Origin of the sequence: Streptococcus oralis (assembly GCF_001983955.1) — a bacterium.
Taxonomy (GTDB): domain Bacteria; phylum Bacillota; class Bacilli; order Lactobacillales; family Streptococcaceae; genus Streptococcus; species Streptococcus jiangnanensis.
This window is the reverse complement of record NZ_CP019562.1, coordinates 1,922,843-1,966,910: the sequence shown is the minus strand read 5'-3', so window position 1 is coordinate 1,966,910 and position 44,068 is coordinate 1,922,843. Positions and strand designations below refer to the sequence as shown.

Genomic DNA, 44,068 nt, shown 5'->3' with positions numbered 1-44,068 from the left:
CTTGTGGATAAGTTTTCCTTTCTTATCTTTTTTATCCACATTTTTTAAACAAGCTTAGAAGCTTAAGTTTACTAAATAGCACTCAGTTTTCCACAGAATTCACACACTCTATTATTACTATTAACTTTCTAATACTAAAAATAAATAAAGGAGAATCCATGATTCATTTTTCAATTAATAAAAATATATTTCTACAAGCCTTAAATACTACAAAACGAGCAATCAGCTCTAAAAATGCTATTCCAATTTTATCAACAATCAAAATTGACGTTACCAATGAAGGAATTACTTTAATTGGATCAAACGGTCAAATTTCTATTGAAAATTTCATTTCTCAAAAGAATGAAGATGCTGGTCTCTTGATAACTTCTCTGGGTTCGATTCTTCTTGAAGCTTCTTTCTTTATCAATGTTGTATCCAGTCTTCCAGATGTAACGCTAGATTTCAAAGAGATTGAACAAAAACAAATTGTCTTAACAAGTGGTAAATCAGAAATTACTCTAAAAGGAAAAGATAGCGAACAGTATCCTCGTATCCAAGAAATTTCAGCTAGCACACCTTTGGTTCTTGAAACAAAACTACTCAAGAAAATTATCAATGAAACAGCATTTGCTGCAAGTACGCAAGAAAGTCGTCCCATCTTAACAGGTGTCCACTTCGTATTGAGCCAACACAAGGAACTAAAAACAGTTGCGACAGACTCACACCGCCTTAGCCAGAAGAAATTGACTCTTGAAAAAAATGGAGATGATTTCGATGTGGTGATTCCTAGCCGCTCTCTCCGCGAATTTTCAGCGGTATTTACAGATGATATTGAAACTGTAGAGATTTTCTTTGCAAATAATCAAATCCTCTTTAGAAGCGAAAATATTAGCTTCTACACTCGTCTCCTAGAAGGTAATTATCCTGATACAGATCGCTTGATTCCAACAGACTTTAACACTACAATTACTTTTGATGTGGTTAATTTGCGTCAATCTATGGAGCGTGCACGTCTCTTATCAAGTGCGACTCAAAATGGTACTGTGAAACTTGAAATTAAAGGTGGAGTTGTTAGCGCCCATGTTCACTCTCCAGAAGTTGGTAAAGTAAACGAAGAAATCGATACGGAGCATGTGACTGGTGATGATTTGACTATTAGTTTTAACCCAACTTACTTGATTGATTCCCTCAAGGCTTTAAATAGCGAGAAGGTGACCATTAGCTTTATCTCAGCAGTTCGTCCATTTACTCTTGTGCCAGCAGATACTGACGAAGATTTCATGCAGCTTATCACACCAGTTCGAACAAATTAAGTGAAAGAGGTTGAGCCTGGCTCGCCTCTTTTATGATATAATCAAAACAGAAAAGGAGAGTAGTATGTATCAAGTTGGAAATTTTGTTGAGATGAAAAAACCACATGCTTGCACAATTAAATCAACAGGTAAAAAAGCTAATCGTTGGGAAATTACACGCGTAGGGGCAGATATCAAAATCAAATGTAGCAATTGTGACCACCTTGTTATGATGAGTCGCTATGATTTTGAACGAAAAATGAATAAGATTATTGACTAAGAACCCTTAGTTAGAGGGTTAGCAAGTTTTCCCTTTTTGTGTTATAATGTTAGGGATTGAAATGAGAACGGAGAATGAGAAACTATGGCTTTAACAGCAGGTATCGTTGGTTTGCCAAACGTTGGTAAATCAACCCTTTTTAATGCAATTACAAAAGCAGGAGCAGAGGCGGCAAACTACCCATTTGCGACTATTGATCCAAACGTTGGGATGGTGGAAGTTCCAGATGAACGCCTACAAAAACTAACGGAAATGATTACTCCTAAAAAGACAGTTCCAACAACCTTTGAGTTTACAGATATTGCAGGGATTGTAAAAGGAGCTTCAAAAGGAGAAGGTCTAGGTAATAAATTCTTGGCCAATATCCGTGAAGTAGACGCGATTGTTCACGTAGTTCGTGCTTTTGATGATGAAAATGTGATGCGCGAGCAAGGACGTGAAGACGCCTTTGTGGATCCACTTGCAGATATTGATACCATTAACCTAGAATTGATTCTTGCTGACTTAGAATCAGTTAATAAACGCTACGCGCGTGTAGAAAAGATGGCACGTACGCAAAAAGATAAAGAATCAGTAGCAGAGTTTAACGTTCTTCAAAAGATTAAACCAGTCCTTGAGGATGGAAAATCAGCTCGAACTATTGAATTTACAGATGAGGAACAAAAGGTTGTCAAAGGTCTCTTCCTTTTAACCACTAAACCAGTTCTTTATGTTGCTAATGTGGATGAGGATGTCGTTTCAGATCCAGATTCTATAGACTATGTTAAACAAATTCGAGAATTTGCAGCGACAGAAAATGCAGAGGTAGTTGTTATTTCCGCGCGTGCTGAAGAAGAAATTTCTGAGTTAGATGATGAAGATAAGCAAGAGTTTCTTGAAGCACTTGGCTTGACAGAATCAGGTGTTGATAAGTTGACTCGAGCTGCTTACCATCTACTAGGACTCGGAACTTACTTTACAGCTGGTGAAAAAGAAGTCCGTGCTTGGACCTTTAAGAGAGGGATGAAAGCTCCTCAAGCAGCTGGTATTATCCACTCAGACTTTGAAAAAGGTTTCATTCGTGCGGTAACCATGTCATATGAGGATCTAGTGAAATACGGATCTGAAAAGGCTGTAAAAGAAGCTGGACGCTTACGTGAAGAAGGAAAAGAATATATCGTTCAAGATGGCGATATCATGGAATTCCGCTTTAACGTTTAATAACATTTAATAAATAGTGTCAATTAGGTTGGAAAAAAATTCCAACCCTTTTGGCTTTTGAAAGGAAAATAAATGACTAAATTACTTGTTGGATTAGGAAATCCAGGGGAAAAATATTTTGAAACCAAGCACAACGTTGGATTTATGTTGATTGACCAATTGGTCAAAAAACAAAATGTTACCTTTACACATGACAAGATATTTCAAGCTGACCTAGCATCTTTTTTCCTCAATGGAGAAAAAATTTATCTGGTCAAACCAACAACATTTATGAATGAAAGTGGAAAAGCGGTTCATGCTTTATTGACTTACTATGGTTTGGATATTGAAGATTTACTCGTTATTTACGACGATCTTGACATGGAAGTTGGGAAAATTCGTTTAAGAGCAAAGGGCTCAGCAGGTGGGCATAATGGTATCAAGTCTATTATTCAACATATAGGGACTCAGGTATTTAACCGTATTAAAATAGGTATTGGAAGACCTAAAAAAGGCACGTCAGTGGTTCACCATGTTTTAAGTAAGTTTGATCAGGATGACTATGTGGGGATTTTACAGTCTATTGACAAGGTTGACGATGCTGTAAACTACTATTTCCAAGAGAAAAACTTTGAGAAAACAATGCAGAGGTATAACGGCTAAATGGTGACTTTATTAGATTTATTCTCAGAAAATGATCAGATAAAAAAATGGCATCAAAATCTGATAGATAAGAAAAGACAACTAATACTTGGTTTATCAACGTCTACCAAGGCTCTTGCAATTGCAAGCAGCCTAGAAAAAGAAAATAAGATTGTGTTACTGACCTCGACTTATGGTGAAGCAGAACGAATTATCAGTGATCTTCTTTCTCTCTTAGGAGAGGAACTTGTCTATCCATTTTTGGTTGATGACTCTCCTATGGTAGAGTTTTTGATGTCTTCGCAAGAAAAAATCATTTCGCGGGTTGAGGCCTTGCGTTTTTTGAGTGATCCGTCTAAGAAAGGGATTTTAGTTTGTAATATCGCAGCGAGTCGGTTAATTTTACCCTCTCCGACTAGATTTAAAGAAAGTACTATAAAAATTGCAGTTGGCGAAGAATATGACCAACACGAGCTACTTCACCGGTTAAAGGAAATTGGATATCGAAAAGTTACTCAAGTACAGACACAAGGTGAGTTTAGTATTCGAGGAGACATTTTAGATATTTTTGAGATGTCTCAGTTAGAACCTTTCCGAATCGAGTTTTTTGGCGATGAAGTAGATGGTATTCGTACTTTTGAAGTTGAAACACAATTATCGAAAGAAAATCAGACAAACCTCACTATCTTTCCAGCTAGCGACATACTTTTGAGAGAAAAGGATTATCAACGAGGTCAGTCAGCTTTAGAAAAGCAAATTTCGAAGACTCTATCGCCAATTTTGAAATCCTATCTAGAAGAAATTTTGTCAAGTTTTCATCAAAAACAAGTACATTCAGATAGTCGAAAGTTTTTGTCCTTATGTTATGATAAAACATGGACTGTATTTGATTATATTGAAAAAGATACACCAGTATTCTTTGATGACTATCAAAAATTGATGAATCAGTATGAAGCCTTTGAAAGAGAATTAGCGCAATACTTTACAGAAGATTTACAGAATGGCAAATCATTTTCTGGGATGCAGTATTTTGCAGATACAGAGCAAACCTATAAAAAACAAAGTCCAGTTACCTTTTTCTCCAATCTGCAAAAGGGCTTAGGAAATCTTAAGTTTGATCACATTTATCAATTTAATCAATACCCTATGCAGGAGTTTTTCAATCAGTTTTCTTTTCTTAAAGAAGAAATTGAGCGATACAAAAAAATGGACTACACCATTGTTTTGCAGTCTAGCAATTCAATGGGAAGTAAGACGTTGGAGGATGTTTTAGAGGAATATCAGATCAAATTGGATTCCAGAGATAAGTCAAGTATCTGTAAAGAATCTGTAAACTTGATTGAGGGTAATCTAAGACATGGTTTTCATTTTGTAGATGAAAAAATTCTCTTGATTACTGAACATGAGATTTTTCAAAAGAAATTAAAACGTCGTTTTCGAAGACAACATGCTTCAAACGCAGAGCGATTAAAAGATTATAATGAACTTGAAAAAGGGGACTACGTTGTTCACCATATCCATGGAATTGGTCAATATTTAGGAATCGAAACAATTGAAATCCAAGGTATTCACCGTGATTATGTCAGTGTACAGTATCAAAATGGTGACCAAATCTCCATCCCAGTAGAGCAGATTCAGTTACTGTCTAAATATGTTTCAAGTGATGGGAAACCTCCAAAACTTAATAAATTAAATGATGGTCATTTTAAAAAAGCCAAGCAAAAAGTTAAGAGCCAGGTGGAGGATATAGCTGACGATTTAATCAAACTCTATTCTGAACGCAGTCAATTGAAAGGCTTTGCTTTTTCAACTGATGATGATGAGCAACATGCTTTTGATGATGCTTTCCCTTATGTTGAAACGGATGATCAACTTCGTAGTATTGAGGAAATTAAGAGAGATATGCAGGATTCTCATCCCATGGATCGACTTTTAGTTGGGGATGTTGGTTTTGGAAAGACTGAAGTTGCAATGCGTGCTGCTTTTAAGGCAGTCAATGATCACAAACAGGTTGTCGTTCTAGTTCCAACGACGGTTTTAGCGCAACAGCACTATACGAATTTTAAGGAACGATTCCAAAATTTTGCTGTTAATATTGATGTGTTGAGTCGCTTTAGAAGTAAAAAAGAGCAGGCAGAAACACTTGAAAAACTAAAGAATGGTCAAGTCGATATTTTGATTGGAACGCATCGTGTTTTGTCAAAAGATGTTGTGTTTTCTGATTTGGGCTTGATGATTATTGATGAGGAACAACGATTCGGTGTTAAGCATAAGGAAACTTTGAAAGAACTGAAAAAACAAGTGGATGTTCTAACCTTGACAGCAACGCCGATTCCTCGTACTCTTCATATGTCTATGCTAGGAATCAGAGACTTGTCTGTTATTGAAACTCCTCCAACCAATCGCTATCCTGTTCAAACCTATGTATTAGAGAAGAATGATAGTGTCATTCGTGATGCTGTCTTGCGTGAAATGGAGCGTGGAGGTCAAGTTTACTATCTTTACAACAAAGTTGACACTATTGATAAGAAGGTTTCAGAATTACAGGAGTTGATTCCAGAGGCTTCGATTGGATATGTTCATGGACAAATGAGTGAAATTCAGTTGGAAAATACTCTACTTGATTTCATTGAAGGTCAGTATGATATTTTGGTGACGACTACTATTATTGAGACAGGGGTAGATATTCCAAATGCCAATACCTTATTTATTGAAAATGCAGACCATATGGGTTTGTCAACCTTGTATCAATTAAGAGGAAGAGTCGGTCGTAGTAATCGTATTGCTTATGCCTATCTCATGTATCGTCCAGAAAAATCAATCAGTGAAGTCTCTGAAAAGAGATTAGAAGCGATTAAGGGATTTACAGAATTAGGCTCAGGATTTAAGATTGCGATGCGAGATCTTTCGATTCGTGGAGCAGGAAATCTCCTAGGAAAATCGCAGTCTGGTTTCATTGATTCTGTTGGTTTTGAATTGTATTCACAGTTATTAGAGGAAGCTATCGCTAAACGGAACGGTAATGGGAATAAAAGAATCAAAGGAAATGCTGAGTTGATTTTACAAATCGACGCCTATCTTCCTGACACTTATATTTCTGATCAACGACATAAGATTGAAATTTACAAGAAAATTCGTCAAATTGACAATCGTGTAAACTATGAAGAACTACAAGAAGAATTGATGGATCGTTTTGGAGAATACCCAGATGTAGTAGCATATCTTTTAGAGATTGGTTTGGTCAAGTCATATTTTGACAAGGTATTTGTAGAACGTGTGGAAAGAAAAGAAAATAAGATTACAGTTCAATTTGAAAAAGTCACTCAACGACTATTCTTGGCTCAAGATTATTTTAAAGCTTTATCCGCAACGAACTTAAAAGCAGCCATAGCTGAGAATAAGGGATTAATGGAAGTTGTATTCGATGTCCGAAACAAGAAGGATTATGAAATTTTAGAAGGTTTGCTGATTTTTGGAGAAAGTTTATTAGAGATAAAAGAATCAAAGGAAGCAAATCCCATTTAACATTTTTCTTCTATAAAAAGGATAAAAATGGTACAATAATAATTTGAGGTAATAAAAATGAGATTAGACAAGTATTTAAAAGTATCACGAATTATTAAGCGCCGCACAGTCGCAAAAGAAGTAGCAGATAAAGGTAGAATCAAGGTGAACGGAATCTTGGCCAAAAGTTCAACGGATTTGAAAGTTGATGACCAAGTTGAAATTCGCTTTGGAAATAAGTTGTTGCTTGTTAAAGTACTAGAAATGAAAGATAGTACAAAAAAAGAAGACGCAGCAGGCATGTATGAAATTCTCAGTGAAACACGGGTAGAAGAAAATGTCTAAAAATATTGTACAGATGAATAATTCTTTTATTCAAAATGAACATCAACGTCGTCGTTACCTGATGAAGGAGAGACAAAAACGAAATCGTTTTATGGGTTGGGTCCTTATTTTGATGATCTTGTTGTTTATTTTACCAACTTATAACTTGGCTCAAAGCTATGATCAGTTACTGCAACGTCGTCAGCAATTAACAGAGTTGAAAGAGCAGTACCAAACTCTTAGTGATGAAAAGGATAAGGAATCCGCCTTTGCTGCAAAGTTGAAAGATGAAGACTATGTAGCAAAATATGCACGCGCCAAGTACTATTACTCAAAGAAACGAGAAGCAATTTACACAATTCCTGATTTGCTTCCGAGGTAATGTCATGGAAAATTTATTGGAAGTTGTTGAGCAATTTTTAAGTTTGTCAGATGAAAAATTAGAGGAATTGGCAGCTAAAAACCATTTATTACGATTACAAGAAGAAAGGGAAGAGAAGAATGCGTAAGTTCTTAGTAGTTTTATTGCTACCTGCTTTTATCATAACTTCAAGAGTAGTTAGCACAGAAAAACAGCTTCCTTACTCTTCGCAAGAAATTTATTATCTAACTGAGTCTGATTATGGATTCTACTATAAAGAAACTCTGGAATCCCCAATGGTATACGGAGAAACAGCAGTCTATGCTAATGAGGATCTTGTCAGGGAGTCTGGTAAATTGACTCCTGAAAACACCTTTAAAATCATAGAATGGCGTTTGAATAGACAAGGTGTTCCTGTTTTTAAACTAGATAATCACCAGTTTATCCTTGCAGATAAGCGTTTAGTCTATGATCAAAGTCAAGTTCAAACTCAAAATAGACAAGTATGGTTGGAACCAGGGTTTGTTATCTATAACAGCCCCTATGATGCTAAAGAAATTTCTTCATCCCTCTCTCCTTATCAACGCGTAACAGTGGATAGAACCCTCTTTGCTGAGGGACAAGAATTACTTCATATTGATCAAGTTGGGTGGGTATCAAAAGAGTTCGTTTCAGAAGAAGATAATCGCATCCAGAAGGTTCAAGAAATCTTATCAAACAACTATCAGAATGAAAATTACTCTATTTATGTTAAACAGCTGAGTACAGGTAAAGATGCTGGGGTGAATGAAGACAACAAACTCTATGCAGCCAGTATCTTGAAACTGGCCTACCTTTATTATGCTCAGGACAAGATAAATCAAGGCGACTATACGCTGGACAGTAGCTTCAAGTATATCCCCGAAGTAAATAGCTTTCCTGGCTCCTATAAACCAGAAGGTAGTGGTAGTTTACCTAAAAAAGAAGACAGCAAAGATTACAGTCTCAAACAGTTAATTACCAAGGTAACAAAAGAGTCTGATAATGTTGCTCATAATATTTTAGGTTATTATGTGACCAATCAATCTGACGGGGCTTTTAAAGAAAAAATGTCCACCATTATGGGTGAAGATTGGGATGTGAATGATAAATTGACTTCTTCAAAAATGGCTGGAAAGGTCATGGAAGCTATTTATAATCAGAATGGTTTTGTCCTAGAGTCTCTAAGCAAGACTGATTTTGACAATCAAAGAATTGCAAAAGGTGTTTCGGTTAAGGTAGCTCATAAAATTGGAGATGCCGACGAGTATAAACATGACACTGCCATTGTCTATACGGATTCTCCTTTCGTTCTTTCTATTTTCACCAAAAATTCTGATTATTACACTATTGCTAAGATAGCTAAGGAGGTCTATGAGGTTCTAAAATGAGGGAACGGGATTTTTTAAATCATTTTCTCCGAAAAGAGCATTTCAAAAAACATTCTAAAGTCGTGTTAGCTTTATCTGGTGGACTGGATTCAATGTTTTTATTCCAGCTATTGTCTACTTACCAAAAAGAGTTGGAAATTGAGTTGATTTTAGCACATGTCAATCACAAGCAGAGAAGTGAGTCTGACTGGGAGGAAAATGAACTAAGGAAGTTAGCTGATGCAGCTGAACTTCCTATTTATATCACAAGCTTTTCAGGAGACTTTTCAGAAGCGCGTGCTCGAGAGTTTCGTTATGATTTTTTTAGGAAAATCATGAAAGAGGTTGGAGCAATTGCCTTGGTTACTGCCCACCATGCAGATGATCAGGTTGAAACGATTTTGATGCGCTTAATTCGAGGTAGTCGACTACGTCATTTAACAGGAATAAAAGAAAGTCAAGTAGTTGATGGAATTGAAATCATCCGTCCCTTGTTGAGTTTTCATAAAAAGGATTTTCTACCAATTGCTCATTTCGAAGATCAAACAAATCAGGAAAGTACCTATTTTCGCAATCGCATTCGGAATAGGTATTTACCAGAACTTGAAAAAGAAAATCCTCGCCTTAAATCTGCCCTTTTAGATTTAGGAAGGGAGATTTCAGATTACCAAGTAGCCATAACGGAGCTTTCTAAACAAATTGATGTGGAAGATTTGAATGAGCTATTTTCATACTCTCAACAAACTCAAGGAATCTTGCTCCAGAACTATCTTAATCAATTTCCAGACTTAAATCTGACAAAGGCTCAGTTTGCTGAAGTTCGACAGATTTTAGAAACTAAAAGCCAGTATCGTCATTCTCTTAAAAATGGCTATGAATTGATAAAAGAGTATCAGAATTTTCGAGTTTGCAAAATCAGTCCACAGGCCGATGAAAAGGAAGATGAACTTGTGTTACACTATCAAAATCAAGTTCGATATATGGGCTATTTATTTTCCTTTGGCATCCCTATTGAAGGGGATTTTGTTCAAAAAGTAACGGTTTCACGGGAAACATCTGTACATATTAGATGTCGAAAACCTGGCGATGTTATTATCCTAAATGGTCATCGAAAGAAACTGAGACGCTTATTTATAGATTTAAAAATCCCTATTGAAAAACGAAAAACAACCCCTATTATTGAGCAATTTGGAGAAATTGTCTCAATTTTAGGAATTGCGACCAGTGATTTGAGTAAAAACACGAAAAATGATATAATGAACACTGTAATTTATATAGAAAAAATAGATAGGTAAAAAGATGTTAGAACACGATATTAAAAAAATCCTCGTTTCACATGATGAAATTACAGAAGCAGCTAAAAAGCTAGGTGAACAACTAACAAAAGAGTATGAGGGGAAAAATCCAATTCTTATTGGAATTTTGAAAGGATCGATTCCTTTTATGGCTGAATTGGTCAAACATATTGATACGCATATCGAGATGGACTTCATGATGGTATCTAGTTACCATGGTGGAACAGCAAGTAGTGGTGTGATCAATATCAAGCAAGACGTGACTCAAGATATCAAAGGAAGACATGTTTTATTTGTAGAGGATATCATCGATACAGGTCAAACCTTGAAAAATTTGCGAGATATGTTTATTGAAAGAGAAGCAGCTTCTGTTAAAATCGCGACTTTGTTGGATAAACCAGAGGGACGTGTTGTTGAAATTGAAGCGGATTATACTTGCTTTACTATTCCAAATGAGTTTGTAGTAGGTTATGGTCTAGATTATAAAGAAAATTATCGTAACCTTCCTTATGTCGGAGTATTGAAAGAAGAAGTTTATTCAAATTAGAAAGATCTATCTTTAATGAAAAAACAAAATAATGGTTTAGTTAGAAATCCATTTCTCTACTTGTTAATTATCTTCTTCCTAGTGACAGGATTCCAGTATTTTTACTCTGGAAATACTACTGGACGAAGCGAAAAAATTAACTATACAGAACTGGTAAAAGAAATTACAGCAGACAATGTAAAAGAATTAACCTATCAGCCAAATGGTAGCGTCATTGAAGTGTCTGGTGTTTATAAAAATTCTAAGACTGGTAAAGAAGAAACGGGAATTCAATTTTTCCCTCCTACAGCTACAACAGTAGAAAGATTCTCAAGTACTATTCTTCCGTCTGATTCAACAGTTTCAGAATTGCAAAAACTTGCTTCTGAACATAAGGCGGAGGTAACGGTTAAACATGAGAGTTCGAGCGGTATGTGGATCAATATCCTTGTCTCTGTTGTGCCGTTTGCTATTCTCTTCTTCTTCCTATTCTCTATGATGGGAAATATGGGAGGAAACAATAGTAGAAATCCAATGAGTTTTGGACGTAGCAAAGCCAAAGCTGCTAACAAAGAAGATATCAAGGTACGATTCTCAGATGTTGCTGGTGCCGAGGAAGAAAAACAAGAATTAGTAGAAGTTGTTGAATTCCTAAAAGATCCAAAACGATTTACAAAACTTGGAGCCCGCATTCCAGCAGGTGTTCTTTTGGAGGGTCCTCCGGGAACAGGTAAAACTTTGCTTGCTAAGGCAGTTGCTGGAGAAGCAGGAGTTCCATTCTTTAGCATCTCAGGATCTGACTTTGTAGAAATGTTTGTCGGAGTTGGTGCAAGCCGCGTTCGTTCTCTTTTTGAGGATGCAAAAAAAGCAGCGCCAGCCATCATCTTTATCGATGAAATTGATGCTGTTGGTCGCCAACGTGGTGTCGGCCTCGGTGGAGGAAATGATGAACGTGAACAAACCTTGAACCAACTCTTGATTGAAATGGATGGTTTTGAGGGAAATGAAGGAATCATCGTTATCGCTGCGACAAACCGTTCAGATGTCCTTGATCCAGCTCTTCTCCGCCCAGGACGTTTTGATAGAAAAGTCTTGGTTGGTCGCCCTGATGTTAAAGGTCGTGAAGCAATCTTGAAAGTTCACGCTAAAAACAAACCTCTAGCAGAAGATGTTGATTTGAAATTAGTTGCCCAACAAACTCCAGGTTTTGTGGGAGCTGACTTGGAAAATGTTCTAAATGAGGCGGCCTTAGTTGCTGCTCGTCGCAACAAATCAATTATTGATGCTTCAGATATTGATGAGGCAGAGGACAGAGTGATTGCTGGACCATCTAAGAAAGATAAAACAGTATCACAAAGAGAACGTGAATTGGTTGCTTATCATGAGGCTGGACATACCATTGTTGGTTTAGTCTTGTCAAATGCCCGTGTTGTTCATAAAGTTACCATTGTACCACGTGGACGTGCAGGTGGCTACATGATTGCACTTCCGAAAGAGGATCAAATGCTTCTATCCAAAGAAGACATGAAAGAACAATTAGCAGGTTTGATGGGTGGTCGTGTAGCTGAAGAGATTATCTTTAATGTCCAAACTACAGGAGCTTCAAATGACTTTGAACAAGCCACACAGATGGCGCGTGCTATGGTCACTGAATACGGTATGAGTGAAAAACTTGGCCCAGTTCAATACGAAGGTAATCATGCTATGTTTGGTGCACAAAGTCCTCAAAAATCAATTTCAGAGCAAACAGCCTATGAGATTGATGAGGAAGTTCGTTCATTATTAAATGAGGCACGAAACAAAGCTGCTGAAATTATCCAATCAAATCGTGAAACTCATAAGTTGATTGCAGAAGCATTGTTGAAATACGAAACATTAGATAGTACACAGATTAAATCTCTTTACGAAACAGGGAAAATGCCTGAGACAGTAGAAGAGGAATCCCATGCACTATCTTATGATGAAGTAAAATCAAAAATGAGTGAAGAAAAATAAATTTAGAGAGGTTCAACCTCTCTTTTTATGTTCTAATGTGATGGCTACCGAGCAGATGCATTGATAGTTGACCCTCCTCGTACAGGCTTAGATGATAAGCTACTGGATACCATTCTGACCTATGTTCCAAAAAAAAATGGTCTATGTATCCTGCAATGTTTCAACCTTGGCACGAGATTTGGTTAAACTAGTAAAAGTCTATGATCTCAAGTATATCCAGTCGGTCGATATGTTTCCCCACACTGCACGAACAGAAGCAGTGGTTAAATTAGTGAAGAAAAGAAAAAATTAAATTCACTGAAAAAAGTCCTTGACAAAGGTAAAAAAGTAGGTATAATAGAAAGAGTTGAAAAGCTCAGGTCCGTTGGTCAAGGGGTTAAGACACCGCCTTTTCACGGCGGTAACACGGGTTCGAATCCCGTACGGACTATGGTGTATTGCGGTTAAAAAAACTTGAAAAAAGTTTAAAAAATCTGTTGACAGAGACAGGTAGCTGTGATATACTAATATAGTTGTCGCTTGAGAGAGAATGAGTGACAAAGACCTTTGAAAACTGAACAAGACGAACCAATGTGCAGGGCACTATAACTGAGGTTATAGTACTGAACAATGAAAAAACAATAAATCTGTCAGTGACAGAAATGAGTGAGAACTCAAACTTTTAATGAGAGTTTGATCCTGGCTCAGGACGAACGCTGGCGGCGTGCCTAATACATGCAAGTAGAACGCTGAAGGAGGAGCTTGCTTCTCTGGATGAGTTGCGAACGGGTGAGTAACGCGTAGGTAACCTGCCTGGTAGCGGGGGATAACTATTGGAAACGATAGCTAATACCGCATAAGAGTAGATGTTGCATGACATTTGCTTAAAAGGTGCAATTGCATCACTACCAGATGGACCTGCGTTGTATTAGCTAGTTGGTGAGGTAACGGCTCACCAAGGCGACGATACATAGCCGACCTGAGAGGGTGATCGGCCACACTGGGACTGAGACACGGCCCAGACTCCTACGGGAGGCAGCAGTAGGGAATCTTCGGCAATGGACGGAAGTCTGACCGAGCAACGCCGCGTGAGTGAAGAAGGTTTTCGGATCGTAAAGCTCTGTTGTAAGAGAAGAACGAGTGTGAGAGTGGAAAGTTCACACTGTGACGGTATCTTACCAGAAAGGGACGGCTAACTACGTGCCAGCAGCCGCGGTAATACGTAGGTCCCGAGCGTTGTCCGGATTTATTGGGCGTAAAGCGAGCGCAGGCGGTTAGATAAGTCTGAAGTTAAAGGCTGTGGCTTAACCATAGTACGCTTTGGAAACTGTTTAACTTGAGTGCAAGAGGGGAGAGTGGAATTCCATGTGTAGCGGTGAAATGCGTAGATATATGGAGGAACACCGGTGGCGAAAGCGGCTCTCTGGCTTGTAACTGACGCTGAGGCTCGAAAGCGTGGGGAGCAAACAGGATTAGATACCCTGGTAGTCCACGCCGTAAACGATGAGTGCTAGGTGTTAGACCCTTTCCGGGGTTTAGTGCCGCAGCTAACGCATTAAGCACTCCGCCTGGGGAGTACGACCGCAAGGTTGAAACTCAAAGGAATTGACGGGGGCCCGCACAAGCGGTGGAGCATGTGGTTTAATTCGAAGCAACGCGAAGAACCTTACCAGGTCTTGACATCCCTCTGACCGCTCTAGAGATAGAGTTTTCCTTCGGGACAGAGGTGACAGGTGGTGCATGGTTGTCGTCAGCTCGTGTCGTGAGATGTTGGGTTAAGTCCCGCAACGAGCGCAACCCCTATTGTTAGTTGCCATCATTCAGTTGGGCACTCTAGCGAGACTGCCGGTAATAAACCGGAGGAAGGTGGGGATGACGTCAAATCATCATGCCCCTTATGACCTGGGCTACACACGTGCTACAATGGCTGGTACAACGAGTCGCAAGCCGGTGACGGCAAGCTAATCTCTTAAAGCCAGTCTCAGTTCGGATTGTAGGCTGCAACTCGCCTACATGAAGTCGGAATCGCTAGTAATCGCGGATCAGCACGCCGCGGTGAATACGTTCCCGGGCCTTGTACACACCGCCCGTCACACCACGAGAGTTTGTAACACCCGAAGTCGGTGAGGTAACCTTTTAGGAGCCAGCCGCCTAAGGTGGGATAGATGATTGGGGTGAAGTCGTAACAAGGTAGCCGTATCGGAAGGTGCGGCTGGATCACCTCCTTTCTAAGGATAAGGAACTGCACATTGGTCTTGTTTAGTCTTGAGAGGTCTTGTGGGGCCTTAGCTCAGCTGGGAGAGCGCCTGCTTTGCACGCAGGAGGTCAGCGGTTCGATCCCGCTAGGCTCCATTGGTGAGAGATCACCAAGTAATGCACATTGAAAATTGAATATCTATATCAAATAGTAACAAGAAAATGAACCGAAACGCTGTAGTATTAAAAGAGTTTATGACTGAAAGGTCAAAAAATAAGGTTAAGTTAATAAGGGCGCACGGTGGATGCCTTGGCACTAGGAGCCGAAGAAGGACGTGACAAACGACGATATGCCTTGGGTAGCTGTAAGTAAGCGATGATCCAGGGATTTCCGAATGGGGGAACCCAACAGGTACTACCTGTTACCCGCATCTGTTAAGGATGTGAGGAGGAAGACGCAGTGAACTGAAACATCTAAGTAGCTGCAGGAAGAGAAAGCAAAAGCGATTGCCTTAGTAGCGGCGAGCGAAACGGCAGGAGGGCAAACCGAAGAGTTTACTCTTCGGGGTTGTAGGACTGCAATGTGGACTCAAAGATTATAGAAGAATGATTTGGGAAGATCAGCCAAAGAGAGTAATAGCCTCGTATTTAAAATAGTCTTTGTACCTAGCAGTATCCTGAGTACGGCGGGACACGTGAAATCCCGTCGGAATCTGGGAGGACCATCTCCCAACCCTAAATACTCCCTAGTGACCGATAGTGAACCAGTACCGTGAGGGAAAGGTGAAAAGCACCCCGGGAGGGGAGTGAAATAGAACCTGAAACCGTGTGCCTACAACAAGTTCGAGCCCGTTAATGGGTGAGAGCGTGCCTTTTGTAGAATGAACCGGCGAGTTACGATATGATGCGAGGTTAAGTTGAAGAGACGGAGCCGCAGGGAAACCGAGTCTGAATAGGGCGCCTTAGTATCATGTCGTAGACCCGAAACCATGTGACCTACCCATGAGCAGGTTGAAGGTGCGGTAAGACGCACTGGAGGACCGAACCAGGGCACGTTGAAAAGTGCTTGGATGACTTGTGGGTAGCGGAGAAATTCCAAACGAACTTGGAGATAGCTGGTTCTCTCCGAAATAGCTTTAGGGCTAGCGTCGACATCAAGATTCTTGGAGGTAGAGCACTGTTTGGGTGAGGGGTCCATCCCGGATTACCAATCTCAGATAAACTCCGAATGCCAATGAATTATGGTCGGCAGTCAGACTGCGAGTGCTAAGATCCGTAGTCGAAAGGGAAACAGCCCAGACCACCAGCTAAGGTCCCAAAATAATTGTTAAGTGGAAAAGGATGTGGGGTTGCACAGACAACTAGGATGTTAGCTTAGAAGCAGCTATTCATTCAAAGAGTGCGTAATAGCTCACTAGTCGAGTGACCCTGCGCCGAAAATGTACCGGGGCTAAAACAATTTACCGAAGCTGTGGATACCTTTATAGGTATGGTAGGAGAGCGTTCTATGTGTGAAGAAGGTATACCGTGAGGAGTGCTGGAACGCATAGAAGTGAGAATGCCGGTATGAGTAGCGAAAGACAGGTGAGAATCCTGTCCACCGTAAGACTAAGGTTTCCAGGGGAAGGCTCGTCCGCCCTGGGTTAGTCGGGACCTAAGGAGAGACCGAAAGGTGTATCCGATGGACAACAGGTTGATATTCCTGTACTAGAGTATGTAGTGATGGAGGGACGCAGTAGGCTAACTAAAGCAGACGAATGGAAGTGTCTGTCTAAGCAGTGAGGTGTGATATGAGTCAAATGCTTATATCTATAACATTGAGCTGTGATGGGGAGCGAAGTTTAGTAGCGAAGTTAGTGACGTCACACTGCCAAGAAAAGCTTCTAGCGTTTAAACATACTCTACCCGTACCGCAAACCGACACAGGTAGTCGAGGCGAGTAGCCTCAGGTGAGCGAGAGAACTCTCGTTAAGGAACTCGGCAAAATGACCCCGTAACTTCGGGAGAAGGGGTGCTGACTTTAGGTCAGCCGCAGTGAATAGGCCCAAGCAACTGTTTATCAAAAACACAGCTCTCTGCTAAATCGTAAGATGATGTATAGGGGGTGACGCCTGCCCGGTGCTGGAAGGTTAAGAGGAGTGCTTAGCGTAAGCGAAGGTATGAATTGAAGCCCCAGTAAACGGCGGCCGTAACTATAACGGTCCTAAGGTAGCGAAATTCCTTGTCGGGTAAGTTCCGACCCGCACGAAAGGCGTAATGATTTGGGCACTGTCTCAACGAGAGACTCGGTGAAATTTTAGTACCTGTGAAGATGCAGGTTACCCGCGACAGGACGGAAAGACCCCATGGAGCTTTACTGCAGTTTGATATTGAGTGTCTGTACCACATGTACAGGATAGGTAGGAGTCTATGAGATCGGGACGCCAGTTTCGAAGGAGACGTTGTTGGGATACTACCCTTGTGTTATGGCCACTCTAACCCGGATAGGTTATCCCTATCGGAGACAGTGTCTGACGGGCAGTTTGACTGGGGCGGTCGCCTCCTAAAAGGTAACGGAGGCGCCCAAAGGTTCCCTCAGAATGGTTGGAAATCATTCGCAGAGTGTAAAGGTATAAGGGAGCTTGACTGCGAGAGCTACAACTCGAGCAGGGACGAAAGTCGGGCTTAGTGATCCGGTGGTTCCGTATGGAAGGGCCATCGCTCAACGGATAAAAGCTACCCTGGGGATAACAGGCTTATCTCCCCCAAGAGTTCACATCGACGGGGAGGTTTGGCACCTCGATGTCGGCTCGTCGCATCCTGGGGCTGTAGTCGGTCCCAAGGGTTGGGCTGTTCGCCCATTAAAGCGGCACGCGAGCTGGGTTCAGAACGTCGTGAGACAGTTCGGTCCCTATCCGTCGCGGGCGTAGGAAATTTGAGAGGATCTGCTCCTAGTACGAGAGGACCAGAGTGGACTTACCGCTGGTGTACCAGTTGTCTTGCCAAAGGCATCGCTGGGTAGCTATGTAGGGAAGGGATAAACGCTGAAAGCATCTAAGTGTGAAACCCACCTCAAGATGAGATTTCCCATGATTTTATATCAGTAAGAGCCCTGAGAGATGATCAGGTAGATAGGTTAGAAGTGGAAGTGTGGCGACACATGTAGCGGACTAATACTAATAGCTCGAGGACTTATCCAAAGTAACTGAGAATACGAAGTGTGAGGTTTTCTTGGTATTTGATAGATATTCAATTTTGAGTAGGTATTACTCAGAGTTAAGTGACGATAGCCTAGGAGATACACCTGTACCCATGCCGAACACAGCAGTTAAGCCCTAGAACGCCGGAAGTAGTTGGGGGTTGCCCCCTGTGAGATATGGAAGTCGCTTAGCTTTTATCCGCCATAGCTCAGTTGGTAGTAGCGCATGACTGTTAATCATGATGTCGTAGGTTCGAGTCCTACTGGCGGAGTATAAATCAAAACGTTCAACTGAGCGTTTTTTTATTTATAAATATGGTGGACTGTTGAAATTTCAAATTTTAATTTTTAAATCTGTAATTACCTCTTTATTTTATTTTTAGTTCGTTTAGCTTTAAATTCTTCTTTTACAGGATTTGAAGCTTTTTTAGTTCCTTTTTTTGTTAGACTAGTGTTAATAATAAGAAAGGAATTTTTTATATGCTTCAAAATTTTTATGATCGAACATTTGTTTTTTTGAAATTAGTTGAACAAGAATATGCCTCTTTAGGCCAGAGTTGTTCAGAGTGGGAATCACTTCATCTTCGTTTTTTACTATATTACTTAATCCGATTTAAAATTAAAAGTGATAGGGACTTTTCTCTATATCACTTTAGAACAGCTTATCGTCTATATCTAGAGAAATTACTGCAAGGTGGTACAACTCTTATCCAATAGGAAGCATCTATATCATAATTACGAACGATTGTTGTAGTTAGTTTTTAAAAAATATAGAATTAGCTTATAATCAAAGGCTTCGGTATTCAGAAATGAAAGAATTTCCAAATCTTTTCTACTGTTTCTTCTTGATAAAATAGTGTTTTTTTCTTATAATAAATTGTAAGATATAATTGCGGGTGAAATTCCTGCCATGTATATGAGAAAGGACGAGCTCCTAGTAGCTCAGACGAATTTTATTATGACTTCAGTTGTTGTTGTAGGTACCCAGTGGGGTGATGAAGGTAAAGGGAAAATTACAGATTTTCTTTCAGCTAATGCAGAGGTAATTGCTCGTTATCAAGGTGGTGATAATGCTGGTCACACGATTGTGATTGATGGTAAGAAATTTAAGTTGCACTTGATTCCATCTGGAATTTTCTTTCCTGAAAAAATCTCTGTTATTGGGAATGGAATGGTCGTGAACCCAAAATCCCTTGTGAAAGAGTTGAGCTATCTTCATGAGGAAGGTGTGACAACTGATAATCTACGTATCTCTGATCGTGCGCATGTTATTTTGCCTTATCATATTGAGTTGGATCGCTTGCAGGAAGAAGCTAAGGGTGACAATAAGATTGGTACTACAATCAAGGGAATCGGTCCAGCATATATGGACAAGGCTGCTCGTGTTGGAATTCGTATTGCGGATCTTTTGGATAAGGATATTTTCCGTGAACGTTTGGAACGCAATCTTGCGGAAAAGAATCGTTTGTTTGAAAAATTATATGATAGCACCCCTATTTCAGTTGATGATATTTTTGAAGAGTATTATGAATATGGTCAACAAATCAAGCAATACGTGACAGATACATCCGTTATCTTGAACGATGCACTTGATAATGGCAAACGTGTGCTGTTTGAAGGTGCGCAAGGTGTTATGCTAGATATCGACCAAGGTACGTATCCATTTGTTACGTCGTCAAACCCTGTCGCTGGTGGTGTGACAATTGGGTCTGGTGTTGGCCCAAGTAAGATTGACAAGGTTGTAGGTGTATGTAAAGCCTACACAAGTCGTGTAGGAGACGGACCTTTCCCAACGGAATTATTTGATGAAGTGGGAGATCGCATCCGTGAAGTAGGTCATGAATACGGTACAACAACTGGTCGTCCACGTCGTGTGGGTTGGTTTGACTCAGTTGTGATGCGTCACAGCCGCCGTGTATCTGGGATTACCAATCTTTCATTGAACTCTATCGATGTTTTGAGTGGTTTGGATACTGTGAAAATCTGTGTGGCCTATGATCTTGATGGTCAACGTATTGATTACTATCCTGCTAGTCTTGAGCAGTTGAAACGCTGCAAGCCAATCTATGAGGAATTGCCAGGTTGGTCAGAAGACATCACTGGAGTCCGTAATTTGGAAGATCTTCCTGAGAATGCGCGTAATTATGTTCGTCGTGTAAGTGAGTTGGTTGGTGTTCGTATCTCAACTTTCTCAGTAGGTCCCGGTCGTGAACAAACTAATATTTTAGAAAGTGTTTGGTCATAGGAGATTTTTAAGATTAGTTTAAGACAGGTTGGGTATACTATAGACAGTTACAAGAAGACCTCCTAACTTGTTGTAACAAATATCCTAAACTTTTCTTTTTCATAATAATCTCCCTATAAAGTCACCGAATTCGGTGGCTTTTTTTGTGTTGAGAAACATGGTATAATGATAGAATTGATAGCTAGGAAGAGAGAAGAGATGAATTACACGCTTGAAGAAAAAGAAGCTTTTATGAGAGAGGCCTTAAAAGAGGCAGAAATTGCTTTAGAACATGATGAAATCCCGATTGGTTGTGTAATTGTCAAGGACGGAAAAATCATTGGGAGAGGACACAATGCGCGAGAGGAGTTGCAACGGGCAGTCATGCATGCGGAAATTATGGCCATAGAGAATGCTAATTTGAGCGAAGAGAGTTGGCGTTTGCTCGATTGTACGCTTTTTGTGACCATTGAGCCTTGTGTTATGTGTAGTGGGGCAATTGGTCTCGCACGGATTCCAAACGTGGTCTACGGGGCTAAAAACCAGAAATTTGGAGCTGCTGGAAGCTTATATGATATTTTGACAGATGAGAGGCTCAATCACCGTGTGGATGTTGAAACAGGTGTTTTAGAGAATGAGTGTGCAGCGATTATGCAAGACTTTTTCCGAAATCGACGTAAAAAATAATTTCTCTTTAAAAACCGAGGGGAATGTGGTATAATAAATAGTGGAGCAACAGTTCTGCGTGAAGCGGGTCAGGGGAGGAATCCAGCAGCCCTAAGCGATGTGAATTGTGTGCTCTTTTTTCGTGCTTTTTTCGAATAAATAAGATAAAATAGCCTAGAATAAATGATTATAGAAAAGAGAAAAATATGAAAATTCGTGGTTTTGAATTGGTTTCGAGTTTTACAGACGAAAATTTATTGCCGAAACGAGAGACAGCTCACGCGGCTGGTTATGATTTAAAGGTTGCGGAACGCACTGTGATTGCTCCAGGAGAGATTGTTTTGGTTCCGACAGGGGTTAAGGCCTATATGCAGCCGACAGAGGTGCTCTATCTCTATGACCGTTCATCAAACCCTCGTAAGAAAGGCTTGGTCTTGATTAACTCAGTTGGGGTCATTGATGGGGATTATTATGGAAATCCTGGGAATGAAGGCCATATCTTTGCTCAGATGAAAAATATTACTGACCAAGAAGTGATTCTTGAAGTTGGAGAACGTGTGGTTCAGGCTGTCTTTGCGCCTTTCTTAATTGCGGATGGAGACGAGGCAGACGGCGTGCGAACTGGTGGATTTGGATCGACAGGGCACTAAGATGAAGATTATTTTTGTACGTCACGGGGAGCCAGATTATCGTGTGTTAGAGGAGCATGCTTATTCCGGATTTGGAATGGATCTAGCTCCCTTATCTGAGAAGGGAAGGAAACAGGCTCAGGACCTTTGCCAAAATCCCTTGTTCCAATCAGCTGATCTGCTAGTAGCTTCTTCAGTGACACGAGCTTTAGAAACGGCTTCTTATCTTGCTAGTGCTATTGGATTTCCTTTGAGAGTGGAGCCATTATTGCATGAATGGCAAGTCTATGAAAGTGGCGTAGAGAATTTTGAAAAAGCTCGTACTCTGTTTCTAGAAAATAATGGCTCCTTACCTCCTAATAGTCCTATTCAATATGAGACAGCTGAGGAAGTGAGGTCTCGGTTTCTAAAATCTATGCGCAAGTATCGAGACTATCAGTCAGTCGTTGTTGTCACTCATCGAATGCTCATGCGCCAATTTGTACCAGACGAGAAGATTGATTTTTGCCAAGTGATTGAGTGTGAGATAGAGATATAGATATGGAAAGAAGAATAATGAATGAGCTATAAGGATTTTCAAGCTTTTACTGCCGAGAATTGTCTAGGGTATAAGAAGATTTATGAGATTAGTATTGGAGGATTTCTTTACCTAGCATTTCTCCCTGATGCCTATCATGAAATTCTGTGTATTTCTTCAGACTACATGTCAATCATTGATAGCGAAAATGGGCAAGTAACACCAATAGACGGAGATTACGATGAGGTAGAGTTAGTAGCCATGTGTGAGGGCTGTGATTCTCCCATTTCTATTGCGGGACAATATGGTGGAAGTCTCCCTTTGGACAATGGGGAAGATATCCGAGTGACAATGGAAAAAGATCAATCTGGGAAGTATCCGATTTTAACCATTTTTTGGGAAAAGGATAAAGAAACTAGGGTACAAATTTATAAAGGTTATTTACCGTATATTTTTGGTTTTAGTCCGGATGGAGAGTATTATGCTTATGCAGATGATGGCGGATTGACTGTTTTAAAGAAAGATAGTTGATAGCGTGAAAAAAAGAAATTTTAAAATGAGAGGATTAGAATCATCGCAAAGAAAAAAGCGACATTTGTATGTCAAAATTGTGGGTATAATTCCCCAAAATATCTAGGGCGTTGTCCTAACTGTGGGTCTTGGTCTTCTTTTGTAGAAGAGGTTGAGGTTGCCGAGGTCAAGAATGCGCGTGTGTCCTTGACAGGTGAGAAAACCAAGCCCATGAAACTGGCTGAGGTGACTTCCATCAATGTCAATCGAACCAAGACGGAGATGGAGGAATTCAACCGTGTACTTGGAGGCGGAGTGGTACCAGGGAGTCTCGTCCTTATCGGTGGGGATCCAGGGATTGGGAAATCAACCCTTCTCTTACAAGTATCGACTCAGCTGTCCCAAGTAGGGACTGTTCTCTATGTCAGTGGGGAGGAGTCTGCCCAGCAGATTAAACTCCGTGCAGAGCGCTTGGGGGATATTGATAGCGAGTTTTATCTCTATGCAGAGACCAATATGCAGAGTGTTCGATCTGAGGTGGAGCGCATCCAACCAGATTTTCTCATCATCGACTCTATCCAGACGATTATGTCTCCTGAAATTTCAGGGGTGCAAGGATCTGTGTCTCAGGTGCGTGAGGTGACAGCTGAACTCATGCAGTTGGCGAAGACCAATAACATTGCCATCTTTATCGTAGGGCATGTGACCAAGGAAGGTACCTTGGCTGGTCCGCGTATGTTGGAGCATATGGTGGATACGGTGCTTTACTTTGAAGGGGAGCGCCACCATACCTTCCGTATTTTGAGGGCAGTCAAAAACCGTTTTGGTTCCACTAATGAGATTGGCATCTTTGAGATGCAGTCGGGTGGATTGGTTGAGGTCCTCAATCCGAGTCAAGTTTTCCTAGAGGAGCGTTTGGATGGGGCTACTGGCTCGTCAATCGTTGTGACCATGGAAGGGACCCGTCCGATTTTGGCGGAGGTTCAGGCTTTGGTAACACCAACCATGTTTGGAAATGCTAAGCGTACGACGACTGGACTTGATTTCAATCGTGCAAGTCTGATTATGGCTGTTTTGGAAAAACGAGCAGGGCTTCTCTTGCAAAACCAGGATGCCTATCTCAAATCTGCTGGTGGTGTGAAATTGGATGAGCCTGCCATTGACTTAGCCGTTGCAGTGGCCATTGCCTCTAGTTACAAGGACAAGCCTACCAATCCTCAGGAATGTTTTGTGGGTGAACTGGGCTTGACCGGAGAAATTCGGCGCGTGAATCGCATCGAACAACGTATTAATGAAGCGGCAAAACTGGGCTTTACCAAGATTTATGTACCCAAGAATTCCTTGACAGGAATCATTCCACCCAAGGAAATTGAAGTCATTGGTGTGACAACGATTCAGGAAGTTTTGAAAAAGGTCTTTGCATAATCCGTGACAAATCCTCTTAAAAATGATAAGATAGGAGAAATATTTGATTATCAAATTTTTGAGGAGGGAATCGTGTCGTATTTTGAACAGTTTATGCAAGCCAATCAGGCTTATGTTGCCCTACATGGGCAGTTAAATCTGCCACTTAAACCCAAAACCAGAGTAGCTATCGTGACCTGTATGGACTCACGTCTACACGTTGCGCAAGCTCTAGGTTTGGCCCTTGGGGATGCTCATATCTTGCGGAATGCGGGTGGTCGAGTAACTGAGGACATGATTCGTTCACTGGTGATTTCCCAACAACAGATGGGAACAAGAGAGATTGTGGTGTTGCATCATACAGACTGTGGAGCTCAAACCTTTCAAAATGAAAGTTTTCATGAACATTTGAAACACGAGCTCGGAGTTGATGTGTCCGATCAAGATTTTTTACCATTTCAGGATGTTGAAGAGAGCGTGAGAGAGGATATGCAATTGCTTCGAGAATCTCCACTGATTCCTGATGATGTGGTTATTTCAGGTGCTGTCTATGATGTGGATACAGGAAGTATGAGAGAAGTATACTAACTTTGTCTCGAAAAAATCTCATCCTAGCATAAAATCGATTGTTAAAATGTAGGATTTTCAGTTTTAATATAGCTAATATAAAATAGTAAAAAACAAGGGTATAAATGTTTGCTCTTGTTTTATTTTTGATTGAAAAATAAAGGAAAAAGCGCTACAATGGTAGATGGAAAATGTTGTGTAAAAAACAAGTGATACATAAATACCGGAGGAAATCATGTCTTTTTCTGATTTAAAGCTGTTTGCCCTTTCTTCTAATAGAGAATTGGCAGAGCGTGTGGCGCAAGAAATTGGGATAGAGTTGGGGAAATCGACTGTTCGCCAATTTTCAGATGGGGAGATTCAGGTCAACATTGAAGAATCAATCCGTGGAAAACACGTCTTTATCCTACAATCAACGAGTTCACCTGTAAATGATAATTTACTTGAAATTTTAATTATGGTGGATGCATTGAAGCGTGCTAGTGCAGAATCTGTCAATGTTGTTATGCCCTACTATGGCTATGCACGTCAGGATAGAAAAGCGCGCGCGCGTGAGCCAATCACAGCAAAACTCGTTGCAAACATGCTAGAAGTTGCTGGGGTGGATCGTTTGTTGACGATTGATTTGCACGCTGCACAGATTCAGGGATTCTTTGATATTCCTGTAGATCACTTGATGGGTGCTCCATTGATTGCGGACTATTTTGAACGTCGTGGCATGGTTGGTTCTGACTACGTGGTTGTCAGCCCAGACCATGGTGGAGTGACTCGTGCTCGTAAATTGGCAGAGTTTTTGAAAACCCCGATTGCGATTATTGACAAACGCCGTAGTGTAGACAAGATGAATACCAGTGAAGTGATGAACATCATTGGTAAGGTAGAAGGTAAGACTTGTATCTTGATTGATGATATGATCGATACAGCTGGAACTATTTGTCATGCGGCAGATGCTCTTGCTGAAGCAGGTGCTGTTGAAGTTTACGCAAGCTGTACGCACCCAGTTCTTTCTGGGACAGCTATGGACAATATCCAAAAATCAGCTATTAAGAAATTGGTTGTTTTGGATACTATCTACCTACCAGAAGAGCGTTTGATTGATAAGATTGAACAAATTTCGATAGCTCATCTTCTGGGCGATGCTATTATCCGTATTCACGAAAAACGTCCTCTTTCTCCCCTATTTTGTATTGAGAAAAAGATTTAATCTTTCACTTGAAGTAGACAGAACCCCTAGCAGGTTTCTTTTCTTGCTAGGAGATTTTTATAGTCAAAATCTGCAAGCCTTTTCAAAATATGCTATACTGAGAAAAAAGGAGGATTTCTATGAGCCAAGAATTTATCAATCCAAGTGATGGTGTGATCCGTCAGTATCTGGAGACCAGTAAAACGTTAGCAGTAGTGGGCTTGTCCGATCGTGAAGAAACAACTAGTAATCGAGTGACCAAGGAAATGCAAGCTCGGGGCTATAAAGTCATTCCAGTTAATCCCAAGGCTGCAGGTGGGGAAATCTTGGGAGAAAAGGCCTATGCAAGTCTAGCTGAAATCCCTTTCCCTGTAGACATCGTCAATGTATACCGACGTAGCGAGTTTTTACCAGATGTGGCGCGTGATTTTCTTAAGGCTGATGCTAAGATTTTTTGGGCACAACTGGGACTTGAAAGCCTAGAAGCGGAAGAAATCTTGCGTTGTGGAGGATGCGATGACATCGTGATGAATCGCTGTATCAAGAGAGAACACACACGCTTAATTCTTGAACAATAAAAAGGTAGCCAGTAGGCTACCTTTTGTGTTAGAAAATACCAATCAATGCCTGCATGCCTAGGCTGGTAAGGATGATAGCAATCCAGCAAAGGCCTCCAAGAAGAATGGATTTCCCACTGGATTTGACCATGGCAATCAGATTGGTTTTGAGACCGATGGCACTCATAGCCATGATAATGAGAAATTTGGAGAGTTGTTTAAGAGGGGTAAAGAAGCTACTAGACACACCGAGAGAGGTGAGAAGAGTCGTTAATAGAGAAGCCAGGATAAAGTAAAGGATAAAAAGTGGGAAGACTTTTTTCAGCTGTACGCCTTGTTTATTTTCTTGCTGGCGACTTTGCCAGTAGGAGAGAAAGAGCGTAATGGGAATGATAGCTAGGGTGCGCGTGAGTTTCACAATGGTTGCAGACTCAAGGGTATTGGTCTGGTAAAGACTGTCCCAGGAGCTGGCGGTAGCCGTTACAGAGGAAGTGTCATTGACCGCAGTTCCTGCAAAGAGGGCGAAGCCATCATTGGATAGGTGAAGCCAGGTTCCTAGGGTTGGAAAGATGAGCGCAGCCAAGACATTGAAGAAAAAGATAACGGAAATGGCTTGGGCAACTTCTTTTTCCTTGGCATGGATAACGGGTGCTGTCGCAGCAATGGCAGAGCCACCACAGATAGAAGATCCCACTCCAACCAAGATAGCCAGTTTTGTATCCAGTGCAAAGAAGCGCTGGAAGAGGTAGGCAATAATCAGGGCTATTGAAATGGTGGAGAGGATAACAGGGAGTGAAGATTGCCCAACTGCGAAGACTTGCGAGATATTGAGACCAAAACCAAGCAAGACAACGGCATATTGGAGTAATTTTTTAGAACTAAAGGTCAATCCAGCATCCAGTTGTTTATAGGATGAGAGAAAGGGATTTAGGAGCATTCCTATGAAAATGGCAAAAACGGGTGCGCCAATGACAGGAAAGAATCCTCCTAAGTACCAAGATACGATAGAAATGAGAAGGCAGGCAAAGATGCCTGCTCCATTTTTTGATAAAAATGACATATAAACCTCCGAAAATAAGCATTTTTTATTATACTCCTGTCGAGAAGAAAAGTAAAACAGAAAGTGAAAAATGCGGGTTTCAGATGGATTTTGCGGTCAGGGAGCTTTTGTAGTATAATAGTACTATGTTCTGTAAGCAAGGGGGATATCTATGGACTTAACCAAGCGCTTTAATAAACAGTTAGACAAGATTCAAGTTTCGTTGATTCGCCAGTTTGACCAGGCTATTTCAGAGATTCCTGGGGTCTTGCGTTTGACCTTGGGGGAACCTGATTTTACAACACCAGATCATATCAAGGAGGCAGCCAAGCGAGCCATTGACCAGAACCAATCCTACTATACTGGGATGAGTGGTCTGCTGACTCTACGTCAGGCGGCTAGTGACTTTGTTAAGGAAAAATACCAACTGGACTATGCTCCTGAAAATGAAATCTTGGTTACAATTGGGGCGACAGAGGCCTTATCTGCTACTTTGACAGCTATTTTGGAAGAGGGAGACAAGGTGCTCTTGCCAGCTCCTGCCTATCCAGGTTATGAACCGATTGTCAATCTAGTTGGGGCAGAGATTGTCGAGATTGATACAACTGAAAATGGTTTTGTCTTGACTCCTGAGATGTTGGAAAAGGCCATTTTGGAGCAAGGGGACAAGCTCAAAGCTGTCATTCTCAACTATCCAGCTAATCCGACAGGAATTACCTATAGTCGGGAGCAGTTGGAAGCCTTGGCAGACATTTTACGCAAGTATGAGATTTTTGTTGTCTGTGATGAGGTTTACTCAGAATTAACCTATACAGGCGAAGCCCATGTATCTTTGGGAACTATGCTGAGAGACCAGACTATTATTATCAATGGTTTATCTAAATCGCATGCTATGACTGGTTGGCGTTTAGGCTTTATCTTTGCTCCTGCGTCTTTCACAGCTCAGTTAATCAAGAGTCACCAGTATTTGGTTACTGCTGCAAACACCATGGCCCAACATGCTGCAGTAGAAGCCTTGACCGCTGGTAAAAACGATGCAGAGCCTATGAAGAAGGAATACATCCAGCGTCGAGATTACATTATTAAGAAGATGACAGCTCTTGGCTTTGAAATTATCAAACCAGATGGTGCCTTCTATATCTTTGCTAAGATTCCAGCAGGTTACAATCAAGACTCCTTTGCTTTCCTCAAGGATTTTGCCCAGAAGAAGGCCGTTGCCTTTATCCCGGGTGCTGCTTTTGGTCGCTACGGAGAAGGCTATGTGCGCCTGTCCTATGCAGCCAGCATGGAAACGATCAGAGAGGCCATGAAACGACTTGAGGAGTACATGAGAGAAGCATGATTCAGTCTATCACGAGTCAAGGCTTGGTGCTCTACAATCGTAACTTTCGTGAAGATGACAAGCTAGTCAAGATCTTTACCGAGCAGGCGGGCAAGCGCATGTTTTTCGTCAAACACGCTGGCCAGTCCAAACTAGCTCCGGTTATTCAGCCCTTGGTGTTGGCACGATTTCTCTTGCGAATCAATGATGATGGGCTTAGCTACATTGAGGACTATCACGAGGTGATGACCTTTCCCAAGATTAATAGTGATCTCTTTGTCATGGCCTATGCAACCTATGTGGCTGCCCTTGCAGATGCTAGTTTGCAGGATAATCAGCAGGATGCTCCCTTGTTTGCTTTCTTGAGGAAGACTCTGGAGTTGATGGAAGCAGGGATAGATTATCAGGTTTTAACCAATATTTTTGAAATTCAAATCTTGACTCGATTTGGAATCAGCCTTAATTTTAATGAGTGTGTCTTTTGCCATCGGGTCGGTCAGGCCTTTGACTTTTCTTTCAAATATGGAGCCTGCCTCTGCCCAGAGCATTATCATGAGGATGAGAGACGTTGTCATCTAAATCCCAATATCCCTTATCTGCTCAATCAATTTCAAGCCATTGATTTTGAAACCTTGGAGACCATTTCGCTTAAGGCCGAAATCAAGCAAGAGCTACGCAAGTTTATGGATCAACTCTACGAAGAGTACGTTGGGATTCACCTAAAATCAAAGAAATTTATCGATTCCCTAGCAGACTGGGGACAATTACTAAAAGAGGAAGACAAATGAAAAAAATCGCAGTAGATGCTATGGGGGGCGATTACGCACCTCAAGCCATCGTTGAGGGTGTCAATCAAGCCCTTGCTGACTTTTCAGATATTGAGATTCAACTCTACGGAGATGAAAGTAAGATCAAGCAATATCTAACGGCTACAGAGCGCGTCAGCATTATCCATACGGATGAGAAAATCAACTCAGACGATGAGCCGACAAAAGCTATCCGTAAGAAGAAAAATGCCAGCATGGTATTGGCAGCCAAGGCAGTCAAGGAGGGAGAAGCAGATGCCGTCCTCTCAGCTGGGAACACAGGTGCCTTGTTGGCTGCAGGATTCTTTATTGTGGGTCGTATCAAAAATATCGATCGTCCAGGACTCATGTCTACCTTGCCGACCATCGATGGAAAAGGCTTTGATATGCTAGATCTCGGTGCCAATGCAGAAAATACAGCCCATCATCTGCACCAATACGCTGTCCTAGGTTCCTTCTATGCGAAAAATGTTCGTGGAATTTCGAAACCACGTATTGGTTTGCTCAACAATGGAACAGAAAGCAGCAAGGGAGATCCGCTTCGAAAGGAAACATACGACTTGTTAGTAGCTGATCAAAGTTTGAACTTTGTCGGAAACGTGGAAGCGCGTGATCTGATGAATGGCGTTGCGGATGTTATCGTAACAGATGGTTTCACGGGAAACGCTGTTCTCAAATCCATCGAAGGTACAGCTTTGGGAATCATGGGCTTACTTAAAAATGCTATTACGGGTGGTGGCCTTCGAGCGAAGCTAGGTGCTCTACTTCTTAAGGATAGTCTTAAGGGATTGAAGACACAGCTCAACTATTCAGATGTTGGAGGGGCAGTTTTGTTTGGTGTCAAGGCGCCAGTTGTAAAAACTCATGGCTCAAGTGATGCCAATGCTGTGTACAGTACGATTCGTCAGATTCGTACCATGCTAGAAACAGACGTAGTTGCTCAGACTGCGCGTGAATTTTCAGGAGAATAAAAAAGATGACAGAAAAAGAAATTTTTGACCGTATTGTAACCATTATCCAAGAGCGACAGGGAGAAGACTTTGCCGTAACAGAGGCTTTGAGTTTGAAAGACGATCTAGATGCGGACTCAGTGGATTTGATGGAGTTTGTCTTGACACTAGAAGATGAATTTGGTATCGAAATCACTGATGAGGAAATCGACCAACTTCAAAGTGTAGCGGATGTAGTAGCGATTATTAAAGATAAAAAATAGCCAAAAGCAACATGCAAGTCATGTTGTTTTTTTATTTGCAGAAAAAAGGGAAACTTTTAGTAGAAATTGCGAATAAAGAGATGAGAAAGAAAAAGGAGGAATGTTTATGTATGTGACTGGCTTTTATCCGTGGTTTATTAAGTGGTTTTTAAAATAAAAATGAATGAATTGTTTATTTTCGAATTGTTTTTCGAATAGATAGGTAAGGAAAAAGGGAAGGAGACTATGTGATGTATTTACCAATCTTATTGCCATGGTTGATCAAATGGTATTTAAAATAAATGAAATTTACCTGTTCATTTTAAATCACTTCTCGAATAGATAAGTGAGAAGAAAAGGAAGGAGAGAAAAAATGATTTCAGTTATTTTTCCAATCTGGTTTTTAAAATGGTTTAAAGCCTAGAAACCGTAAACTAAAAAAATAAAAATAAAGGAGAAAAAAGATGACAAACTTTGACAAAATGGAACAAAACTTTGTAGCTCTTACTGAAGAAGAGTTGATGGATGTGGATGGGGGAGCATGGCCGATTGTAGCTTGGGTGATTGCTAATCCTGTGACAGCAGCTAAAATTGCTGGTGGAATTACTGCAGCAGGAATTGCAGGTTATAATTATGTGACGAGTAGATGGTAATAGAAGGAGGAGATGATATGGAAAAATCTATTTTAAAATTTGAAACAATGACTGATACGGACTTGCAGGAAATTCAAGGGGGAGCCTTTCCCCTTCTTATCCCTGTGGCAGTTGGTTTTGTAAAAGGTTTTGTATATACAGGTGGAGCTATTTTAACAACTCGAGCACTCTTTTCAGGTAAATAGGAGTCTGCTATGAAAAAAATCTTATTAGGATTTGCTGAGGGGTATTTTGTCGTATCGATTATTCTTTATATCGCAACGTATTTGATTATGAAAAATCCGATCAATACTCTGTTTTATCCAGAAACCTATCCAATTCTGCTTGGTCTGTTTTATGTAGGATACAAGTACAAAACAAAAGAAAGTACGATTGGAAATTGATGAACCATCAGATCGGAGTTTGAGATGAAAGTCGTTCAATTACTACAAAAAGCTTGACCAGAGTTTATTGTATTGTTTAGCTCTATAGCTTATCTAATGATTAGAATTGTGGCTGATGTAAACAAAATAAATCTACCTACATGGTTTGAATGTTTTGATATACCTACGATTTCATTATTCTTGATGATCTTTATCTTACTTTATAGAAGTGAAGAAAAAGATAACAAACGATGACAACATGAGTCTGATTTCTGTAGATTCAGCATAAAAGCAATCTTAGAGTGTTAGACCAATGAACCGTAATCTACATTTAGTGAGGAAGGTGTCTGTATGTTAAAAAAAGAGGTGATCTTATTAGGAGAGCTTCTACTAGTACGTATTGTGCTTTCTAGCATTCAAGTTTTAATGGACTATAAGTTATTACCAGGAAAGTATGGTGTAAATTTTATGTAGCTTTCAGAACTTTTTACCTATCCAGCTTTCATTTTAATTATTTACATATCAGTAAAATACCGTACTATCCAGAAAATAATGGCTAAAGAAGGAAATGAGGGCGAAAATGAATAAGATTGAAAAATCTATTCTTGTATTCACTTTCCTATTTTTAATGAATATTTTCATCTTTACGATTCTAGCAACTCTTGGATTTCAGCTAACAATGAGTGAAAGTAGTTATCTGGTGCTACCTGCGTTTGCGTTTATCGTTTTATACGCCATTAACAAAAGAAGTGGGAAAGGCAAGAAATCTGTATAATTGAATATTCTAGGCAGGACTCTTGTTCTGCCTATTTTCTTTGGTAAAAGTGCTGTTGAGGTGAGGATATTGTTTTTTCAGAAATAATTCCCTTCTTTCGTCCTTATTTGGTTAAAATAATCTTACAAATTTTTAAAGAGATTGTTAGAAAAAGGAGAAGATATGAAATTTAGGAAAAGGCACTATCGTCCCCAGGTGGATCAGATGGATTGTGGCGTGGCTTCCTTGGCTATGGTATTTGGCTACTACGGTAGTTATTACTCCTTGGCTCATCTACGAGAATTAGCCAAGACGACTATGGATGGGACGACCGCTTTGGGACTTGTAAAGGTGGCAGAGGAGATTGGGTTTGAGACGCGGGCTATCAAGGCGGATATGACGCTTTTTAATCTGCCAGATTTGACCTTTCCTTTTGTGGCCCATGTGCTCAAGGAAGGGAAGTTACTCCACTACTATGTGGTGACAGGTCAGGATAAAAAGCACATTCATATCGCTGATCCGGATCCTGGTGTCAAGCTGACCAAGATTTCCCGTGAGCGTTTTGCGCAAGAGTGGACAGGGGTCAGTATTTTTATGGCGCCATCTCCGGGCTATAAACCTCATAAGGAGAAGAAACAGGGTCTCCTATCCTTCTTGCCAATCTTACTCAAACAGCGTGGCTTAATTACCAATATCGTCCTAGCGACACTCTTGGTGACCTTGATTAATATTGTGGGCTCCTACTATCTTCAGTCTATCATTGACAGTTACGTACCAGACCAGATGCGTTCGACCTTGGGCATTATCTCTATTGGTTTGGTCATCGTCTATATTCTCCAGCAGATTTTGTCTTATGCGCAGGAATACCTCTTACTTGTTCTGGGTCAACGGTTGTCCATCGATGTGATTTTGTCCTACATCAAGCATGTTTTTCATCTGCCGATGTCCTTTTTCGCGACACGCAGGACAGGAGAAATCGTTTCTCGTTTTACAGATGCCAATAGTATCATCGATGCACTGGCGTCGACCATTCTGTCGATTTTCCTAGATGTGTCGACGATTTTGATTATCTCGCTGGTCTTGTTTTCACAAAATATGACACTTTTTTTCATTAGTCTACTTGCGCTTCCCATCTATACAGTGATTATCTTTGCTTTTATGAAGCCGTTTGAAAAGATGAATCGGGATACCATGGAAGCTAATGCGGTTCTGTCTTCTTCTATCATTGAGGACATCAACGGCATTGAGACCATTAAATCTTTGACCAGTGAAAGTTCGCGCTATCAAAAAATTGATAAGGAATTTGTGGCTTATCTGAAAAAATCTTTCACCTATAGTCGGGCAGAAAGCCAGCAAAAGGCTCTGAAAAAAGTTGCCCAGCTCCTGCTCAATGTTGCCGTTCTCTGGCTGGGAGCTATTCTGGTCATGGATGGGAAAATGAGTTTGGGCCAGCTGATTACCTATAATACTTTGCTTGTTTACTTTACCAATCCTTTGGAAAATATCATTAACCTACAAACCAAACTTCAGACAGCGCAGGTTGCCAATAATCGCTTAAATGAGGTTTATCTAGTAGCTTCGGAGTTTGAGGAGCAGAAAACAGTCGAAGATTTGAGCATGATGAAAGGGGATATGACCTTTAAACAAGTTCACTATAAGTATGGCTATGGGCGTGACGTCTTGTCGGATATCAATTTGACCATTCCCCAAGGGTCTAAGATGGCTTTTGTGGGGATTTCAGGGTCAGGTAAGACGACCTTGGCCAAGATGATGGTTAATTTCTACGATCCTAGTCAGGGAGAGATTAGTCTGGGTGGTGTCAATCTCAATCAGATTGACAAAAAGGCCTTGCGCCAGTATATCAACTACCTGCCTCAACAGCCCTATGTCTTTAACGGAACGATTTTGGAGAATCTTCTCCTTGGAGCCAAGGAGGGGACAACTCAAGAGGATATCTTACGGGCGGTCGAATTGGCAGAGATTCGGGAGGATATTGAGCGCATGCCCCTGAATTACCAGACAGAATTAACTTCGGATGGGGCTGGAATTTCTGGTGGGCAACGGCAGAGAATCGCTCTGGCGCGTGCTCTCTTGACGGATGCACCTGTCTTGATCTTGGACGAGGCGACTAGCAGTTTGGATATTTTGACAGAGAAGCGGATCGTGGATAATCTCATGGCTTTGGACAAGACCTTGATTTTCATTGCTCACCGCTTGACCATTGCTGAGCGGACAGAAAAGGTTGTTGTTTTGGAGCAGGGCAAGATTGTCGAAGAAGGAAAGCATGCTGATTTGCTTGCACAGGATGGATTTTACGCCCATTTGGTGAATAGCTAGAAAGAGGAGAGGATGAAACCAGAATTTTTAGAAAGTGCGGAGTTTTATAATCGTCGTTACCATAATTTTTCCAGTCGGGTGATTTTACCTATGTCACTTCTGCTCGTATTTCTGTTAGGATTTGCAGTTTTTGCAGAGAAGGAGATTAGTTTGTCTACCAGAGCGACTGTCGAACCTAGTCGGATTATTGCCAATATCCAGTCGACTAGCAATCAACGCATTGTGGCCAATTATCTGGAAGAAAACAAGTTGGTCAAGCAGGGGGAACTACTCGTTCAGTACCAGCAAGGGGCGGAGGCTGTCCAGATTGAGGCATATGCCAGTCAATTGGAGATGTTAAAGGATCAAAAAAAGCAGTTGGGATATTTGCAATCCAGTTTGAAAGAGGGGAGTGATCAATTCCCAGAGGCGGATAAGTTTGGTTACCAGGAGATGTTTCGAGACTATCTCAGCCAAGCTAGTAGTCTTAGGAGTAATGTTTCTCAGCAAAATGCCAGCATCTCTTCTCAAAATGCGGCAGCAAGTCAGAGCCAGGCCGAGATTGGCAATCTTATCAGCCAAACAGAGGATAAAATTCGAGACTACAAAACAGCTAAGTCAGCGATTGAAAAGGGAGATCAACTAGATAGTCAGAATCCAGCCTACTCTTTTTATCAGACCTATAAAAATCAAGGTGAAGAAGATCCGCACGCTAAATCGCAAGTTATTGCGCAAGTGGATGCACAAATTGCCCAGCTAGAGTCCAGTCTAGCTACCTATCGTGTACAGTATGCGGGTTCTGGGGCTCAGCAGGCCCACGCAACGGGACTGGATAGTCAACTGGAATCACTTAAATCTCAGCACCTAGTCAAAGTTGGTCAGGAATTAACTCTTCTAGATCAGAAAATTTTGGAGGCGGAATCGGGTAAGAAGGTACAGGGAGGTCTCCTAGATAAAGGGAAGATTACAGCAAGTGAGGATGGGGTGCTTCACCTTAATCCTGAAACCAGTGATTCTACCATGGTCGCAGAAGGAACCCTGCTAGCCCAACTCTATCCATCCCTGGAAAAAGAAGGGAAAACCAAACTCACAGCCTATCTCAGTTCAAAAGATGTTGCTAGAGTCAAGATTGGGGACTCTGTCCGTTATACTACGACTAATGATGCGAAGAATCAAATTTTCCTGGATTCCACGATTACAAGTATTGATGCGACAGCTACAAAGACTGAACAAGGAAATTTCTTTAAAATTGAGGCGGAGACTAATTTAACTTCGGAGCAGGCTGCAACACTTCGCTATGGTTTAGAAGGCCGCCTGCAGATGATCACAGGGAAGAAAAGCTATCTCCGTTATTTTTGGGATCAATTTTTGAATAAAGGGTAATATTCGTGTTTTTCAGAGGATAAATGATTTTAAAACTGTAAGAAGAGTTCATCTTGCAGTTTTTCTTTACGCTTAAAATAGGAAAACGTCATTTATTCGTAAAAACCTTGAATTTTTCATGCTTTTGTGGTAGAATGTGCTCAAGTAAAACGAAAGGCGAACTTTAAAATGTCAAAACAACTGATCTATTCGGGAAAAGCTAAGGATATCTATACAACTGAGGATGAAAATCTCATTATTTCAACTTACAAGGACCAGGCAACTGCTTTTAACGGTGTCAAGAAGGAGCAGATTGCGGGCAAGGGAGTGTTAAATAATCAGATTTCATCTTTTATTTTTGAGAAATTAAATGCGGCTGGTGTAGCGACTCATTTTGTGGAGAAGCTTTCGGATACGGAACAACTCAATAAAAAGGTTGAGATTATTCCTTTGGAAGTTGTGCTCCGCAACTACACGGCTGGTTCCTTTTCAAAACGTTTTGGCGTCGAAGAAGGTATTGCATTTGAGACTCCAATTGTCGAATTTTACTATAAAAATGATGATTTGGATGATCCCTTTATCAATGACGAGCATGTGAAATTCCTTAAAATTGCGGATGACCAGCAGATTGCCTACTTGAAAGAAGAAACCCGTCGTATCAATGAGCTCTTGAAAGCTTGGTTTGCTGAGATTGGCCTTAAATTGATTGACTTTAAGTTAGAGTTTGGTTTTGACAAGGATGGCAAGATTATCTTGGCAGACGAGTTTTCACCAGATAACTGCCGTTTGTGGGATGCAGATGGCAACCACATGGATAAGGATGTTTTCCGTAGAGGACTAGGTGAATTGACTGACGTTTACGAGATTGTTTGGGAGAAATTGCAGGCTTTGAAATAAGCTGTTATTAACGGAAAACCTTCGTCTTTCAGATGTAAGGACTCAGGCTGTAAAGGTCCCCCAGACCTTTACACTCCATCGGGGTCTAGGTGAACTGACAGACGTTTACGAGATTGTCTGGGAAAAGTTGCAGGAATTGAAATAATCTGTTTGCAAGACTCTCAAGTTCGTTTGGGAATATTGCAAGAGCTGAAATAAAGGAATAAGAATTGATGAATAAACGTATTTTTGTTGAAAAAAAGGCTGATTTTCAGGTCAAGTCAGAGAGTTTGGTAAGAGAGCTCCAGCACAACTTGGGACTGTCAACCTTAAAAAGTATTCGCATTGTACAGGTTTATGATGTCTTTGATTTGGCAGAGGACTTGTTTGCACCTGCAGAGAAGCACATCTTCTCTGAGCAGGTGACGGATCATGTCTTGGACGAAGCGGCCGTGCAAGCGGATCTTGCCAACTATGCTTTCTTTGCCATTGAAAGCCTGCCTGGTCAATTTGACCAGCGTGCAGCTTCTTCACAGGAAGCCTTGCTTTTACTGGGAAGTTCAAGTGATGTAACAGTCAACACAGCCCAGCTTTACTTGGTCAATAAGGATATTGATGCGACTGAGTTGGAAGCAGTCAAGAACTACTTGCTCAACCCAGTTGATTCTCGTTTCAAGGACATCACGACGGGGATTGCCAAGCAGGAATTTTCAGAGTCGGACAAGACTATTCCAAAATTGACTTTCTTTGAAAACTATACGGCAGAAGACTTTGCTCGCTACAAGGCTGAGCAAGGGATGGCCATGGAAGTGGATGATTTGCTCTTTATTCAAGATTATTTCAAGTCAATCGGGCGCGTGCCGACGGAAACAGAGCTCAAGGTTTTGGATACTTATTGGTCTGACCACTGCCGTCACACGACTTTTGAGACCGAGTTGAAACAGATTGACTTCTCAGCTTCTAAATTCCAAAAGCAATTGCAGGCGACTTATGACAAGTATATTGCCATGCGTGATGAGTTAGGTCGTTCTGAAAAACCACAAACCTTGATGGATATGGCGACTATTTTTGGTCGTTATGAGCGTGCTAATGGTCGTTTGGACGATATGGAAGTGTCTGACGAAATCAATGCCTGCTCAGTAGAAATCGAAGTGGACGTTGATGGTATCAAGGAACCATGGCTCCTAATGTTCAAGAATGAAACTCACAATCACCCAACGGAAATTGAGCCATTTGGTGGAGCGGCAACTTGTATCGGTGGCGCTATTCGTGACCCATTGTCAGGCCGTTCTTATGTTTACCAAGCCATGCGTATCTCAGGTGCTGGTGACATTACAGCGCCGATTTCAGAAACGCGCGCTGGGAAATTGCCTCAACAAGTCATTTCGAAGACAGCGGCTCATGGTTATTCTTCGTATGGGAACCAAATTGGTCTGGCGACGACTTACGTTCGTGAATACTTCCACCCAGGTTTTGTAGCCAAACGCATGGAGCTAGGTGCCGTTGTCGGAGCGGCTCCTAAGGAAAATGTTGTCCGTGAAAAACCGGAAGCCGGCGATGTGATTATCTTGCTCGGTGGTAAGACTGGACGTGATGGTGTCGGTGGTGCAACGGGATCTTCTAAGGTTCAAACAGTTGAGTCTGTAGAGACTGCTGGAGCTGAGGTTCAAAAAGGGAATGCCATCGAAGAGCGCAAGATCCAACGCCTTTTCCGTAATGGCGATGTCACTCGTCTTATCAAGAAATCCAACGACTTTGGAGCAGGTGGTGTCTGTGTGGCTATCGGTGAATTGGCAGATGGTCTTGAAATCGACCTCAACAAGGTTCCTCTTAAATACCAAGGATTGAATGGTACAGAAATTGCTATCTCTGAATCACAAGAACGGATGGCAGTTGTGGTGCGTCCTGAGGACGTAGATGCCTTCGTTGCGGAATGTAACAAAGAAAATATTGACGCTGTTGTGGTTGCGACAGTGACTGAAAAACCAAATCTAGTCATGCACTGGAATGGTGAAACCATCGTCGACTTGGAACGTCGTTTCCTTGATACAAACGGTGTGCGCGTAGTCGTTGATGCCAAGGTGGTGGACAAGGATGTCAAGCTTCCAGAAGAACGCGCAACAAGCACTAACACACTTGAAGCAGATACCCTTGCGGTTCTATCTGATCTCAACCATGCGAGTCAAAAAGGCTTGCAGACCATCTTTGACTGTTCGGTCGGTCGTTCAACGGTCAATCACCCACTTGGTGGTCGCTACCAACTCACACCAACTGAGGCTTCTGTGCAGAAATTACCAGTTCAGCACGGTGTGACCCATACTGCGTCAGTCATGGCTCAAGGATTCAACCCATATGTTGCAGAATGGTCTCCCTATCACGGTGCTGCCTATGCGGTTATCGAAGCGACTGCTCGTTTGGTGGCTGCTGGTGCAAACTGGTCTAAGGCTCGTTTCTCTTACCAAGAGTATTTTGAGCGTATGGATAAACAAGCAGAGCGTTTTGGTCAGCCAGTAGCTGCTCTCCTAGGATCTATCGAAGCACAAATTCAACTTGGCTTACCATCTATCGGTGGTAAGGATTCCATGTCTGGTACCTTTGAAGAATTGACAGTACCACCAACCTTGGTTGCCTTTGGGGTGACGACGACAGATAGCCGTAAGGTGCTCTCTCCTGAGTTCAAGACTGCTGGTGAAAACATCTACTACATCCCAGGTCAAGCCCTCTCTGCAGAGATTGATTTTGACTTGATTAAGTCTAACTTTGCTCAATTTGAAGCCATCCAAGCTGATCACAAAGTAACATCTGCATCAGCTGTCAAATATGGCGGTGTCCTTGAAAGCTTGGCTCTTGCTACCTTTGGGAACCATATCGGTGCAGAGGTGAACTTGCCTGAACTTGAAACAGCCTTGACAGCTCAATTGGGTGGATTTGTCTTCACATCTCCTCAAGAAATCGCTGGAGTAGAGAAGATTGGACAAACAAGCGCAGACTTTACACTCCTTGTCAACGGTGTGAAGCTAGATGGACACAGACTTGACAGTGCCTTCCAAGGAAAATTAGAAGAAGTTTACCCTACTGAATTTGCACAAGCTAAAGAATTGGAAGAAGTGCCAGCTGTCGCTTCTAACGCAGTCATCAAAGCCAAGGAAACTATTGAAAAACCTGTGGTTTACATTCCAGTCTTCCCAGGAACCAACTCAGAATATGACTCAGCTAAAGCCTTCGAAAAAGAAGGTGCAGAGGTTAACTTGGTGCCATTTGTGACCTTGAATGAAGAAGCTATTGTCAAGTCAGTTGAAACCATGGTTGACAATATCGGCAAGGCAAACATTCTCTTCTTTGCAGGCGGATTCTCCGCTGCGGATGAACCGGATGGGTCAGCTAAGTTTATTGTCAATATCCTTCTTAATGAAAAAGTGCGTGCAGCGATTGATAGCTTTATCGCTCGTGGTGGCTTGATTATCGGTATCTGTAATGGATTCCAAGCCCTCGTCAAATCAGGTCTTCTTCCATATGGTAACTTTGAAGATGCAAGTAGCACTAGTCCAACCCTCTTCTACAATGATGCCAACCAGCACGTAGCTAAGATGGTAGAAACGCGAATTGCCAATACCAACTCACCATGGTTGGCTGGTGTGCAAGTGGGCGATATCCACGCTATTCCTGTTTCGCACGGTGAAGGGAAGTTTGTCGTGACAGCTGAGGAATTTGCGGAGCTCCGTGACAATGGTCAAATCTTTAGCCAATACGTTGACTTTGAAGGCAAACCAAGTATGGACTCTAAGTACAATCCGAATGGTTCTGTAAATGCCATCGAAGGAATTACCAGCAAGAACGGCCAAATCATCGGTAAAATGGGACACTCAGAACGTTATGAAGAAGGTCTTTTCCAAAATATTCCAGGGAATAAAGACCAGCACCTGTTTGCGTCGGCTGTACGTTATTTCACAGGGAAATAAAAGGTATAAAAAATGACATACGAAGTAAAATCTCTTAATGAAGAATGTGGTGTTTTCGGTATCTGGGGACATCCAGACGCTGCTAAATTGACCTATTTTGGTCTCCACAGTCTTCAGCACCGTGGTCAGGAGGGGGCAGGAATCCTCTCCAATGATCAGGGACAATTGAAGCGTCATCGTGATATGGGGCTTTTATCAGAAGTGTTCAGAAATCCAGCTAATTTGGATAAACTAACTGGAACGAGCGCGATTGGGCATGTGCGTTATGCGACGGCTGGCGAAGCTTCTGTTGATAACATCCAGCCCTTCCTCTTTCGCTTTCATGATATGCAGTTTGGACTTGCTCACAATGGAAACTTGACCAATGCAGAATCGCTCAAGAAAGAATTGGAACAAAGAGGAGCAATTTTCAGTTCAACTTCGGACTCGGAAATCTTGGCCCACCTCATTCGTCGGAGTCACAATCCCAACTTGATGGGCAAAATCAAAGAGGCGCTCAGCCTTGTCAAAGGTGGATTTGCTTATATCCTGCTGTTTGAGGACAAGTTGATTGCGGCTCTTGATCCTAATGGTTTTCGTCCACTTTCTATTGGGAAAATGGCAAACGGAGCGGTGGTCGTTTCGTCAGAAACCTGTGCTTTTGAAGTCATTGGTGCCGAGTGGATTCGTGATGTGAAACCAGGGGAAATTGTGATTGTGGATGACAATGGGATTCAGTATGATAGCTATACGAATGATACCCAGTTGGCGATTTGCTCTATGGAGTATATCTATTTTGCCCGTCCTGACTCTAATATCCATGGTGTTAATGTCCATACAGCTCGCAAACGTATGGGGGCTCAATTAGCGCGTGAGTTCAAGCACGAAGCAGATATTGTGGTCGGTGTGCCAAATTCCTCACTCAGCGCAGCTATGGGATTTGCAGAAGAATCTGGTCTGCCAAATGAAATGGGACTGATCAAAAACCAATACACGCAGCGTACCTTTATCCAACCAACTCAAGAATTGCGAGAGCAAGGAGTGCGGATGAAACTGTCTGCTGTTTCAGGCGTTGTCAAAGGCAAACGTGTGGTGATGATTGATGATTCCATTGTTCGTGGGACAACCTCTCGCCGTATCGTTCAGCTTTTGAAAGAAGCAGGTGCGTCTGAGGTTCACGTTGCCATTGGTAGTCCAGCGCTGGCTTATCCATGCTTCTACGGGATTGATATCCAGACGCGTCAGGAGCTGATTGCGGCCAATCATACAGTCGAAGAAACTCGTCAAATAATTGGTGCGGATAGCCTGACCTATCTTTCGATTGATGGCTTGATTGATTCGATTGGTATTGAAACAGATGCGCCGAATGGAGGTCTCTGTGTCGCTTACTTTGACGGCGATTATCCAACACCTCTTTATGACTATGAGGAAGACTATCGTAGAAGTTTGGAAGAAAAGACCAGTTTTTACAAATAGGCGGATGAAGGCTCTCCATTAAAGGAAAGGAAGAGGAAAAAAGATGACAAATAAAAATGCTTATGCGCCACGTCTCGCTACTGACTAAAAGCTAAAGCATTTGTCAGTAGACGCTTTGTCTTATGGGACCAAAGCTAGAGCCCTGACTAGTATTTTTAGATAAAATAATTGTTTATCTAAAAATACGTCGCAATCTTCTCAAAGAAAAGGAAAAATAAAATGGCAAATAAAAATGCGTATGCCCAGTCGGGTGTAGATGTTGAAGCGGGTTATGAAGTTGTTGAACGGATCAAAAAGCACGTGGCTCGTACGGAGCGTGCGGGTGTTATGGGAGCTCTTGGTGGCTTTGGTGGCATGTTTGACCTTTCAAAAACAGGTGTCAAAGAGCCAGTCTTGATTTCGGGGACAGATGGTGTCGGGACCAAGCTCATGTTGGCCATCAAGTATGATAAGCATGATACGATTGGGCAAGACTGTGTGGCCATGTGTGTCAACGATATTATCGCTGCAGGTGCGGAGCCCCTCTATTTCCTCGACTATGTCGCAACTGGTAAAAATGAACCAGCTAAACTAGAACAAGTCGTTGCTGGTGTGGCAGAAGGCTGTGTGCAGGCAGGCGCAGCCCTCATCGGTGGGGAAACGGCTGAAATGCCTGGTATGTATGGCGAAGATGACTACGATCTGGCTGGTTTTGCAGTCGGTGTGGCTGAAAAATCTCAAATCATTGACGGTTCAAAAGTGGCAGAAGGTGATGTTCTTCTCGGACTTGCGTCAAGTGGGATTCACTCGAATGGTTACTCACTCGTGCGCCGTGTTTTTGCCGACTACACGGGTGAGGAAGTCTTGCCAGAATTGGAAGGCAAGAAACTCAAGGAAGTCCTTCTTGAGCCGACTCGTATCTATGTCAAGGCTGTCTTGCCACTCATCAAGGAAGAGTTGGTCAACGGTATTGCCCACATCACAGGTGGTGGCTTTATCGAGAATGTCCCTCGTATGTTTGCGGCTGACCTAGCTGCGGAAATTGAAGAAGACAAGGTTCCAGTCCTTCCTATTTTCAAAGCTCTTGAAAAATACGGTGAAATCAAGCATGAAGAAATGTTTGAAATCTTCAATATGGGTGTGGGACTCATGCTGGCAGTTAGCCCTGAAAATGTAGGTCGCGTCAAGGAATTGCTGGATGAACCAGTCTATGAAATTGGTCGCATCGTCAAGAAAGAAAACGAAAGTGTCATCATCAAATGAAAAAAATAGCGGTTTTTGCCTCTGGTAATGGCTCAAATTTTCAGGTGATTGCTGAAGAATTTCCGGTGGAGTTTGTCTTTTCAGACCATCGTGACGCCTATGTGCTAGAGCGTGCAGAAAAGCTCGGCGTCCTGTCCTATGCTTTTGAACTCAAGGAGTTTGAGAACAAGGCGGACTACGAAGCAGCCCTTGTCGAACTCTTGGAAGAACACCAGATTGACTTGGTTTGCCTCGCCGGCTACATGAAAATCGTTGGGCCAACTTTGCTCGTTGCTTACGAGGGTCGGATCATTAACATTCATCCAGCCTACCTACCAGAATTTCCAGGAGCTCATGGGATTGAGGACGCTTGG

At 41.6% G+C, this 44,068-nt stretch carries 39 protein-coding genes, 3 tRNA genes, 3 rRNA genes, 1 other RNA gene and 1 pseudogene (1 of these 47 only partly in view); 46 read left to right on the top strand and 1 reads right to left on the bottom strand.

Going from position 1 to position 44,068, the window contains the following annotated elements; translation table 11 throughout:
• The first annotated feature begins 158 nt into the window (after positions 1 to 158).
• The 30 genes and pseudogenes from dnaN (at position 159) to BWR56_RS09685 (ending at position 26,399) form a co-directional block, all read left to right on the top strand.
• On the top strand, positions 159 to 1,295 hold the full coding sequence (gene dnaN / locus BWR56_RS09830) for a DNA polymerase III subunit beta (RefSeq protein ID WP_049505008.1): 1,137 nt from the start codon (positions 159 to 161) through the stop codon (positions 1,293 to 1,295).
• A gap of 64 nt (positions 1,296 to 1,359) precedes the next feature.
• Positions 1,360 to 1,554 (top strand): DUF951 domain-containing protein, encoded by a 195-nt coding sequence (locus BWR56_RS09825; RefSeq protein ID WP_000285184.1) that lies wholly within the window; start codon positions 1,360 to 1,362, stop codon positions 1,552 to 1,554.
• Positions 1,555 to 1,638: 84 nt separating this feature from the next.
• Entirely contained in the window at positions 1,639 to 2,754 is a 1,116-nt protein-coding gene (gene ychF, locus BWR56_RS09820; protein ID WP_001218700.1) for a redox-regulated ATPase YchF, read from the top strand.
• 72 nt (positions 2,755 to 2,826) lie between these two features.
• Positions 2,827 to 3,396 carry an aminoacyl-tRNA hydrolase gene (gene pth / locus BWR56_RS09815; RefSeq protein ID WP_076984881.1) on the top strand — a complete coding sequence of 190 codons (570 nt, stop codon included), beginning with the start codon at positions 2,827 to 2,829 and terminating at the stop codon, positions 3,394 to 3,396.
• Positions 3,397 to 6,900 (top strand): transcription-repair coupling factor, encoded by a 3,504-nt coding sequence (mfd, locus tag BWR56_RS09810; RefSeq protein WP_076984880.1) that lies wholly within the window; start codon positions 3,397 to 3,399, stop codon positions 6,898 to 6,900. It abuts the gene before it with no gap.
• Between the two features lie 57 nt (positions 6,901 to 6,957).
• Positions 6,958 to 7,224: an RNA-binding S4 domain-containing protein gene (locus BWR56_RS09805; RefSeq protein ID WP_001234975.1), complete on the top strand. Its 267-nt coding sequence runs from the start codon at positions 6,958 to 6,960 to the stop codon at positions 7,222 to 7,224.
• Positions 7,217 to 7,585 carry a septum formation initiator family protein gene (locus BWR56_RS09800; RefSeq protein WP_000041922.1) on the top strand — a complete coding sequence of 123 codons (369 nt, stop codon included), beginning with the start codon at positions 7,217 to 7,219 and terminating at the stop codon, positions 7,583 to 7,585. The genes BWR56_RS09805 and BWR56_RS09800 overlap by 8 nt, the downstream gene beginning before the upstream one ends.
• Positions 7,586 to 7,589: 4 nt before the next feature.
• Entirely contained in the window at positions 7,590 to 7,712 is a 123-nt protein-coding gene (locus tag BWR56_RS10050; protein ID WP_000429343.1) for an SP_0009 family protein, read from the top strand.
• Positions 7,705 to 8,973 (top strand): serine hydrolase, encoded by a 1,269-nt coding sequence (locus BWR56_RS09795; RefSeq protein WP_076984879.1) that lies wholly within the window; start codon positions 7,705 to 7,707, stop codon positions 8,971 to 8,973. The genes BWR56_RS10050 and BWR56_RS09795 overlap by 8 nt, the downstream gene beginning before the upstream one ends.
• On the top strand, positions 8,970 to 10,247 hold the full coding sequence (gene tilS, locus BWR56_RS09790) for a tRNA lysidine(34) synthetase TilS (RefSeq protein WP_076984878.1): 1,278 nt from the start codon (positions 8,970 to 8,972) through the stop codon (positions 10,245 to 10,247). Before BWR56_RS09795 ends, tilS begins: the two co-directional genes overlap by 4 nt.
• A gap of 4 nt (positions 10,248 to 10,251) precedes the next feature.
• The gene (gene hpt, locus BWR56_RS09785; protein ID WP_061853362.1) at positions 10,252 to 10,794 is read left to right on the top strand and encodes a hypoxanthine phosphoribosyltransferase; all 543 of its coding nucleotides are present in this window, start codon (positions 10,252 to 10,254) and stop codon (positions 10,792 to 10,794) included.
• A 15-nt stretch (positions 10,795 to 10,809) separates the two neighbouring features.
• The gene (gene ftsH / locus BWR56_RS09780; RefSeq protein ID WP_076984877.1) at positions 10,810 to 12,768 is read left to right on the top strand and encodes an ATP-dependent zinc metalloprotease FtsH; all 1,959 of its coding nucleotides are present in this window, start codon (positions 10,810 to 10,812) and stop codon (positions 12,766 to 12,768) included.
• Between the two features lie 39 nt (positions 12,769 to 12,807).
• A pseudogene (locus tag BWR56_RS10040) lies at positions 12,808 to 13,060 on the top strand (23S rRNA (uracil(1939)-C(5))-methyltransferase RlmD); the annotation flags it as partial.
• A 66-nt stretch (positions 13,061 to 13,126) separates the two neighbouring features.
• Positions 13,127 to 13,198, top strand: a tRNA-Glu gene (locus tag BWR56_RS09770).
• A 230-nt stretch (positions 13,199 to 13,428) separates the two neighbouring features.
• Positions 13,429 to 14,975, top strand: a 16S ribosomal RNA gene (locus BWR56_RS09760).
• A gap of 51 nt (positions 14,976 to 15,026) precedes the next feature.
• A tRNA-Ala gene (locus BWR56_RS09755) sits at positions 15,027 to 15,099 on the top strand.
• Between the two features lie 122 nt (positions 15,100 to 15,221).
• Positions 15,222 to 18,122: ribosomal RNA gene (locus tag BWR56_RS09750) — 23S ribosomal RNA — on the top strand.
• 76 nt (positions 18,123 to 18,198) lie between these two features.
• A 5S ribosomal RNA gene (gene rrf / locus BWR56_RS09745) occupies positions 18,199 to 18,314 on the top strand.
• The 16S, 23S and 5S rRNA genes sit together here with 3 tRNA genes alongside, the layout of an rRNA operon.
• 5 nt (positions 18,315 to 18,319) lie before the next feature.
• Positions 18,320 to 18,393 (top strand) — tRNA-Asn (locus BWR56_RS09740).
• A 208-nt stretch (positions 18,394 to 18,601) separates the two neighbouring features.
• Entirely contained in the window at positions 18,602 to 18,838 is a 237-nt protein-coding gene (comW, locus tag BWR56_RS10035; RefSeq protein WP_049506375.1) for a sigma(X)-activator ComW, read from the top strand.
• Positions 18,839 to 19,079: 241 nt separating this feature from the next.
• A complete protein-coding gene (locus BWR56_RS09730; RefSeq protein ID WP_049506397.1) occupies positions 19,080 to 20,366 on the top strand; it encodes an adenylosuccinate synthase in 1,287 nt (428 codons plus the stop codon).
• A gap of 198 nt (positions 20,367 to 20,564) precedes the next feature.
• A complete protein-coding gene (gene tadA / locus BWR56_RS09725; RefSeq protein WP_049506373.1) occupies positions 20,565 to 21,032 on the top strand; it encodes a tRNA adenosine(34) deaminase TadA in 468 nt (155 codons plus the stop codon).
• Between the two features lie 32 nt (positions 21,033 to 21,064).
• Positions 21,065 to 21,158, top strand: an RNA gene (gene ffs, locus BWR56_RS09720) — signal recognition particle sRNA small type.
• A 59-nt stretch (positions 21,159 to 21,217) separates the two neighbouring features.
• Complete coding sequence (locus BWR56_RS09715; RefSeq protein WP_000701979.1) at positions 21,218 to 21,661, top strand: dUTP diphosphatase; 444 nt, start codon at positions 21,218 to 21,220, stop codon at positions 21,659 to 21,661.
• A gap of 1 nt (position 21,662) precedes the next feature.
• Positions 21,663 to 22,178, top strand: coding sequence for a histidine phosphatase family protein (locus tag BWR56_RS09710; RefSeq protein ID WP_049506298.1), 516 nt, complete (start codon positions 21,663 to 21,665; stop codon positions 22,176 to 22,178).
• 21 nt (positions 22,179 to 22,199) lie between these two features.
• Positions 22,200 to 22,688, top strand: coding sequence for a hypothetical protein (locus tag BWR56_RS09705; protein ID WP_049506296.1), 489 nt, complete (start codon positions 22,200 to 22,202; stop codon positions 22,686 to 22,688).
• A gap of 39 nt (positions 22,689 to 22,727) precedes the next feature.
• Positions 22,728 to 24,092 carry a DNA repair protein RadA gene (radA, locus tag BWR56_RS09700; protein WP_180367621.1) on the top strand — a complete coding sequence of 455 codons (1,365 nt, stop codon included), beginning with the start codon at positions 22,728 to 22,730 and terminating at the stop codon, positions 24,090 to 24,092.
• Between the two features lie 72 nt (positions 24,093 to 24,164).
• Positions 24,165 to 24,659: a beta-class carbonic anhydrase gene (locus BWR56_RS09695; RefSeq protein WP_002876632.1), complete on the top strand. Its 495-nt coding sequence runs from the start codon at positions 24,165 to 24,167 to the stop codon at positions 24,657 to 24,659.
• Between the two features lie 214 nt (positions 24,660 to 24,873).
• Positions 24,874 to 25,842, top strand: a complete 969-nt coding sequence (locus BWR56_RS09690; protein ID WP_076984875.1) for a ribose-phosphate diphosphokinase — start codon at positions 24,874 to 24,876, stop codon at positions 25,840 to 25,842.
• Between the two features lie 119 nt (positions 25,843 to 25,961).
• Positions 25,962 to 26,399, top strand: coding sequence for a CoA-binding protein (locus tag BWR56_RS09685; protein WP_076984874.1), 438 nt, complete (start codon positions 25,962 to 25,964; stop codon positions 26,397 to 26,399).
• Positions 26,400 to 26,427: 28 nt separating this feature from the next.
• On the opposite strand, the gene BWR56_RS09680 is transcribed toward BWR56_RS09685, so the two are convergent.
• On the bottom strand, positions 26,428 to 27,438 hold the full coding sequence (locus BWR56_RS09680) for a YeiH family protein (protein ID WP_076984873.1): 1,011 nt from the start codon (positions 27,436 to 27,438) through the stop codon (positions 26,428 to 26,430).
• A 151-nt stretch (positions 27,439 to 27,589) separates the two neighbouring features.
• Between BWR56_RS09680 and BWR56_RS09675 the strand changes: the two genes are divergently transcribed.
• From BWR56_RS09675 to purN, 16 genes are all read left to right on the top strand, one after another.
• On the top strand, positions 27,590 to 28,759 hold the full coding sequence (locus tag BWR56_RS09675; protein WP_076984872.1) for a pyridoxal phosphate-dependent aminotransferase: 1,170 nt from the start codon (positions 27,590 to 27,592) through the stop codon (positions 28,757 to 28,759).
• Positions 28,756 to 29,526 (top strand): DNA repair protein RecO, encoded by a 771-nt coding sequence (gene recO, locus BWR56_RS09670; protein WP_000616142.1) that lies wholly within the window; start codon positions 28,756 to 28,758, stop codon positions 29,524 to 29,526. Before BWR56_RS09675 ends, recO begins: the two co-directional genes overlap by 4 nt.
• Positions 29,523 to 30,515, top strand: coding sequence for a phosphate acyltransferase PlsX (gene plsX, locus BWR56_RS09665; RefSeq protein ID WP_049506288.1), 993 nt, complete (start codon positions 29,523 to 29,525; stop codon positions 30,513 to 30,515). The genes recO and plsX overlap by 4 nt, the downstream gene beginning before the upstream one ends.
• Positions 30,516 to 30,520: 5 nt before the next feature.
• The gene (locus BWR56_RS09660; RefSeq protein WP_000136435.1) at positions 30,521 to 30,757 is read left to right on the top strand and encodes an acyl carrier protein; all 237 of its coding nucleotides are present in this window, start codon (positions 30,521 to 30,523) and stop codon (positions 30,755 to 30,757) included.
• 443 nt (positions 30,758 to 31,200) lie between these two features.
• Positions 31,201 to 31,389 carry a class IIb bacteriocin, lactobin A/cerein 7B family gene (locus tag BWR56_RS09655; protein ID WP_049506287.1) on the top strand — a complete coding sequence of 63 codons (189 nt, stop codon included), beginning with the start codon at positions 31,201 to 31,203 and terminating at the stop codon, positions 31,387 to 31,389.
• 17 nt (positions 31,390 to 31,406) lie between these two features.
• Positions 31,407 to 31,574, top strand: coding sequence for a bacteriocin (locus BWR56_RS09650; RefSeq protein WP_000415691.1), 168 nt, complete (start codon positions 31,407 to 31,409; stop codon positions 31,572 to 31,574).
• Between the two features lie 9 nt (positions 31,575 to 31,583).
• Positions 31,584 to 31,772, top strand: a complete 189-nt coding sequence (locus BWR56_RS09645; protein WP_000722238.1) for a hypothetical protein — start codon at positions 31,584 to 31,586, stop codon at positions 31,770 to 31,772.
• A 66-nt stretch (positions 31,773 to 31,838) separates the two neighbouring features.
• Positions 31,839 to 32,006: a bacteriocin immunity protein gene (locus tag BWR56_RS10030; protein WP_231071383.1), complete on the top strand. Its 168-nt coding sequence runs from the start codon at positions 31,839 to 31,841 to the stop codon at positions 32,004 to 32,006.
• A gap of 325 nt (positions 32,007 to 32,331) precedes the next feature.
• Positions 32,332 to 32,526 (top strand): hypothetical protein, encoded by a 195-nt coding sequence (locus BWR56_RS09630; protein WP_049506282.1) that lies wholly within the window; start codon positions 32,332 to 32,334, stop codon positions 32,524 to 32,526.
• 162 nt (positions 32,527 to 32,688) lie between these two features.
• Positions 32,689 to 34,842, top strand: coding sequence for a peptide cleavage/export ABC transporter ComA (comA, locus tag BWR56_RS09625; RefSeq protein WP_061421733.1), 2,154 nt, complete (start codon positions 32,689 to 32,691; stop codon positions 34,840 to 34,842).
• A gap of 12 nt (positions 34,843 to 34,854) precedes the next feature.
• Positions 34,855 to 36,204 carry a competence pheromone export protein ComB gene (comB, locus tag BWR56_RS09620; RefSeq protein WP_071852016.1) on the top strand — a complete coding sequence of 450 codons (1,350 nt, stop codon included), beginning with the start codon at positions 34,855 to 34,857 and terminating at the stop codon, positions 36,202 to 36,204.
• Between the two features lie 168 nt (positions 36,205 to 36,372).
• Complete coding sequence (gene purC, locus BWR56_RS09615) at positions 36,373 to 37,080, top strand: phosphoribosylaminoimidazolesuccinocarboxamide synthase (RefSeq protein WP_139658205.1); 708 nt, start codon at positions 36,373 to 36,375, stop codon at positions 37,078 to 37,080.
• A gap of 212 nt (positions 37,081 to 37,292) precedes the next feature.
• Positions 37,293 to 41,018, top strand: coding sequence for a phosphoribosylformylglycinamidine synthase (locus BWR56_RS09605; RefSeq protein ID WP_076984870.1), 3,726 nt, complete (start codon positions 37,293 to 37,295; stop codon positions 41,016 to 41,018).
• Between the two features lie 12 nt (positions 41,019 to 41,030).
• Positions 41,031 to 42,473 carry an amidophosphoribosyltransferase gene (purF, locus tag BWR56_RS09600; protein ID WP_049479237.1) on the top strand — a complete coding sequence of 481 codons (1,443 nt, stop codon included), beginning with the start codon at positions 41,031 to 41,033 and terminating at the stop codon, positions 42,471 to 42,473.
• A gap of 219 nt (positions 42,474 to 42,692) precedes the next feature.
• Positions 42,693 to 43,715: a phosphoribosylformylglycinamidine cyclo-ligase gene (gene purM, locus BWR56_RS09595; protein WP_049479236.1), complete on the top strand. Its 1,023-nt coding sequence runs from the start codon at positions 42,693 to 42,695 to the stop codon at positions 43,713 to 43,715.
• A protein-coding gene (gene purN / locus BWR56_RS09590) for a phosphoribosylglycinamide formyltransferase (protein WP_076984869.1) crosses the window boundary here: on the top strand, positions 43,712 to 44,068 show its 5' portion. 195 nt of this gene lie beyond the right edge of the window; the window shows 357 of its 552 coding nt (coding positions 1–357); the start codon lies at positions 43,712 to 43,714; its stop codon lies beyond the right edge, outside the window. Before purM ends, purN begins: the two co-directional genes overlap by 4 nt.

Coding starts and splice junctions, on each gene's coding strand:
- dnaN (WP_049505008.1), top strand. CDS start 159: ATGATTCATTTTTCAATTAATAAAAATATATTTCTACAAGCCTTAAAT.
- BWR56_RS09825 (WP_000285184.1), top strand. CDS start 1,360: ATGTATCAAGTTGGAAATTTTGTTGAGATGAAAAAACCACATGCTTGC.
- ychF (WP_001218700.1), top strand. CDS start 1,639: ATGGCTTTAACAGCAGGTATCGTTGGTTTGCCAAACGTTGGTAAATCA.
- pth (WP_076984881.1), top strand. CDS start 2,827: ATGACTAAATTACTTGTTGGATTAGGAAATCCAGGGGAAAAATATTTT.
- mfd (WP_076984880.1), top strand. CDS start 3,397: ATGGTGACTTTATTAGATTTATTCTCAGAAAATGATCAGATAAAAAAA.
- BWR56_RS09805 (WP_001234975.1), top strand. CDS start 6,958: ATGAGATTAGACAAGTATTTAAAAGTATCACGAATTATTAAGCGCCGC.
- BWR56_RS09800 (WP_000041922.1), top strand. CDS start 7,217: ATGTCTAAAAATATTGTACAGATGAATAATTCTTTTATTCAAAATGAA.
- BWR56_RS10050 (WP_000429343.1), top strand. CDS start 7,590: ATGGAAAATTTATTGGAAGTTGTTGAGCAATTTTTAAGTTTGTCAGAT.
- BWR56_RS09795 (WP_076984879.1), top strand. CDS start 7,705: ATGCGTAAGTTCTTAGTAGTTTTATTGCTACCTGCTTTTATCATAACT.
- tilS (WP_076984878.1), top strand. CDS start 8,970: ATGAGGGAACGGGATTTTTTAAATCATTTTCTCCGAAAAGAGCATTTC.
- hpt (WP_061853362.1), top strand. CDS start 10,252: ATGTTAGAACACGATATTAAAAAAATCCTCGTTTCACATGATGAAATT.
- ftsH (WP_076984877.1), top strand. CDS start 10,810: ATGAAAAAACAAAATAATGGTTTAGTTAGAAATCCATTTCTCTACTTG.
- comW (WP_049506375.1), top strand. CDS start 18,602: ATGCTTCAAAATTTTTATGATCGAACATTTGTTTTTTTGAAATTAGTT.
- BWR56_RS09730 (WP_049506397.1), top strand. CDS start 19,080: ATGACTTCAGTTGTTGTTGTAGGTACCCAGTGGGGTGATGAAGGTAAA.
- tadA (WP_049506373.1), top strand. CDS start 20,565: ATGAATTACACGCTTGAAGAAAAAGAAGCTTTTATGAGAGAGGCCTTA.
- BWR56_RS09715 (WP_000701979.1), top strand. CDS start 21,218: ATGAAAATTCGTGGTTTTGAATTGGTTTCGAGTTTTACAGACGAAAAT.
- BWR56_RS09710 (WP_049506298.1), top strand. CDS start 21,663: ATGAAGATTATTTTTGTACGTCACGGGGAGCCAGATTATCGTGTGTTA.
- BWR56_RS09705 (WP_049506296.1), top strand. CDS start 22,200: ATGAGCTATAAGGATTTTCAAGCTTTTACTGCCGAGAATTGTCTAGGG.
- BWR56_RS09690 (WP_076984875.1), top strand. CDS start 24,874: ATGTCTTTTTCTGATTTAAAGCTGTTTGCCCTTTCTTCTAATAGAGAA.
- BWR56_RS09685 (WP_076984874.1), top strand. CDS start 25,962: ATGAGCCAAGAATTTATCAATCCAAGTGATGGTGTGATCCGTCAGTAT.
- BWR56_RS09680 (WP_076984873.1), bottom strand. CDS start 27,438: ATGTCATTTTTATCAAAAAATGGAGCAGGCATCTTTGCCTGCCTTCTC.
- BWR56_RS09675 (WP_076984872.1), top strand. CDS start 27,590: ATGGACTTAACCAAGCGCTTTAATAAACAGTTAGACAAGATTCAAGTT.
- recO (WP_000616142.1), top strand. CDS start 28,756: ATGATTCAGTCTATCACGAGTCAAGGCTTGGTGCTCTACAATCGTAAC.
- plsX (WP_049506288.1), top strand. CDS start 29,523: ATGAAAAAAATCGCAGTAGATGCTATGGGGGGCGATTACGCACCTCAA.
- BWR56_RS09660 (WP_000136435.1), top strand. CDS start 30,521: ATGACAGAAAAAGAAATTTTTGACCGTATTGTAACCATTATCCAAGAG.
- BWR56_RS09655 (WP_049506287.1), top strand. CDS start 31,201: ATGACAAACTTTGACAAAATGGAACAAAACTTTGTAGCTCTTACTGAA.
- BWR56_RS09650 (WP_000415691.1), top strand. CDS start 31,407: ATGGAAAAATCTATTTTAAAATTTGAAACAATGACTGATACGGACTTG.
- BWR56_RS09645 (WP_000722238.1), top strand. CDS start 31,584: ATGAAAAAAATCTTATTAGGATTTGCTGAGGGGTATTTTGTCGTATCG.
- BWR56_RS09630 (WP_049506282.1), top strand. CDS start 32,332: ATGAATAAGATTGAAAAATCTATTCTTGTATTCACTTTCCTATTTTTA.
- comA (WP_061421733.1), top strand. CDS start 32,689: ATGAAATTTAGGAAAAGGCACTATCGTCCCCAGGTGGATCAGATGGAT.
- comB (WP_071852016.1), top strand. CDS start 34,855: ATGAAACCAGAATTTTTAGAAAGTGCGGAGTTTTATAATCGTCGTTAC.
- purC (WP_139658205.1), top strand. CDS start 36,373: ATGTCAAAACAACTGATCTATTCGGGAAAAGCTAAGGATATCTATACA.
- BWR56_RS09605 (WP_076984870.1), top strand. CDS start 37,293: ATGAATAAACGTATTTTTGTTGAAAAAAAGGCTGATTTTCAGGTCAAG.
- purF (WP_049479237.1), top strand. CDS start 41,031: ATGACATACGAAGTAAAATCTCTTAATGAAGAATGTGGTGTTTTCGGT.
- purM (WP_049479236.1), top strand. CDS start 42,693: ATGGCAAATAAAAATGCGTATGCCCAGTCGGGTGTAGATGTTGAAGCG.